Annotated in this window: 42 protein-coding genes, 2 tRNA genes and 2 pseudogenes; 18 read left to right on the forward strand and 28 right to left on the reverse strand. The window is 67.1% G+C overall.

Annotation, left to right across the window (positions count from 1 at the left end; genetic code table 11):
- Nucleotides 1–319 (forward strand): annotated as a pseudogene (locus DPM12_RS23290) (hypothetical protein); the annotation flags it as partial.
- A gap of 59 nt (nucleotides 320–378) precedes the next feature.
- Here the strand turns inward: DPM12_RS23290 and DPM12_RS19470 are convergent.
- The 7 genes from DPM12_RS19470 to DPM12_RS19500 form a co-directional block, all read right to left on the reverse strand.
- Nucleotides 379–1,302: a sugar phosphate isomerase/epimerase family protein gene (locus tag DPM12_RS19470; RefSeq protein WP_112260026.1), complete on the reverse strand. Its 924-nt coding sequence runs from the start codon at nucleotides 1,300–1,302 to the stop codon at nucleotides 379–381.
- A 74-nt stretch (nucleotides 1,303–1,376) separates the two neighbouring features.
- Nucleotides 1,377–2,870, reverse strand: a complete 1,494-nt coding sequence (locus tag DPM12_RS19475) for a CoA-acylating methylmalonate-semialdehyde dehydrogenase (protein WP_112260063.1) — start codon at nucleotides 2,868–2,870, stop codon at nucleotides 1,377–1,379.
- Nucleotides 2,871–2,972: 102 nt separating this feature from the next.
- Nucleotides 2,973–4,874, reverse strand: coding sequence for a 3D-(3,5/4)-trihydroxycyclohexane-1,2-dione acylhydrolase (decyclizing) (gene iolD / locus DPM12_RS19480; RefSeq protein WP_112260027.1), 1,902 nt, complete (start codon nucleotides 4,872–4,874; stop codon nucleotides 2,973–2,975).
- A gap of 73 nt (nucleotides 4,875–4,947) precedes the next feature.
- A complete protein-coding gene (iolB, locus tag DPM12_RS19485) occupies nucleotides 4,948–5,871 on the reverse strand; it encodes a 5-deoxy-glucuronate isomerase (protein WP_112260028.1) in 924 nt (307 codons plus the stop codon).
- A 67-nt stretch (nucleotides 5,872–5,938) separates the two neighbouring features.
- Nucleotides 5,939–6,847 carry a Cgl0159 family (beta/alpha)8-fold protein gene (locus DPM12_RS19490; protein ID WP_112260029.1) on the reverse strand — a complete coding sequence of 303 codons (909 nt, stop codon included), beginning with the start codon at nucleotides 6,845–6,847 and terminating at the stop codon, nucleotides 5,939–5,941.
- A complete protein-coding gene (iolC, locus tag DPM12_RS19495; RefSeq protein ID WP_211659165.1) occupies nucleotides 6,837–7,793 on the reverse strand; it encodes a 5-dehydro-2-deoxygluconokinase in 957 nt (318 codons plus the stop codon). Before iolC ends, DPM12_RS19490 begins: the two co-directional genes overlap by 11 nt.
- Nucleotides 7,790–8,791, reverse strand: coding sequence for a Gfo/Idh/MocA family protein (locus tag DPM12_RS19500; protein ID WP_112260030.1), 1,002 nt, complete (start codon nucleotides 8,789–8,791; stop codon nucleotides 7,790–7,792). Before DPM12_RS19500 ends, iolC begins: the two co-directional genes overlap by 4 nt.
- 267 nt (nucleotides 8,792–9,058) lie before the next feature.
- Here DPM12_RS19500 and DPM12_RS19505 point away from each other — a divergent pair.
- Both DPM12_RS19505 and DPM12_RS19510 read left to right on the forward strand, forming a co-directional pair.
- Nucleotides 9,059–9,131 (forward strand) — tRNA-Asn (locus DPM12_RS19505).
- Between the two features lie 725 nt (nucleotides 9,132–9,856).
- On the forward strand, nucleotides 9,857–10,456 hold the full coding sequence (locus DPM12_RS19510) for a hypothetical protein (RefSeq protein ID WP_112260031.1): 600 nt from the start codon (nucleotides 9,857–9,859) through the stop codon (nucleotides 10,454–10,456).
- Nucleotides 10,457–10,641: 185 nt separating this feature from the next.
- Here the strand turns inward: DPM12_RS19510 and DPM12_RS19515 are convergent, their stop codons facing one another.
- Nucleotides 10,642–12,174, reverse strand: a complete 1,533-nt coding sequence (locus DPM12_RS19515) for an alkaline phosphatase D family protein (RefSeq protein ID WP_112260032.1) — start codon at nucleotides 12,172–12,174, stop codon at nucleotides 10,642–10,644.
- A 174-nt stretch (nucleotides 12,175–12,348) separates the two neighbouring features.
- The gene (locus tag DPM12_RS19520; RefSeq protein ID WP_112260033.1) at nucleotides 12,349–12,765 is read right to left on the reverse strand and encodes a VOC family protein; all 417 of its coding nucleotides are present in this window, start codon (nucleotides 12,763–12,765) and stop codon (nucleotides 12,349–12,351) included.
- A gap of 101 nt (nucleotides 12,766–12,866) precedes the next feature.
- Between DPM12_RS19520 and DPM12_RS19525 the strand changes: the two genes are divergently transcribed.
- A complete protein-coding gene (locus DPM12_RS19525; protein WP_112260034.1) occupies nucleotides 12,867–13,814 on the forward strand; it encodes a helix-turn-helix transcriptional regulator in 948 nt (315 codons plus the stop codon).
- 107 nt (nucleotides 13,815–13,921) lie between these two features.
- Here the strand turns inward: DPM12_RS19525 and DPM12_RS19530 are convergent, their stop codons facing one another.
- The gene (locus tag DPM12_RS19530; protein ID WP_112260035.1) at nucleotides 13,922–14,386 is read right to left on the reverse strand and encodes a Rieske (2Fe-2S) protein; all 465 of its coding nucleotides are present in this window, start codon (nucleotides 14,384–14,386) and stop codon (nucleotides 13,922–13,924) included.
- A 269-nt stretch (nucleotides 14,387–14,655) separates the two neighbouring features.
- Between DPM12_RS19530 and DPM12_RS19535 the strand changes: the two genes are divergently transcribed.
- From DPM12_RS19535 to DPM12_RS19560, 7 genes are all read left to right on the forward strand, one after another.
- The gene (locus tag DPM12_RS19535; RefSeq protein WP_112260036.1) at nucleotides 14,656–15,558 is read left to right on the forward strand and encodes an alpha/beta fold hydrolase; all 903 of its coding nucleotides are present in this window, start codon (nucleotides 14,656–14,658) and stop codon (nucleotides 15,556–15,558) included.
- 69 nt (nucleotides 15,559–15,627) lie between these two features.
- Complete coding sequence (gene proX / locus DPM12_RS19540) at nucleotides 15,628–17,766, forward strand: glycine betaine/L-proline ABC transporter substrate-binding protein ProX (RefSeq protein WP_112260037.1); 2,139 nt, start codon at nucleotides 15,628–15,630, stop codon at nucleotides 17,764–17,766.
- 128 nt (nucleotides 17,767–17,894) lie between these two features.
- Nucleotides 17,895–18,716 (forward strand): helix-turn-helix domain-containing protein, encoded by an 822-nt coding sequence (locus tag DPM12_RS19545; RefSeq protein WP_158542961.1) that lies wholly within the window; start codon nucleotides 17,895–17,897, stop codon nucleotides 18,714–18,716.
- Nucleotides 18,717–18,815: 99 nt separating this feature from the next.
- Nucleotides 18,816–19,721 (forward strand): alpha/beta hydrolase, encoded by a 906-nt coding sequence (locus tag DPM12_RS22955; protein WP_123788526.1) that lies wholly within the window; start codon nucleotides 18,816–18,818, stop codon nucleotides 19,719–19,721.
- 25 nt (nucleotides 19,722–19,746) lie between these two features.
- Complete coding sequence (locus DPM12_RS19550; protein WP_158542962.1) at nucleotides 19,747–20,250, forward strand: nuclear transport factor 2 family protein; 504 nt, start codon at nucleotides 19,747–19,749, stop codon at nucleotides 20,248–20,250.
- 142 nt (nucleotides 20,251–20,392) lie between these two features.
- Nucleotides 20,393–25,840, forward strand: coding sequence for an ATP-binding protein (locus DPM12_RS19555; protein WP_211659166.1), 5,448 nt, complete (start codon nucleotides 20,393–20,395; stop codon nucleotides 25,838–25,840).
- A gap of 125 nt (nucleotides 25,841–25,965) precedes the next feature.
- Nucleotides 25,966–26,574 (forward strand): VOC family protein, encoded by a 609-nt coding sequence (locus DPM12_RS19560; protein ID WP_112260041.1) that lies wholly within the window; start codon nucleotides 25,966–25,968, stop codon nucleotides 26,572–26,574.
- 127 nt (nucleotides 26,575–26,701) lie between these two features.
- Here DPM12_RS19560 and DPM12_RS19565 read toward each other — a convergent pair whose 3' ends face one another.
- The 7 genes from DPM12_RS19565 to DPM12_RS19595 all read right to left on the reverse strand — a co-directional run bounded on the left by DPM12_RS19565 (nucleotide 26,702) and on the right by DPM12_RS19595 (nucleotide 34,780).
- Nucleotides 26,702–27,856: a mandelate racemase/muconate lactonizing enzyme family protein gene (locus tag DPM12_RS19565; RefSeq protein ID WP_112260042.1), complete on the reverse strand. Its 1,155-nt coding sequence runs from the start codon at nucleotides 27,854–27,856 to the stop codon at nucleotides 26,702–26,704.
- On the reverse strand, nucleotides 27,853–29,826 hold the full coding sequence (locus tag DPM12_RS19570; RefSeq protein WP_112260043.1) for an alpha-ketoacid dehydrogenase subunit alpha/beta: 1,974 nt from the start codon (nucleotides 29,824–29,826) through the stop codon (nucleotides 27,853–27,855). Before DPM12_RS19570 ends, DPM12_RS19565 begins: the two co-directional genes overlap by 4 nt.
- A gap of 14 nt (nucleotides 29,827–29,840) precedes the next feature.
- The gene (locus tag DPM12_RS19575; protein WP_112260044.1) at nucleotides 29,841–30,674 is read right to left on the reverse strand and encodes an ABC transporter permease; all 834 of its coding nucleotides are present in this window, start codon (nucleotides 30,672–30,674) and stop codon (nucleotides 29,841–29,843) included.
- A complete protein-coding gene (locus tag DPM12_RS19580) occupies nucleotides 30,671–31,531 on the reverse strand; it encodes an ABC transporter permease (RefSeq protein WP_112260045.1) in 861 nt (286 codons plus the stop codon). The genes DPM12_RS19575 and DPM12_RS19580 overlap by 4 nt, the downstream gene beginning before the upstream one ends.
- A complete protein-coding gene (locus DPM12_RS19585) occupies nucleotides 31,513–32,664 on the reverse strand; it encodes an extracellular solute-binding protein (RefSeq protein WP_112260046.1) in 1,152 nt (383 codons plus the stop codon). Before DPM12_RS19585 ends, DPM12_RS19580 begins: the two co-directional genes overlap by 19 nt.
- 33 nt (nucleotides 32,665–32,697) lie before the next feature.
- On the reverse strand, nucleotides 32,698–33,927 hold the full coding sequence (locus DPM12_RS19590) for an ABC transporter ATP-binding protein (protein WP_112260047.1): 1,230 nt from the start codon (nucleotides 33,925–33,927) through the stop codon (nucleotides 32,698–32,700).
- Nucleotides 33,928–34,012: 85 nt separating this feature from the next.
- The gene (locus DPM12_RS19595) at nucleotides 34,013–34,780 is read right to left on the reverse strand and encodes an IclR family transcriptional regulator (RefSeq protein ID WP_112260048.1); all 768 of its coding nucleotides are present in this window, start codon (nucleotides 34,778–34,780) and stop codon (nucleotides 34,013–34,015) included.
- Between the two features lie 304 nt (nucleotides 34,781–35,084).
- Between DPM12_RS19595 and DPM12_RS19600 the strand changes: the two genes are divergently transcribed.
- Nucleotides 35,085–35,158, forward strand: a tRNA-Ile gene (locus tag DPM12_RS19600).
- Between the two features lie 409 nt (nucleotides 35,159–35,567).
- Here the strand turns inward: DPM12_RS19600 and eno are convergent.
- Genes eno through DPM12_RS19640 form a run of 8 tightly spaced genes read right to left on the reverse strand, consistent with a single transcriptional unit; the run spans nucleotide 35,568 to nucleotide 45,165 of the window.
- Complete coding sequence (eno, locus tag DPM12_RS19605) at nucleotides 35,568–36,857, reverse strand: phosphopyruvate hydratase (RefSeq protein WP_211659167.1); 1,290 nt, start codon at nucleotides 36,855–36,857, stop codon at nucleotides 35,568–35,570.
- A 6-nt stretch (nucleotides 36,858–36,863) separates the two neighbouring features.
- Nucleotides 36,864–37,733 (reverse strand): SMP-30/gluconolactonase/LRE family protein, encoded by an 870-nt coding sequence (locus DPM12_RS19610; RefSeq protein WP_112260049.1) that lies wholly within the window; start codon nucleotides 37,731–37,733, stop codon nucleotides 36,864–36,866.
- Nucleotides 37,730–38,770 (reverse strand): phosphotransferase family protein, encoded by a 1,041-nt coding sequence (locus tag DPM12_RS19615; protein WP_158542963.1) that lies wholly within the window; start codon nucleotides 38,768–38,770, stop codon nucleotides 37,730–37,732. Before DPM12_RS19615 ends, DPM12_RS19610 begins: the two co-directional genes overlap by 4 nt.
- 11 nt (nucleotides 38,771–38,781) lie before the next feature.
- Entirely contained in the window at nucleotides 38,782–40,050 is a 1,269-nt protein-coding gene (locus tag DPM12_RS19620) for a mandelate racemase/muconate lactonizing enzyme family protein (protein ID WP_112260066.1), read from the reverse strand.
- On the reverse strand, nucleotides 40,043–40,795 hold the full coding sequence (locus DPM12_RS19625) for an ATP-binding cassette domain-containing protein (RefSeq protein ID WP_112260051.1): 753 nt from the start codon (nucleotides 40,793–40,795) through the stop codon (nucleotides 40,043–40,045). Before DPM12_RS19625 ends, DPM12_RS19620 begins: the two co-directional genes overlap by 8 nt.
- A gap of 22 nt (nucleotides 40,796–40,817) precedes the next feature.
- Complete coding sequence (locus tag DPM12_RS19630; protein WP_158542964.1) at nucleotides 40,818–41,852, reverse strand: ABC transporter permease; 1,035 nt, start codon at nucleotides 41,850–41,852, stop codon at nucleotides 40,818–40,820.
- Nucleotide 41,853: 1 nt separating this feature from the next.
- Nucleotides 41,854–44,142, reverse strand: a complete 2,289-nt coding sequence (locus DPM12_RS19635) for a TIM-barrel domain-containing protein (protein WP_112260053.1) — start codon at nucleotides 44,140–44,142, stop codon at nucleotides 41,854–41,856.
- Nucleotides 44,143–45,165 carry a substrate-binding domain-containing protein gene (locus tag DPM12_RS19640; protein WP_112260054.1) on the reverse strand — a complete coding sequence of 341 codons (1,023 nt, stop codon included), beginning with the start codon at nucleotides 45,163–45,165 and terminating at the stop codon, nucleotides 44,143–44,145.
- Between the two features lie 165 nt (nucleotides 45,166–45,330).
- On the opposite strand from DPM12_RS19640, the gene DPM12_RS19645 reads away from it, so the two are divergent.
- From DPM12_RS19645 to DPM12_RS19655, 3 genes are all read left to right on the forward strand, one after another.
- The gene (locus DPM12_RS19645) at nucleotides 45,331–46,191 is read left to right on the forward strand and encodes a FadR/GntR family transcriptional regulator (RefSeq protein WP_112260055.1); all 861 of its coding nucleotides are present in this window, start codon (nucleotides 45,331–45,333) and stop codon (nucleotides 46,189–46,191) included.
- Nucleotides 46,192–46,279: 88 nt separating this feature from the next.
- Nucleotides 46,280–47,041, forward strand: coding sequence for an SDR family NAD(P)-dependent oxidoreductase (locus tag DPM12_RS19650; protein ID WP_112260056.1), 762 nt, complete (start codon nucleotides 46,280–46,282; stop codon nucleotides 47,039–47,041).
- A gap of 63 nt (nucleotides 47,042–47,104) precedes the next feature.
- Nucleotides 47,105–47,842, forward strand: a complete 738-nt coding sequence (locus tag DPM12_RS19655; RefSeq protein ID WP_112260057.1) for an SDR family NAD(P)-dependent oxidoreductase — start codon at nucleotides 47,105–47,107, stop codon at nucleotides 47,840–47,842.
- Between the two features lie 64 nt (nucleotides 47,843–47,906).
- On the opposite strand, the gene DPM12_RS19660 is transcribed toward DPM12_RS19655, so the two are convergent.
- The 3 genes from DPM12_RS19660 to DPM12_RS19670 all read right to left on the reverse strand — a co-directional run bounded on the left by DPM12_RS19660 (nucleotide 47,907) and on the right by DPM12_RS19670 (nucleotide 49,008).
- A complete protein-coding gene (locus tag DPM12_RS19660) occupies nucleotides 47,907–48,338 on the reverse strand; it encodes a TA system VapC family ribonuclease toxin (protein WP_112260058.1) in 432 nt (143 codons plus the stop codon).
- Nucleotides 48,339–48,341: 3 nt separating this feature from the next.
- Entirely contained in the window at nucleotides 48,342–48,569 is a 228-nt protein-coding gene (locus DPM12_RS19665) for a ribbon-helix-helix domain-containing protein (protein WP_112260059.1), read from the reverse strand.
- Nucleotides 48,570–48,669: 100 nt separating this feature from the next.
- Nucleotides 48,670–49,008, reverse strand: coding sequence for a GNAT family N-acetyltransferase (locus DPM12_RS19670; RefSeq protein ID WP_342778817.1), 339 nt, complete (start codon nucleotides 49,006–49,008; stop codon nucleotides 48,670–48,672).
- A 125-nt stretch (nucleotides 49,009–49,133) separates the two neighbouring features.
- On the opposite strand from DPM12_RS19670, the gene DPM12_RS19675 reads away from it, so the two are divergent.
- The 3 genes and pseudogenes from DPM12_RS19675 to DPM12_RS24375 form a co-directional block, all read left to right on the forward strand.
- On the forward strand, nucleotides 49,134–49,541 hold the full coding sequence (locus DPM12_RS19675; RefSeq protein WP_112260061.1) for a RidA family protein: 408 nt from the start codon (nucleotides 49,134–49,136) through the stop codon (nucleotides 49,539–49,541).
- A gap of 230 nt (nucleotides 49,542–49,771) precedes the next feature.
- A pseudogene (locus DPM12_RS24545) lies at nucleotides 49,772–49,933 on the forward strand (Rpn family recombination-promoting nuclease/putative transposase); the annotation flags it as partial.
- Nucleotides 49,912–50,196: Rpn family recombination-promoting nuclease/putative transposase (locus DPM12_RS24375; RefSeq protein WP_425467618.1), on the forward strand; the 285-nt coding region annotated here is incomplete at its 3' end. The pseudogene DPM12_RS24545 and the gene DPM12_RS24375, both read left to right, overlap by 22 nt.

Raw genomic sequence — 50,196 nt, forward strand, 5'->3', positions numbered from 1 at the left:
GAAACCACGACGCCGCCTCGACATCCCGTGTGCCGACAGCCACGGCCGCGACACCGGCCTCTACCAGGTCGAACGACGCTACTGGCTCGATGACATCCCCACCGACAAGAACCAGCAAATCTTCGACACCCTACACACCTACTGGACCGACCAAAACTACGAAATCACCGAAGACGTCCGCGACCGCCACCTCGCCCGCGCTCTCACCGCAGAATTCGAGGGCTTCCATGTACGCGTCTTGGAACGTGACGATGGACGCCTCAGCATCCGAGCCACATCACCCTGCATCGAAACCAGCGAATCCCCCAATGACACCTGACCCCCTCTCCCGCTGATCATGAACACTAAGCGACCACATAGGTCGCTTAGTGTTCATGATCAGCGGGAGAGGGGGGTGGTGGGGAGCCAGGGGCGCAGGGCCTCCCGGTTGCCCCGCTGATCGTCGAACGCCCGATTCGGCGGGTCGGACGGCGACGGCGCCACATCCTGCTCGACGACGAGCCACCCGTCGAACCCATCTGCCATGACGGTGTCCATGAACGTCGGCACGTCGAGATCACCGGCACCGAGCGGCACGAAGGCACGCCGCTCCCACACGGCCCGCATACCTGCTCGTTCCCGCAATACGCCGGTGACTACCTCGGTACGGACGTCCTTGACGTGCAGGTGGTTGATCCTGTCCCTCCAGCGTTGCCACGCCGCTACCGGGTCTCCCCCGCCGATGATCAGGTGCCCGGTATCCAGCGTCAGATCGACATCGGAGCGCGCGAGAAACTCGTCGATCTCTTCCGGGGTCTCCACGTACGTGCACGCGTGGTGGTGAAACGTCGGCTCCAGGCCGGCCGCACGCACTCGCTCGGCAGCCCGCCCCACATTCGCGGCGAGCCGCTCCCAGCCGGCGCTGTCGAGCATGACTTCCGGAGCCCCACCGGGGGTGGCACGCCTGGTCTCGGAGCCCTGGTCCGCGAGGGTCGGAAGCGGTGGCCGTTCCGGCGCGACCGCGGCAGCCGCGGTGAAGATCTCCAGCACGTCGTCCAGTCCGCTCAGTGCCGTTTCGAATTCCGCGTCCGGGGCGGTGAAGGGCATATCGACCCAGCCGCCCGCCAGCGCCATCCCGTATTCCCGCAGCCTGTCCTGCAGCTGCTCGCCGCGCCCCAGCCAGCCGGCCGGACCCAGGTCGATCCCGTCGTAGCCGGAATCGCGCAACGGCGCCAGTATCGCCTCCGGCTCGGGAAAATCCTGGTCGGTGGTCAGCTCGAAGATCCCGAAGCTGACCGGAGCGTTCGCGATTCCGTTGATCATCACCGTGATACCTCCGGCATGGTGAAGCGGTTTGGATGGTCCCGTATGGGCGGGCCGGGTCGCGGACCCGGCGGTCAGGACGTCGGGAAGTGGTAGCTCGCCCCGACGGGTTGCTCGACGTGCGGCCAGCGGGACGTCACCACCTTGGCCCGGGTGTAGAACGAGATCCCTTCGGGGCCGTGGACGTGCTTGTCGCCGTAGAGCGACTCTTTCCACCCGCCGAACGAGTAGTAGGCCATGGGCACGGGAATGGGCACGTTGATGCCGACCATGCCCACCTGGACACCACGCTGGAACCGTCGCGCCGCCTCGCCGCTGGACGTGAAGATCGCCGTGCCGTTTCCGTACGGGTTGGCGTTGATCAGCGCGATGGCGTCGTCGACGGAGTCGACCCGCACTACCGACAGGACGGGCCCGAAGATCTCTTCCTGGTAGACATCCATCTGCGGCGTCACCCGATCGATGACCGTCGGGCCGACCCAGAACCCGCCGTCGTAGCCGTCCACCGCATATTCGCGACCGTCAACGGTCAGCCGCGCGCCCTGCTCGGCACCGGACTCGATCAGCCCGACGATCCGGTCGCGTGCCTGCGCGGTGATCACCGGTCCCATCTCGCTCGCCGGGTCACGGCCCGGCCCGACACGGACCTTCTCCGCCTTGGCCGTCACCGCGTCTACCAGGCCGTCGCCGGCGTCACCCACGGTCACCGCCGCCGAGATCGCCATGCACCGCTCGCCTGCCGAGCCGAACGCCGCGGCCACCATGTGGTCCGAGGCGAAATCGACGTCGGCATCGGGCATGACGATCGCGTGGTTCTTCGCCCCGCCGAGCGCCTGCACCCGCTTGCCGTTGGCGCTGGCACGCTGGTGAATGTAGCGGGCAATCGGGGTGGACCCCACGAAGGACACGGCCGAGATCTCCGGGTGATCGAGAACCGCGTCGACGGCCGACTTGTCGCCGTGCACGACGTTGAACACGCCGTCGGGCAAGCCCGCCTCGGCCCAGAGTTCGGCCACCAGCATCGACGCCGACGGGTCGCGCTCGCTCGGTTTCAGGACGAACGTGTTGCCACACGCGATCGCGATGGGATGCATCCACATCGGCACCATCACCGGGAAGTTGAACGGCGTGATGCCGGCGACGACGCCGAGCGGCTCGCGGAAGCTGAACATGTCCACGCCCGTCGAGACCTGGTCGGAGTACTCGCCCTTGAGCAGGTGGGGGATGCCGCAGGCGAACTCGATGACCTCCTGGCCTCGCTGCACCTCCCCGAGCGCGTCGGAGACGACCTTGCCGTGCTCGTCGGCGATGATCTCGGCGAGTTCACGCGAGCGTGCGTCGACCAGCTCGCGGAACTTGAACAGGATCTTCGCCCGCTTGCTCAGCGATACCTGTGACCACGACTCGAACGCTTCGCGAGCCACGCTGACGGCCGTGCCGACGTCGTCGGGTTCGGCCAGCAGCACCTCGGCCTGCTGCTCCCCCGTCGCCGGATTCCAGACCGGGCCAGTACGGCTCGACGACGCGGCCGACCGGCGCCCTCCGATCCAGTGTTCGATGGTACGCACGCTGCTCACATCCCTTGATCTTCGATCTCGCTTCGTCGATCTCGCCTTGTCGCCGAGCCTCGCCGCCGGGCACTGCGACCCGCTCGTCGTCGCGTCCTCGGCTCACAGGTACGGGCGCTGGAACGCCTTGTGTGCTTCGTAGACCTTGCGCGCATCACGTGTGGTTTCGAGCTCGGCGGTTTCCGCTACCGGGACGTCCCACCAGGACTCGCTGCCCGGCGCCGGCACCATGGGATCGGTGTCGACGTGGATCAGGACCGGACCGTTCGCCTGCGTCGCGTCCTTGGCCGCGCGCAACGCCGACCGCAGCTCGTCTACCCCGTCCGCGCGCAGCACGTGCGCGCCGAGGCTGGCGGCGTTCGCCGCGAGATCGACCGGCAGTGTCTCGCCGTCGAGCGCGCCCGTCTCCGGGTCTCGGTAACGGTAGCTGGTGCCGAACCGCTGGGCACCTACCTGCTCGGAGAGCCCACCGATGGACTGGAAGCCGTGATTCTGCACCAGCACCACGATGATCTTCACGCCTTCTTGCACCGCGGTCACTAGCTCCTGGGCCATCATCAGGTACGACCCGTCACCCACCATGACGACGACGTCACGCTCGGGCTCCTGTCCCGACACCGCCAGCTTGACGCCCAGACCACCGGCGATCTCGTAGCCCATGCACGAGTACCCGTACTCCACGTGGTATCCCTTCGGGTCCCGGGACCGCCACAGCTTGTGCAGATCACCAGGCATGGAGCCGGCGGCACAGAGGACGACGTCGTGCGGCTGGCAGGTCTCGTTCACCGCCCCGATGACTTCCGACTGTGCGGGCAACGGGACGTGGCCGCGGTGGTAGGCCGCCTCGACGAGGTCATCCCATTCTGCCGCCAGCGCCCGGGCTTCCTCGCGATACTCGGCACCGGTGTCGTATCCCGCCAACGCCTCGGTGAGGGCAGCGAGCGCCGCACGCGCATCCGCGACGACGGGAATCCCCGCGTGCTTGGCGCCGTCGAACCCGGCGACGTTGATGTTGACGAACCGCACGTCGGGGTGCTGGAACGCCGTCCGCGACGCGGTGGTGAAGTCGCTGTAGCGAGTGCCGATACCGACGACGACGTCGGCGTCGCGGGCGATCCGGTTAGCTGCCGTCGTCCCGGTTGCGCCGACGGCTCCCAGCGCCAGCGGGTGATCGTAGGGCAGCGATCCCTTGCCGGCCTGTGTCTCCCCCACCGGGATGCCCCTCGCCTCGCAGAACTCGCGCAGCGCTGCCGTCGCCTCGCTGTAGATGACACCGCCACCGGCGACGATCATGGGCCGCTCGGCCCCACGAATCGCCTCGACGGCCCGGTCCAGCGCGGCCGGCTCGGGTACCGGCCGCGGTACGTGCCACACCCGCCGGCGGAACAGCTCCACGGGCCAGTCGTAGGCTTCGGCCTGCACGTCCTGCGGCAAGGCGATGGTGGCGGCACCGGTCTGCGCCGGATCGGTGAGCACCCGCATCGCGCCCATCAACGCCGAGGGCAGCTGTTCGGCGCGCCACACCCGGTCGAAGAACGCCGAGACGGGGCGGAGCGCGTCGTTGACCGAGATGTCGTATCCGGCGGAATCCTCCAGCTCCTGCAACACAGGATTGGCGACGCGGGTGGCGAACACGTCTCCGGGAAGCAGCAGGACGGGCAGCCGGTTGATGGTGGCCAGCGCGGCCCCGGTGACCATGTTGGTGGATCCGGGACCGATCGACGCGGTGCAGGCCATGGTGGCCAGCCGGTTGCGCATCCGGGCGAACGCGACCGAGGCGTGCACCATGCCCTGCTCGTTGCGGGCCTGCCAGTACGTGAGCGCGCCGGGATCGTCGACCTCGGCCTCAAGCAGCGCCTGCCCGATCCCGGCGACATTGCCGTGGCCGAAGATGCCGAAACAGCCGTCGAAGAACTTGTGCTCGGTCCCGTCGCGCTCGGCGTACTGCTGGGCGAGGAACCGCACGGTCGCCTGCCCGACGGTCAGCCGTTCCGTTTCACTCACGACTCTCTCCTCTCGCACCCGATCCCCTGATCATGTGCACTAACTCGCCTCATAGGACGGCTAGTGTTCATGATCATGTGAAGGGGAGGCGGGGGTCGGGATCCTGCGCCTCCCACTCCCCGCGCACCCACGCGTGCTCGGGGTCGTCGCAAATCAGCCACTCCCGCTTCGCGCCGGGACCGGCCATCACGTTCAGGTAGTACATGTGGTATCCGGGCGCGGCCACCGACGGCCCGTGCCACCCGTGCGGAATCAACACGACGTCACCGGTGCGCACCTCTTCCAGCACCTCGATCGGGCGTTCCGGCGTCCCGTACACGCGGTGGAAACCGAAGCCGCGCCGCCGCGTCGTCCCCCGGCTCGGCACGCCGCCCTCGCCGGGACCGTCGGAGATCTCGAAGTAGTAGATCTCCTCCAGCACCGCCTCCTCGCCGGGGCGATCCTCGTCGTGCTTGTGCGCCGGATACGACGACCAGTTGCCCGCCGGGGTGAGGACCTCCACGGCGATGAGCCGGTCCGCCTCGAACGCGTGTGCCGCGCCGAAGTTGTTCACCTGCCGGGTCGAGTTGCCGGCCCCGCGCACCTCGACGGGCACGTCGTCGGCCGGGCGATAACGCGCCGGCCACCGATTGCGGCACGCCGCACCGGGCAACGCGAAGCGCCCGCGCCCGCCAGAAACCGTGGAGATGATCTGCACGTCCGCATCGCGCGGGACGTAGACCGAGTCGGAAACCTGGTTGAAGACGTTCTCCCGGCCCCGCACCGTGAACTCCTCGCCATCGCAGACGACACGGCACGAACCGGACAGCGGGAGGACGAACATTTCCTCGTCGCCGGTCGCGAACCGGTGCTCCTCATCCGGTCCGAGTTCAACGACCCGCAATGACGACCAGCTCAGCGGCGCATCCGTCGCCGGGGTCGTCTCCAGCACATACGGTTCGCCGGCTGCCCTGCCCGCCGGGAGATAGTACTCGTCGCGCTTCGCCTCGCCGCTCATCACGTCGCCGTTCCTCGCTCGACTGCCTCTACCGTCTCGACTGCCTCTACCGTTCCTGATCTCACGCTCACAGCAGATTCACCGCCGTATCGACCGCCCCGGCCACGTCCCCGTCCGGCGGATACAGCAGCGTCCGCCCGACCACCAGGCCCATCGCCGTCGGCAGCCGCAGCACCTTCTCCCACTGCCGGAACGCCGCGTCCGGATCCTCCGGAACCTCGCCACCGAGGAGGACCGCGGGCAAGGTGGAAGCCGCGAGCACGCGCTCCATTCCGTCGGGATCGTCGTCGACGACGGGAAGCTTGAGCCACGTATACGCGGAGGTGGTGCCGAGTCCGGCGGCCACCGCCACCGACCGCAGCACCGCCTCGGTCGACAGATCGTTGCGGACCCGGCCATCTGTCCGGTACGAGATGAACGGCTCCACCATCGCGATGCGCCGCCGCGCCGCGAGCTCCGACACGGCCCGGGCACAGGCTTGCAGCGTGGCTGGCGTCGCCGGATCCTCGGGATCGATACGCAGGAGCATCTTGCCCATCTCGAAACCCATGTCCTCGATCGCCGCCGCGTCGTACCCGGTGAAACGGTCGTCGATCTCGAACACGCTACCGGCGAGGCCCGCGCGATTCATAGAGCCGACGACGACCTTCCCGTCGAGCGCCCCGAGCAGGAGCAGGTCTTCCAGGACGTCGGCAGTCCCGAGCACGCCGTTGACGCCCGGGCGCTCCAGCGCGATCATCAACCGTTCGAGCAGATCCGCGCGATCGGCCATGGCCAGCGGGTCGGAACCCGCCCGGAGCGAGCCACGCGCCGGATGATCGGCGGCGATCACCATCATCTTGCCAGTCGAGCCGAGCATGCCGTCCGGCTGCACGCGCCGGGCGGCGGCCTCGGCCACCGCCTCCGGCCGCGTCGTCCTGGCCCGCACGATGCCGTCGATCCGCGTTTCCCCCAGTCGCGCGCGTTCAGCCGACATCGGCGCTCCCCTCCAGCACGGCCTCGACCTCGGCGGTGGTCGGCATGGCGCTCGAGCACGCCAGCCGCGACGCGACAATCGCACCGGCGACGTTCGCGAACCGTACGGTGCGTTCCAAGTTCCACCCGCTCAACAGGCCGTGACACAGGCCACCACCGAACGCGTCACCGGCACCGAGCCCGTTCACGACGTCTACCGGCGTCGGCGGGACCTCGTAGACTCCGGTCTCGTCCGAGGCGAGCACGCCCTTCGGCCCCTGTTTGACGACCGCCGTGCGCAGGCCCGCGTCGTGCAGGGCGCGTGCTGCGGCGCCAGGCTCGTCGGCACCCACGGCGGTGCGGCACTCGTCGAGATTGCCGACGGCTACGGTCGCGTACGGCAAGGCCCGCTGGATCTGCTCCCGCGCCGCTTCCGGCGAATCCCAGAACATCGGCCGGTAGTCGAGATCCACCACGGTGATGCCGCGACCACCCCGCGCCTCCAACGCGGCGAGCGTCGCGCTGCGGCTGGGCTCCTCCGACAGGCCGGTGACGGTCACCCAGAACACGTCGGCGGCGCGAATCGCGTCGAAGTCGAGCTCGTCCCGTTCGATCTGCATGTCCGGCGCGGGCGTGCGGCCGTAGAAGTAAAGGGGGAAATCATCCGGCGGGAAGATCTCGCAGAATGTCACCGGTGTCTGAAGTCCCGGCACGGAAGTGACCATCCGGTCGTCAACGCCGAAACCTTGCAGCTCGGCGTGGAGGAACCGGCCGAACGGATCGTCACCGGTGCGGCTGATCGTCGCGGCCCGCCGGCCATGCCGTGCCGCGGCCACGGCCACGTTCGTCGAGCTTCCCCCGAGGTACTTGCCGAAGCTCTCCACCTGTTCCAACCCGACGCCCACCTGCAACGGGTAGACGTCGACGCTGATCCGACCCATCGTCACGATCTCGAAAGACGGGGTCACGCGGCGCGCACCTCCTCGATCCGTACCGGGCGATGTTCGAGCCGCGACCGCGTGGACGCCTCGGCCACGTAGAAGCTCTCCAGCGCATCGGCGACGGTGCACGGGCTGGCCAGCTCGCCCTTCGCCACGTTGATGAAAGCGTTGATCTCTGCCCGGTACGCCGGAAGGAATCGCGACCAGAATTCCCGAAATGGAGGATCCGTGGGAAAGTCGACGCCCGGTTCCGCGGAGATCAGGGCGGACTGCTCGTTCAACCCGACGGCGTAGGTGGCCGCGGTCCCGGCGACCTCCATCCGCACGTCGTAGCCGCCACCGTTGTACCGGGAGCCCTGGGCGGTGACGATCGTGCCGTCGTCGAGCGTGAGCAACGCGGCCGACTCGTCGACGTCGCCGGCGTCGGAGAAGTACGCGGCACCACGATTGGCGCCCGTCGCGTACACCTCGGTGACCTCACGCCCGGTCACCCAGCGCAAGATGTCGAAGTCGTGCACGTGGCAATCGCGGAAGATACCTCCAGAGTAGGGCACGTAGCCCGCCGGTGGCGGCTCCGCATCTGCTGTGACCATGTGCACCCTGCGCAGCTCTCCGAGCGAGCCCGCCCGGACGGCCTCGCGCGCCGCCGTGTACCCGGCATCAAACCGGCGCATGAAGCCGATCTGGTGAGCCACACCGGAACGCTCCACTTCACCGAGGACCTGGACGGTGCCCGCGACGTCCGGCGCGACCGGCTTCTCGCAGAAGAACGGCAACCCGGCGCGGGCGGCAGCGGTGATGAGATCGGCATGCGCCGAGGTGGCGGCAGCGATCACGACGGCGTCGGCACCGTCGTAGGCGTCCTCGGTACGCTCCACTGACCGCACTCCCAGATCGGTCGCGACCTTGGCCGCACGCTGCGGATCAGCATCGGCGATGACGACGTCGGTGACATCTGGATGCTGCCGGACCACGTCCGCATGAGAAGCTCCGATACGCCCGACCCCGACGAACCCGATCCGCATGTTGCCGCTCCCGTGTGTTGAAACCGTGCCCAGAGGATTCCCGCCCGCGATGCCCGTACCGACGATGGGGTCCCACGATGGCGAGTCTGCTCCGAACCGATGCGAACGTCAAGATTTGTCCTGACATTCTTACGTCATATCGTCGACCTCACGCTACCGGGTTCAGCGCGCGCCGACCGATCGGGGTCGCGGGCCAACCGATTGGGAATGCGCGGGCGGTTCCTGGTAATCTTTAGCTTCGGTTGGCACGTTGTATGTGCTGCCCGGTCCCGCATAGCTCAATTGGCAGAGCATCTGACTGTTAATCAGAGGGTTGCTGGTTCGAGTCCAGCTGCGGGAGCCCCATCTGACCTGCACTTTTAGTAGCAGGTTCCGGGTTTATAGGTCGATTTTCGCCGTCGACAGCAACGTTTACAGCAATGGAGCGTTACGCGCGGCACGCAGCATGACAGGGGCGGGCTAGCTCGCGGCCGCAGAACATGCCGCCAGCGAGCTCATCGCCCTCACTCCGGTTAATCTGAGCCATGCGGCGCACGCCGCGACCTCGGTTCCACTGCCCCCTATGGCGGAGGCACAGGCTGCGGTCCGCGTCGGTGTCACGTCGTAGCCATGCAAGCGCAGAGTCTCCTGGCAATCGTAGAGCGAGAGTGGCTCGACGTGATCCCCAACGTGAGTCGCTCCGCCTGGCGGCGCCGCGTGTGGAAGGACTGACGCTCCCGGTGCGAGGAGTAGTACAGCGCCAAGTGCCAGCGTAAGGACAGACCGAAGTCGGCGCATGATGGATCCCCCTTTTGAGGTGACATGCTCGCCATCAGGATTGGCGGCGAGACAGGAAAAGCCGCGTACGCTCGTTGAGGCGTCTCCACGAGTGGCTCGTGCCACACCCTTCGGACCGTGCCATTCGCGCACTGACATTCACAAGGGGCCAGAATTTTGTCATCACCACTCTGACGGTTATCTGCCTATTCACGAGAAATCTGTTCCGGACATGGCGTTCACATGACTCAACGTTGTAGCGATTCGACAGTGACGACGCCACGAGTGGATTCGAGGTATGGTCGATAAATGAGCGACGAGGGCGGCTCAATCGAGTTCCCTGACGGACGGCGCTTCAGCGAGGCGGACCTGGTCCAGGAGATTCGCAGGTCGCTGCTTGGGCCTGCGCAGGATGCCGAATCGGCCACGACCGACGAGTACGGCAATCCGCTCCCTCAGTTGAACCTGGATGAGCGGCCTCGTGAGACGGATGATGCCTTGTCGAGAATAGGGTACGCGTTGCTGGCTCAGCTGCCGGAGCGCTGGGAGACCGCGATTCTCGAGATGGCGGTCGCAGCGGATGATGTCCGGGCGACTGCAATCGTGAAGGTGCAAGACAGCGATGACGCCTCGTACGCCGTGCGGTTCTTCTTTCCAGACGTTGAGCCAGATCTTGCTGCCGCGTGTGTGGAGCTGCGGCGATCAATGTATGAGCCACACGGACACGGCGCCTGGTACAACATTCAGATCAAGCTAAATCGCGACGGCACGATCGTCCCAAGCTACGACTTCTCCAACCCACCATTTGTCTTATGGGGCCCCAACGAAGTCGACCTGGTACGCCGCGACCACGAGCTCTACCCGCGCGACCCCGAACTGCTACCGGCCTGGCATCCAAGCCGGGCATGACTCTTCAGCGAGAGCCGGCGTCGGCACGATTCAACGATTGACTCGTTGTTCGACACCACGCCACCCGGCCACCGCATCGATCCGCCGTGCTGGTCAGTGATCGAGTGGAGTTTGGGCACGTTGTGTGTGACGAATCGGCCGCTATCACGACCGCTGTCCCGCACGGCCCCGGCCAGAACTCCACGCTAGGCAGGCGTGAGGCCAGGCTGACCATCCTCCATGACGAACGATGCGGCAGTGCGCACACTAGAGGTCGTCTCCTCGACGGTGTCGACCAGGCGGAAGTCACCCTGGCATTCCCGCGCCGAAACCCGGAAGGCGACATAGCCCCGCCCGCTGCCCTTCAGCCGGATATGCGGATTGTCCGGATCCGGATCCATATCCGCGCTCTGGTCGGTGTCCCCGCCGCTGCTGATGGACGTGCCGGTGAACTCGCCGCCCACGGTGGCCGACTCGGGATCCTGGAAATCGGCCTTGATGTTGGCCGCGCGGTTAGCGTGGATATCCCCGGAGAGGACCAGCGGGTTGCGTGCCCGCCCGGTGGCCAGCTCGTCGAGAATGCGCTGGCGCGCCACCCGGTAGCCGTCCCACTTGTCGCTCTCCAGGCCGACGTCGGCGTCCTCGAAGAACGGGACCTGCTGGGCCAGCACGTTCCACCGGGCGCTGGATGTGGCGAGCTCGTCGAGCAGCCATCGCATCTGCTCGTCACCGAGCATCTTCCGCTCCGGGTCCCATGCCTCGGGCGAGTCGGCCTCCGGATCGTCCACCTGGTCGCTGCGGTATTGCCGGGTGTCCAGCAGGTTGATGGTGGCGAGATCGCCCCAGTGCAGCCTCCGGTACATCTGGATGTGCGACCCCGACGGGCGCTGCGCCTCACGCAGGGGCATGTGCTCCCAGTACGCCTTGAACGCGGCGGCCTTGCGCCGGGCAAACTCCTCGGGCGGCACGTCCGGATCGGCATCGTCGGCTGTCCAGTTGTTCTCCATCTCGTGATCGTCGAACGTCATCGCGAACGGTGCGGCGGCGTGCATCGCCCGAAGATCTTCGTCCGACTTGTACTGGGCCAGCCGCACCCGGTACCCGGCGAGGTCCCTGACCTCTTCGGACGGCACGTGCCCCCGTCCCAGGCTGCCCTGCGCCCCGCCCTCGTACATGTAGTCGCCGAGGTGGAAGACGATGTCCAGGTCCTCGTCGAGCATGTTCTGGTAGGAGGTGTAGTAGCCCGCCGGGTAATTCTGGCAGCTGGCGATGGCAAACCTCCACACGTTGGGCATCTGGCCGTGCCCGGGCGCGGTGCGCATCCGGCCAACCGGGCTGATCTCGCGCTGCACCCGGAACCGGTAGAAATACCATCGCGCCGGGTCCAAACCGGGCACGTCGATATGCACCGAGTGCGCGTCGTGCGGCGTGGCTCGCGTGACGCCCCGCCGCACGACCCGGGAGAACCGCTCGTCGTGGGCGACTTCCCACTGCACCGGCACGTCCCGCGAGGGCATGCCGCCCGAGCCGTCCAGCGCCAGCGGCTCGGGCGCCAGGCGCGTCCAGATCACCACGCGCTCGGGCAGCGGGTCCCCGGATGCCACCCCGAGGCTGAACAGGCCATCTGGGAGGCGCCCACCGGCCGGCGCGGCCCATGCCCCGGCCGCCGGGGCGAGCACCGTGGCGGCGGTCGCGCCGCCGAGCTGGAGGAAACGTCGACGTCCGAGTTGCTGGCTCATGGTGGGCTCCTCCCAACGTCTGCGAGTTGTCGCACACGCTAGGGAGCCGAGATGTCGGCCCGGTGACGCCGAAACGGCCGCCCGTGGGCCGGCGTTCAACCCGAAGCTGACGAAGAACGGCCAACCGCTCTGGACCACCCTCGACGCCGGCGACGTCCGTTGACGGTGTTCGCGTCACTCGCTCGTCTGTAACCCGAGGATCTCCAGATAGTGCGGGTTGTAGATCAGACCGAGGACGTTCCCGAACGGGTCGAGCACGGACGCGGTGATCCAGCCCGCCTCGCGGTGGATGATCGGCTGGTATTCCGTCGCACCCATCGACAGCAGCCGTTCGAACGCGGCAGGCACGTCGTCGACGTGCCAGTACATGACGACCCCGCCCGGACCGCTCGCCGCGTCCTCGGGTGCGTAACGCCGGTCGATGATGCCCAGCTCGTCCTGGTAATCGCCGATGCGGAACTCGACATAGGCGGGCGGTCCCTCTTCCGGGCGGACGAAATACGGCTCGGCACCCAGCAGCTCGGCGTACCAGCGTGCGGCCACCGTCACGTCGTCGGCCCAATAGCTGATCGTGGCGAATCCTCGAAGCATCGTTCTTCCTCTCGTCGTGGCGGCGGTTCCGCCCGGGATGACGCCCATCATTCCGCGTGAAGTGCTCACCAACTGAGCACTTTTCTGGAAGACTTCGATGCGTGCGTGCTGACCGGCTCGTCGCGGCCGTCTTGCTCATGCAGGCGCGTGGGCGGGTGACCGCTGCCGAGCTCGCGGACGAGCTCGAAGTGTCCGTCTCCACCGCGCGCCGCGATCTGGAGGCGCTGTCCACGGCCGGCATTCCGGTGTACCCGCAGCGCGGGCGCGGCGGCGGATGGTCCCTGATCGGCGGCGCGCGCACCGACCTCAGCGGCCTGTCAGCCACCGAGGCACAGGCCCTGTTCCTGCTCGTCGGCCCGGCCGCGGCCGTCTCGGACGAGGCCAAGGCGGCCTTGCGCAAACTCGTGCGAGCGCTGCCGCAGACCTTCCGGGCCGACGCCGAGGCCGCCGCCAGCGCCACCATGATCGACCCCACCCGCTGGGGCGAGCGCGGCCGCGAGCGACCGCAACTGGTCGACCTGCTGCAGTCAGCCGTGGTACAGCGGCGAAAGGTCCACCTCACCTACACCAACAGCACCGGAGAACGCAGCGAGCGCCGCATCGATCCGTGGGGTCTGGTCGACAAGGACGACATCTGGTACCTCATCGCCGGAACCGAACACGGGCGACGCACCTTCCGCGTCGACCGGATCGTCGAGGCCCAGCAGATCGATCAACCCGCCGAGCGTCCCGACGGCTTCACCCTTGCCGCCGCCTGGCACGAGACCGTCGACGAGGTGGAGCAACGCAGATCTCGCACCTGGGCAACCGTGCTCATCGAACCCAGGTTCGTGCCGGTACTGCGCGATCACTTCGGGCGACACTGTCACTCCGACGGCGAAATCGACGGGCGCGCCAGGATCCGTCTCGCCGCACCGACCCCATTGGACATTGCCCGTAAACTCGCCGGCTGGGGCGGCATGATCGACGTCGTCGAACCAGCATCCGTGCAAGCCGAACTGGGCCGTATCGGGGCCGAACTCGCCAGCCGCTATCGGCACCGCACGTGACTAACAACGCCGGCAAGCTCAGACGGAGACGGCATCACGAGCACGGCGACGGCTCGCCGGAGGATCCCCGAGGTGAACAGCGAGCGCAGCCCGGGCAACCCGGCCCGTCACGCGCGGCGGATCTGATCGCCCTCCACCACGATGCTGATCTCCTCCAGGGCCTGCTCGGCGGGGCCCTGCTCCACCGAGCCATCGACCGCCGAGAACTGGCTGCCGTGACACGGGCAGGTGATCAGCCCATCGGCCGCCTCGTCCACCGCACATCCTCGATGGGTGCAGACGTTGCTGAAGGCCACGAACTCGCCTTCCTCCGGCTGCGTCACGACGATCTCGGGCCCCTCGAGGATGACACCGCCGCCGACCGGCACATCGTCGACGCTCGCCAGCGCCTCCGCACTGTCCGACGTCTCCGTCTCCCCGGCTCCGTCCTCCGGAGTGGTGTCGCCCTCGTCAGTGGGGCTTGCGTCGCCGGTGGCGTTGTCCGGGCTCGCCGCGCCACCGGGCTCGTCCGCCGGCTCGTCGTCGCCACACGCGGCCACCAGTCCACCGAATCCCACGGTGCCCATGGCCATCAGCGCGGTCCTGCGGCCTACCTCAACTCGATGGCCCGACCCTCGATGGCTCGACGCGCTCGCCATCCTGGCCGTTCCCTCCGTGCCGCCGCTGTCTCTGCTGTCATCCATGATCTCTGTACGATGCCGCAGCCCTCGTGGATTGCACGGATCCCGATACCCGCCGGCGGCGAGCTACTGGGGCTACCGAGCATCTCGGCATCACGGTCCGGAAAACAGGAACGGAACGTGCACGATGAGTTCCGCGTTCCCATCAGGTCTACATCCACATGGCAGAGCAATTGGTGACGGTCACCGGCGTCGAGCTGTGCGTGGAGACGTTCGGCGACGACACGGACCCTGCGGTCCTGTTGATCTCCGGCCTGGCCGCTTCGATGGACTGGTGGGATTCCAGGTTCTGTGAGCGGCTTGCCGAACAAGATCGCTTCGTCATCAGGTACGACCATCGAGACACCGGCCGGTCCGAGGCCTCGCCGGTGGGCGAACCGTCGTACTCATCCGGTGACCTCACGAACGACGCGATCCGTGTCCTTGAGGCGTTGGACATTGCTCACGCCCACATCGTCGGGGTGTCCGCCGGTGGCGGTATCGTTCAAGAGCTGGCGGTGCAGCACCCTGACCGGGTACTCACCCTGACGTTGATAGCGACCTCTCCCGCCGGAACACGCGCAGATCAGAGGCCGTTGCCGCCGGTGGACGCCCGGCTCGCCGCGACGTTCGAGAACCCGCCGCCCGAACCCGCCTGGGACGACCCCGACGCCGTCGTGGACTACATCGTCGCCGGGGAGCGCAACTTCGCTGGCTCGCTCGGATTCGACGAGGAACGGGTGCGCCGCGTGGCGAGTACCCTGGTCGAGCGCACGCGCGACATCAGGGCAAGCATGGCGAATCACTGGTTGCTCATCGAATCCGGCGCGTCCACGACGTTCCGGCTCGCCGACATCGACGTGCCAACTCTGGTCATGCACGGCACGGATGATCCCCTGTTTCCGTTTGGCCACGGTGAGGCGCTGGCCGCCGACATTCCGGGCGCCACGCTCGTAGCGCTGGAAGGGATGGGACACGAGGTGCCGCCGCCAGATCTATGGGACGTCGTGGTGCCTGCCATCGCGCGGCACACGTCGCAAGGGGCGCCTCGGCATGCGCGACATGGCGGCCCACGATCTTCGTGATCGGCAGCCGCGACAGCCAGCCGGCCGGCCCAGATTGACGCATGCTGCGGCCCGGCCGAGACTCTCCGGATGGGACGGTGTCGCCGCCAGGTACGCCTCGCCCCCGCTCGCGTGGCCTCCGCGGTCACGATCGCGCTCGCGGTGGCCATGCCCGCTGCTGCCGGCGGCCAGCCCGCTGACCAGGACGAATCCGCCGGTGAGAACTCCACCGGCGACACCGTGCGTCTCGCCCGCGCCACCTGGGACACCGGCTGGTTCCAGGCCGAGGTGTACCGGCAGCTGATCGAGGAACTCGGCTACACCGTCGAGCCCATCACCACCATGGAGAACGAGGATTTCTACCGGGATGCGGCAGCGGGTGAGGTTGACCTGTGGGTGAACGGCTGGTTCCCGCTGCACGAGTCGATCATCGACGAGCTCGGCGTCGGCGATCGGCTCGACGTCGTGGGAACCCAGGTGGACAGCGGGGCACTCCAGGGATACCTGGTCGATCTGGACAGCGTCGACGAGCACGGCGTGACGTCACTCGCGGATCTCGCCGACCCCGAACTGGCGGCCCGGTTCGACACCAGTGGCGACGGCAAGGCCGACCTCGTCGGCTGCTCGGTCGGGTGGGGCTGCGAGGCCGGCATCGAGGAGCATCTCAACGAGCTGGACCTGCGGGATACGGTCAACCATGTCCAGGGCGACTACGCACCGCTGATCGAGGACGTCGTCGAGCGTCACGAGAACGGTGAGCCCGTCCTGTTCTATACCTGGACCCCGAACTGGACGGTGGGACAGCTCGTGCCCGGCGAGGACGTCGCCTGGATTGACGTGAGGTCCTCCGGTTCCACTGGTGCGCAGGACACCACCATCGACGACGTGCCCGGCTGCGTGAGCGACCCGTGCCGGCTCGGATGGTCACCTAACGACATCCGCGCCGTCGCGAACAGCGATTTCCTCGACGCGAACCCGCCCATCCGGCGCCTCCTGGAGGCCGTCGAGATACCCCTGGAAGAGATTTCCGATCAGAACGCGCGAATGCGTGACGGCGAGGGCACGCCCGACGACATTCGCCGCCACGCGCGCGAGTGGATCAGCGCCAATCACGGTGCGGTGACGGAATGGCTCGACACCGCCGATCCGGAGCGGGAACGCGACGACGACGGGGACACCTCCGGCGCGACCCCCTGGAGCCCGGGAGGCACCCCCGACGCGAACACCCTGACCGTCGTCACGCGCAGCCTCTCACCGTTCGTCGTCTACGACGGCGGGGAGTACACGGGTTTCAGTGTCGAACTGTGGGAGCATGTGGCGCGGCGCCTCGGCGTGGACTACGAGATCGAGCAGGTCAACAGCCTCGCCAAACAGATCGACGACGTGCAGCGCGGCGCCGCCGATGTGGCGCTGGGCGGCCTGGACATCAACTCCGCCGTGGCCAACGATCTGGCACTGTCGCAACCCACCTTGCGTTCCGGATTGCAGATCATGGTCAGGAACGACGAGGACACCGGCATCGTTTCCACCCTGGCCCGGATCGCCACCAGCGACTTGACGATCTGGATCGGCTGGTTCGTCGTGATCTTCGGGATCATTCTCCTGGCCGTCGGCCACGTCATCTGGCTGCTCGAACGGAATCGGAATCCGGACATCCCGGCCAGCTATCCACGCGGCATCGCCGAGGCCATCTGGTGGGGCGTGGTGGCGGTCACCCCGTTCGGGGCGGGGAACAACACGCCGAGCCGCAACGCCGGGCGCGTGTTCGCCGTCGGGTGGATCCTCGCCGGCTATTTCCTGCTGGCCTACTTCACCGCCAGCATCACCAGCACGATGGCTGTCGACGAGATCCACGGAGACATCACCGGCCCGGAAGATCTGGCAGGCCATCGGATCGCGACGGTTGCCGAGACGCCGGGCGCGGAGTATCTGGCCACCCTCGGCGTCGGCCCGGTGCTGTTCGACGATCTCGACGAAGCCGCCCAGGCGCTCCGGGACGACGAGGTCGACGCGGTGGTCTTCGACGCACCCGCCGTGCGCCATTACGCCGCGCGCGCCGGCGCGGGTGATGTTCGGGCCGTCGGGCCGGTGTTCCAGGAGTTCAGCTACGGCCTGGGAACCGCCCTCGACGGGGACCTCAACGCATACATCGACGTCGCCCTGCTCGAACTCGTGGAAAACGGCGTGTACGAGACGCTCTACGAACGCTGGTTCGGCACCTCCCCCTGACCCCGTCCTCCTTGTCCCGCTGATCATGAACACTAAGCGACCTATGAGGTCGCTTAGTGTTCATGATCAGCGGGACAAGGAGGACGGGGAATGTGCGGATTCGTGCCCTGCGTTGTCCAGGTATGCGGGTGGACCAGCCACATACCTCCATACGGCGCTGGCCGGGGATGCGATCCGAGTACAACTGGCTGCCACCCGATGACAGCGTGACCGTCACGAAGCCGTTCCAGATCGGTGTCTCGTTCAGTAGCCATGATCAGCTTGAGTTCGAGCTGGACGGCCGAGCGCGATACCTCTCCGTGCCCTCCGGAGCCGTCTTCGCCACGGGGACGCAGCAAGCGCTCTGGGCCGACGTCAGCGAGCACACCGAGGCCCTCGAGATCTACCCCGATCTCGACCTCGTGCGCGATGCCGTCGATCCCGGCGCGACGGCCCTGGTCGATCTCGATCCCGCCATCGCCGTGCGCGATGCCACCGTGCTCGGTCTGGCATCCCTCGTCAGGCGCAGCCACCTGCACGACGACGGCGACCTGGAACCCATGCACGCCAGCACGCTGACCCAGCGTCTCGTCCATCACCTGGCCGAGCACTACTGCCTGCCCCGCGCACGCCGCACGACCCGCAGCGGCCGGCTCGATCGCACGCTGGTGGACCGGCTCGCCGCGTTCGTGGACGACCGCCTGGCCGAGCCGCTCACCCTCGACGAGCTCGCGGCGCAGGCAGCTCTGAGCGTGTACCACTTCGCGCGCGCCTTCAAGAACTCCACGGGGCTGGCTCCCCACGAGTTCGTCACCATGCGACGCATGGAACGCGCGAAAATCCTGCTACTGGCGACCCGTCACAGCGTGCTGGACATCGCGCACATGGTGGGCTTTTCCAACATCAACCATTTCCGGCGGCTCTTTCGCCGCTACACCGGATTCGCCCCGTCCGACCTGCGCCCGCGCTGACGAAAACAGCAAGATTCGACCCTCCGCCGGGCAAACTTCCGTGCCAGCCTCGATCTCGTTCGGGCGAACACCAGAGGCGCCAGCGAAAGGGCGAGACACATGACAACGGAGATCACCACGTTTCCCGTCGTGTTCACCAGCGGCGGGCACCCGATCGCGGGGCGAGTACATCGGCAAGCCGGGAACGTCACCGAGCGCCAACCAGCTGTCCTGGTCACCGGTTCGTGGCTGACCGTGAAGGAGCAGATGGCCGACGGGTACGCCGCCGCCCTGGCCCGTCGTGGCTACACGTCCATCACGTTCGACTTCACCGGATGGGGCTCCAGCAGTGGCAAGCCGCGGCATGCGGAACTTCCGGACCGAAAGATCGCGGACATCGAGGCCGCAGCCCGATTCGCCTCCACCCTGTCGTTCGTACAGCCGGGACGGCTCGGCCACGTCGGCGTGTGCGCCAGCGCGCAGTACGCGCTGGCCGCTATCGCACAGGGAGCACCGATCGCCGCCTACGCCAGCGTCGCCGGATGGTTCCACGACACCGGATCGGTGGCACCGTTCTATGGCGGTATGGATGGCGTGATCCTGCGCATGCAACGCGGCCAGGAGGCGACCGATCGGTTTCTCCAGGGCGGGGAGATCGTGACCGTTCCCGCGTATGACCCGGGAAACGACCGGGCCGGCATGCCCCTGGAGCTGGACTACTACGCCGACCCGAACCGCGGGCGCGTTCCGGAATGGCCGAACGAGATGGCCGAGATGAGCTGGATCCCGTGGCTCACCTTCGACGGACTGGCAGCGGCCAGCTCGGTGTCGGTGCCGTCGCTGTTCGTCCATTCCGACGGCTGCGTCTTCCCGGAGAACGTGGAGCGGATTCGCCACAGCCTGCGCGGGCCGGTCGATGTGGCGTGGGGTGACGGCGGCCAGATCGACTTCTACGACCAGCCGGCTCAGATGGACTTCACGGTCGATGCTCTCGACCGGCACTTCTCGAAGGCATTGCAGGACTGACGGCAGGATTGAGGGGACGACCGGGATGACGACATCCAGTGCCGACGTGACCACGACGATCACCGCCATGCTGCACGCGGTCGACGATCGCGATTGGGACACCGCCCGCGCCTTGCTCGCGCGGGAGGTGACCGTCGACTACAGCTCCCTGTGGGGCGGAGACGCCGCGACGATGCCCTCCGGCACGCTCGTCGAGAGCTGGCAGGGGTTGCTACCGGGATTCGACGTGACCCAGCATCTCCTCGGTCCGGTCGTGCTGGCCGAGGCCGACGAGCAGCATGCGAGGTGCACGGCGAACGTCCGCGCCTACCATCACCTCAGCGACGGCGATACGCCTCGCACGTGGACCGTCGCCGGCCGATACCAGATGAACCTCGTCCGCGACGCGCACGGGTGGAAGGTCAGCGGCATCACCCTGCGGCTCGCATACGAGGAGGGAGACCGCAGCGTGGTGGAGATCGCTCGCAAGCGCCTGGCCGACGGTGCCGCATTTGGGGGATTCCCACGAAAATCGCGCCCCGGGACTTGAGGACGCCAACGACCCCATTACCGGCGAGTAAGCGAGATGCTATACAGGCGGGCAAAGGCCGCGTTTCGTGTAGTCGTCGACCTTGTGAGGGCTCGTCTTGGTGTTCCGTCGTGTCGCGATCGTCAACCGAGGAGAGGCCGCGATGCGGCTCATCCACGCCGTCGGTGAGCTCAACGCGGAGGGCGGGCCGTACATCGAGACGGTAGCCCTCTATACCGACGCCGACGCCACGGCCACCTTCGTGCGGGAAGCGGACCTGACGTATTACCTCGGCCCGGCCTCGGCGCACCCCTATATCGACCTCGCTGTACTGGAAAACGCGCTGATCGGGAGCGGGGCCGATGCCGCGTGGGTCGGCTGGGGCTTCGTCGCCGAGGATCCGGCGTTCGCCGAGCTGTGCGAGAAGCTGGGCGTGACGTTCATCGGCCCGGACCCCGAGGCGATGCGCAAACTCGGAGACAAGATCGGCGCCAAGCTGATCGCCGAGGAGGTCGGCGTGCCGGTCGCGCCGTGGAGCCGCGGCCCGCTCGAGGACGTCGACACCGCGTTGCACGTCGCCGAGCAGATCGGATATCCGCTGATGCTCAAGGCCACCGCAGGTGGCGGTGGCCGGGGCATCCGCGTCGTCCACGGCCCTGAGGAGCTCACCGAGGCCTACGAGCGCACCAGCCAAGAGGCCGAGCGCGCGTTCGGCAGCGGCCTGGTCTTCCTGGAGCGCCTGGTCACGGGTGCCCGGCATGTGGAGGTCCAGGTGATTGCCGACGGCCAGGGCACGGCCTGGGCACTGGGCGTGCGGGACTGCTCGATCCAGCGCCGCAACCAGAAAATCATCGAGGAGTCGTCCTCGCCGGTGCTCGCTCCAGAGCAGGCCGACGAGCTCAAGGCGGCCGCCGAGCGGCTCGCGCTCGCCGTCGGCTACCGGGGCGCGGGCACCGTGGAGTTCCTCTACCACCCGAAGGATGAGTTGTTCGCCTTCCTGGAGGTGAACACCCGGCTGCAGGTGGAGCACCCCATCACCGAGGCCACCACCGGCATGGACCTGGTCAAGGCCCAGCTGCACGTGGCGGCGGGAGGGACGCTGACCGGCCCGCAGCCCGCTGAGCTGGGCCATGCCATCGAAGCACGGCTCAACGCCGAGGACGCCGACCGCGACTTCGCGCCCGCCCCGGGGCACATCGCGCTGCTGGAGCTGCCCGCCGGTCCGGGCGTCCGCGTCGACACCGGGGTCAGCGAGGGCGACGAGATCCCGGCCGAGTTCGACTCGATGATCGCCAAGATCATCGCCTATGGACGCACCCGCGACGAGGCGCTGTCCCGGCTGCGCCGCGCGATGCGGGAGACGGCCGTCGTCATCGAGGGCGGCACCACCAACAAGAGCTTCGTGCTCGACCTGCTCGGCGAGCCCGAAGTGCTCGACGGGAGCGCCGACACCGCGTGGATCGATCGCGCGCGAGCCGCGGGCCGGCTGGTGTCCCAGCAGCACTCCGGCGTCGCCCTGGCCACGGCGGCGATCGAGGTCTACCGCGACGAGAAGCAGGCCGAGCTGCAGCGGCTGCTATCCACCGCACATGGCGGACGCCCTCAGGTGCAGCACGAGAGCGGGAGCCCGATTGACCTCAAGCTGCGTGGTGCGGGCTACCGGCTCACCGTCGCCGAAACCGGGCCCGGACGCTATCGGGTCGGGTTCATCACCGGCGACGACGTGCGGACGGTAGACGCCGTTCTGGAACGGTTCGATGAGCACACGGGGCAGATTCAACTCGACGGGCACCGGTTCCGGCTGGTCATCGGCACCCACGGCCCGATCCACCTGGTCGAGGTCAACGGCGTCACGCATCGGATCAGCCGGGACGAAGGCGGTGTCGTGCGTTCCCCGGCGCCTGCACTGGTGGTGGCCACGCCCATCGAGCTCGGGGACGAGGTGGAGGCCGGCGCTCCGGTGCTGGTGCTGGAGAGCATGAAGATGGAGACGGTGCTGCGGGCGCCGTTTCGCGCGGTCCTGCGCGAGCGCCTGGTTTCTGTCGGCAGCCAGGTCGGGACCGGCGCGCCGCTGGTGCGTCTCGAACCCCTGGGTGATGCCGACGCCGCGGCGTCGTCCGAGGCCGGCTCGGCCGACCTGGATCTGCCGGCCGAGCCGTACGGACTCTCCGCCGACCTTCAGGTGCAGCGAGGGCTAGCGGACCTGCGCAGCATGCTGCTCGGCTTCGACGTCGACCCGCGGGACGACGACCGGACGTTGGCGGGCTACCTCGCCGCACGAGCAGAACTGCCGGAGCGGCCGTTGGAGGCCGAGGTCGGGCTGCTGGAGGTCTTCGCCGACCTGTCCGAGCTGACCCGCAACAAGCCGGAAGGTGAGGGAACGAAGGCCGAGACGCGAGTGCGCAGCCCGCGCGAGCACTTCCACACGTACCTGCAGAGCCTCGACCCCGAACGGGCCGGGCTGTCCGAGACCTTTCAGGCGCGGCTCACCCGGGCACTGAGCCATTACGGGGTCGAGAGCCTGGATCGCACGCCCGCCCTGGAAGAGGCCGTGTTCCGCATCTTTCTCGCTCAACAGCGTGCCAGCACCGACGCCGCGGTCATCACCTCGCTGTTGCAGCAGTGGCTGACCGAGGCGCCGCCGACGGGCAATCTGCGGCAGGTCGTCGGTCAGGCGCTGGAGCGGCTGATCGTCGCGACGCAGGTGCGCTTCCCGGTGATCGGCGATCTCGCGCGCAGCCTGGTGTTCCGCTGGTTCGCCCAGCCGCTGTTGCGCCGCAACCGCGCCGAGGTCTACGCCCGGGTCCGCAGTCACCTGCGCTACCTCGACCAGCACCCGGACGCGGCCGACCGGGACGAACGCATCGCCGACATGGTCGCCAGCCCGGAGCCGCTGGTGCGGCTGCTGGGCCAGCGCATCACGCGTCCGGGCGCCGACTCGGGCCCGCTGCTCGAAGTCCTGAGCCGCCGCTATTACCGCGACCACGGGTTGTCCGGCGTGCACTGCGAACCGCTCCAGGATCGGCCGCTCGTCACCGGCAGCTACGAGCTCGACGGTGAGCAGCAACGGCTGCTCGCGACCGTCGCCGACTTCTCCGAGGTGGACCACGCGCTGGCGAGCATTGCGCAAGCGGCCGCCGGGGAACCGGAGTCGGCCGCCCTCGTCGCCGATGTCTACCTGACCTGGGCCGACCAGCCTGCCGACGCCGACGCCATGGCTGCCGAGCTGCATGCAGCGCTCACCGCTGCCGCGTTGCCGGCCAACCTGCACCGGATCACCACGACGGTAGCCGGCACCAGCGGCGCCGTGCTGCATCACCACTTCACGTTCGTGCCGTCACCGGCGGGACTGACCGAGGATCGGCTGATCCGCGGCCTGCACCCGATGATCGCGCGGCAGTTGCAGCTGCACCGGCTGCGGCATTTCGACCTGACCCGGCTGCCCTCCGCCGACGAGGACGTCTACCTGGTGCGCTGCGTCGCGCCAGCCAACCCGTCCGACGAGCGGCTGATCGCGATGGCTCAGGTTCGCGACCTGACACCGCTGCGTGACGCCGATGGCCATATCCACGCGCTGCCCGCGGTGGAGGGTGCGCTCGGTGCGTGTTTCGACGCTATCCGCAAGGTACAGGCACAGCGCCCGGCGAAGAAGCGGTTGGACATCAACCGGATCGTCCTCTATGTGTGGCCTCCCAGCGAGCTCACGCCCGACGACCTGCGAGCCGTCGCCGAGCGCGTCGTGCCGACCACGGCCGGCGCCGGTGTCGAGGAGGTGCTCTTTCTCGGCCGCCAGCGCGACACGTCGACCGGCCAGCTGCACTCGATCGCCGTGCGCATCTCCTACGACGTCGCGACCGGCGTCCGGCTGGAGGTCATCGAACCGCCGTCCGAGCCGATCCAACCCCTCGACGACTACGGCCAGAAAGTGCTGCGGGCGCGGCGCCGTGGCACCGTCTACCCGTACGAACTGACCGACGTGCTCGCGGGACCGGGCGGCTCGTTCACCGAGTACGACCTCGACGATTCCGGTGCGCTGGTCCCCGTCGAACGGGAGAAGGGGCTCAACACGGCCGGGATCGTGGTCGGGATCGCGACCACGCCGACCGAACGGTACCCCGAGGGAGTGACCCGGCTCGCGCTGCTCGGTGACCCGACGAAGGCGCTGGGCGCGCTGTCCGAACCGGAATGTGCCCGGGTGATCGCCGCGCTCGACCTCGCGGAGCGGATGCAGGTACCGGTGGAGTGGTACACGTTGTCGGCGGGCGCGCGCATCGCGATGGACTCGGGCACCGAGAACATGGACTGGATCGCCGCCGTGCTGCGCCGCATCGTGCACTTCACCCAGCACGGTGGCGAGATCAACGTCGTGGTGGCCGGGATCAACGTCGGTGCCCAGCCGTACTGGAACGCCGAGGCCACGATGCTCATGCACACCAAGGGCATCCTCGTGATGACGCCGGACTCGGCGATGGTGCTGACCGGCAAGCAGTCGCTGGACTTCTCCGGCGGCGTGTCGGCCGAGGACAACTTCGGCATCGGCGGCTACGACCGGGTGATGGGGCCCAACGGCCAGGCCCAGTACTGGGCGCCGGACCTGCGCGCCGCGCACGGCGTACTGATGTCGCACTACGATCACAGCTACGTACTGCCGGGCGAGAACGAGCCGCGTCAGGCCGGCACCACCGACCCGGTCGACCGGGACGTCTCCAGCTACCCGCACGCCGTCGTGGACAGCGAGTTCACCACGGTCGGGGAGATCTTCTCCGAGGAGCTCAATCCGGACCGCAAGAAGCCTTTCGATATCCGCACGGTGATGCGCGCGCTGACCGATCAGGACCACCCGATCCTGGAACGCTGGGCGGGCATGGCCGACGCCGAGACCGCCGTGGTCCAGGACGTGCATCTGGGCGGGCGCCCGGTGTGCTTGCTGGGCATCGAGTCGCGGTCGGTGCCCCGGCGCGGGTTCCCGCCCACGGACGGCCCGGACACCTACACCGCTGGAACGCTGTTCCCGCGCTCGTCGAAGAAGGCCGCCCGTGCCATCAACGCGGCGAGCGGCAACCGGCCACTGGTGGTGCTGGCCAACCTGTCCGGGTTCGACGGCTCGCCGGAGTCGATGCGCAAGCTGCAACTGGAGTACGGCGCCGAGATCGGCCGGGCCGTCGTCAACTTCGACGGTCCCATCGTGTTCTGCGTCATCTCCCGCTACCACGGTGGCGCCTTCGTGGTGTTCTCCAAGACACTCAACCCGAACATGACAGTGCTCGCGGTCGACGGCTCGTACGCCTCGGTCCTGGGTGGTGCGCCGGCCGCAGCCGTGGTGTTCGCCGGAGACGTCAACGCGCGCACCGCGAGCGACCCGCGAGTCGTGGAGCTCGAGAACCGCATCGCCGAGGCTTCCGGAGCCGAGCGCGCCTCCCTGGTCACCCGGCTGGCGGACGTTCGGGCGTCGGTGCGGGCGGAGAAGCTGGGTGAGGTCGCCACCGAGTTCGACCAGGTGCACTCCATCGAACGGGCACAGCGAGTCGGTTCGGTGGATGCGATCGTCCGGCCCGAGGAACTGCGTCCGCAGATCATCGCGGCCGTGGAACGCGGACTGACCCGGACGTGAGGGCATCGTTCCTTCCCAGCACTATGTAAACCGCCGGCCAGCCGATCGTCGCCGATGCCGCGCCGGGTGGCCAACCCGTCAGGAATCGAGAAGCGGAGATTCTGGGCCCCTACTAGCATGGCTTCATGGCAACCATCGAGTTCGTCACGATCGAGGTGGCCGACACCGCCGCTGCCGACCGCTTCTACTCTGCCGCCTTCGATGTCGGCGCTCGGGTACGGCTGCGCACCTCGGAGGCGCCGACCACGGCCTTTCGCGGGTTCACCCTGTCGCTCGTCGTCTCCCAACCGGCCACCGTCAGGAGTTTCATCGACAGCGCCCTCGACGCCGGCGCCACGTCGTTGAAACCGGCCAAGAAGTCGCTCTGGGGCTTCGGCGGCGTCGTCCAGGCCCCGGACGGTACGATCTGGACGGTCGCGTCGTCGACGAAGAAAGACGCCGGTCCGGCCACCCGGCAGATCGACGAGATCGTGCTCCAGCTAGGCGTCGCGGACATGGCCGCGAGCAAGCGGTTCTACGTCGACAACGGCTTCACCGTGGCGAAGAGCTACGGCCGCAGGTATGCCGAGCTCGACACGGGTCCCGTCAAGATGGCGCTCTATCCGAGACGCACCCTCGCGAAGGTCGCCGGCGTCTCGGCCGACGGCACCGGATCGCACCGGCTAGCGATCGGCAGCGACGCCGGGCCCTTCACCGACCCGGACGGATTCGTGTGGGAGGCCGCATCGGCCTGAGCCGGTGCGGCACGCTCGCGTGCCGCCAGCCCAGCTCCGTGATCCGTCCGGTAATCCATTGCGATTCGAACCGAGCGTCCGATCGCTCCCCCGCCGGCATCCACCAGGTCATGGGGCGACACATCCGTCAGTCACCATGCCTGCTCCCCTCGACTGTGTGGAACGATGTACTCGCCCGCGCGATCGCGTCCCAGTCCAGTCCCAGGCCCAACCCGGGCTCGGCCGGTGGGGCGATCGTGCCGGCGGATATGTCGACGGTCGTTGTCCGGAACCGGTCGGCGGCGTCGAACCTGCCATCGGCCGGGAAGATCTCGACGTATTCGGCGCCGGCCGCGGAGTGCGCGAGGTGTTGATGGATCTCCGGGTAGATGTGACACCCGACCGGGTAACTGCGGTCGTGAGCCTGCCGGATCACGGCCGCGGCACCGGTCAGGCCCCCGATGGTGGTGGCATCGACCCGCACAATGTCCGTGCGGCCGAGGGTGGCCAGGTCGCGCAGCACACAAGGATCGGTGGCCTCGTCGCCGAAAGCGATCGTCGTGTCGAAGGCCTCGTGGGCGAGGTCGCCGTCCCGTAGCATCTGACCCGGGTACGGATCCTCGATCCACTCGACATTCAAACCGTCGAGTGAACGGGACACCGCGCGCCCCGCGTCCACCGACCTGAGAGTCCAGATCATGTCCACGACGACGGACAGATCTGCGTCACGTGCCTCGGGCGCGACATCGTCGATCATCCGACGCATCGCGTCAGGGTCATCCAGGTAGGCGAACTTCACCGTGCGTATCCCCGCCTCAAGCGTCGACTCGACGCTGCGTCGGATATGAGCTGTCTCCCCAGTCGCAGGGAGGTAGCCGTCCACGCTCATCAACGTTGGCGATGAGCCGTCGCCTGGCCCGATGAGCTCGCTGACCGGCCTTCCCACGTGCGATCCGCAGGCGTCCCACATGGCAATGTCCAGCAAGCTCAAGCCACGCCGCACACAACTGTCATCGCTCAGGATTCCGAGCTTGCCGCTCACCCGGTGGTACGTGTCCGCCGGAGCACCAATGTCTTCGTCGAGGTACTGGGGCGCGACGATGCGCTCGATTGCCGACGCGACCGGCAGCAGCCTGGTGATCCCGTAAGAGCAGCCATGGGTCCCGGAATCGGTGATGATCCGAACGAACGTGTAGTCCCGGTCAGTGACCGTGCGGCCGCCCATGGTGACTGGCTCGATCAGCGCGAATCGAGCTTCGGCCACGTCGATCCGCTCGATCGCAGGGAAATCCGAGCTCGTCATTTCTTTGTCACCACCCGCGCCTGCTCGACGATGCGCTCGACGCTCGGCATCAGTGCGTGCTGCAGGTTCGGGGCCGCCGGTATACGCACATCGGGCGCGCCGAGGCGGGTCACCGACGCTCGTCCCATCTCGGGATGCCGCTCGCGTATCCGCGCCGCGACTTCGGCGCCGAAGCCAGCCGTCACGTTCGCTTCGTGAACGATCAATACCGTGCCCCCCGACGACGTGACGGCCTCGTCGATCGCGTCGTCGTCGAGCGGCGAGAGCCACCGCAGATCGAGGACCGACGCCTCGACCCCATCGCCGGAAAGCACCTCGGCCGCTTCCAGGCACTGTCCGAGCGTGGCCCCCCAGGTAAGGATCGCCAGGTCCGTGCCGGTGCGATGCCACCGCGCTCCGCCGATGGCCTCGTCTGGCTGGTCCGGCCAGACAGGTCCCTCGTCCTGGTACAGAACGCGCGACTCGATGAGGATGCAGGGGTCGGTATCCTGCGCCGCTGCCCGCAGCATGACGTACGCGTCGTGCTGGGTAGCCGGAAGGCCGACGTTGATTCCGGGAACGTGCGTGAGCAGTGCCTCGACACTCTGCGAATGCTGAGCGCACGATCCTGGCGTGGCGCCTTGCTGCGTGCGTACCACCATCGGGGCATGTAGCTCACCCCTGCTCATGTAGCGGACGTTCGCCGCCTGGTTGACGAGCTGGTCGAGCGCGACGAGGAGGAAATCGGCCCACATGATCTCCACGATCGGGCGCAGGCCCGCCAGGGAGGCGCCAACAGCGGATCCCAGGATGGCGCTCTCCGAGATCGGTGTGTCGAAGACGCGTTCCGGCCCGAATTCCTTCTGGAGCTTGCGGCTCACGCCGAAGATCCCGCCAGCCTGGCCGACGTCCTCGCCGTAGACCACGGTCTCCGGGCGATCCTGCAATTCGGAGCTCAACGCGAGGTTGACCGCACGCTGGTAGGTCAATTGCGTCGCTTCGCCACCCGGGCTTCGGTGACGCGTCACACCCCTCGGGCCCGCGACCACGTGCTCACGGGCGGTGTCGGGATCCGGAGCCGGCATCGCTTCCACCGCCGCCACCACATTGTCGATCTCTCGCTGTGCGTCAGCTTCCAGGCGATCCAGCGCCTCGTCTGAGGTTTCGCCGGTCTCTACGAGAGAACGCCGCAAACGTGCCAGCGGCTCGTCGTGTTCGGCCCGTTCCAGGTCGGCTTTCGGCCGGTAGTGTTGGATGTCGCGGTTGTAGTGCCCCGAGAGCCGGACCGTGCGGCATTCGAGGAACACGGGACCGGAACCGTTCACTGCGGCGGCGCGCGCCTCGCGTACGGCATCCTGCACTGCTGCCGCATCACATCCGTCGACCACCCGGGCGTCGATCCCGTAACCTGCGACGCGCTCCGTCAGCGGTGCACGGATCATGGAGTCGATCGGGGTCATCTCGGACCAACCGTTATTCTCGCAGATGACGACCAACGGGAGTGAGCGCGCTGCGGCGAACACCAGGCCCTCGTGCGTGGCGCCCTGGTTCATGGCGCCATCACCGATCGACACCACGACCGCGCTGTCGCCTTCCCGCCCCGCTTGCATCGCCAACCCACACGCAACGGGGACACCGGCGCCGACGATCGAGTTCTCGCCGTAGAAACCGTATCGGGGTGCGGTCAGGTACGCCGATCCGCCGCGGCCACCGTTCACGCCATCCGCGCGATGACAGATCTCACCGAGCAGTCCATCGAGCGGCACGCCGGATGCTATCGCCCACCCGTGACCACGGTAGGTCGCCACGACCGGATCCGCCGGAGCGAGGGCTGCGCGGGCACCGACCGGGATGGCTTCCTGCCCAAGACACAGATGCACCGAGCCTGCGATCTTTTGCTGTACGGACAGATCCAGGCATGTTCGCTCGAATGCCCGGATCACCGACATGCGACGGTACGCTTCGACTCCAGTGAGCCGTTCAGAACTCATGGACTTCACTCCACTCATCGATCTGCCGTCGCCCGCGGAGCGGAACGACGGGCGGACAAAACTCTCGCCATGCCGCGTCCGAGCAGCAGACTCAGCAGCGCCAGCAAGAGCAACGTCGAGACAGCCGCTATCACCGGGCTGATCTCGGTCTGCAGGAAAGAGAAGATACGCACTGGCAGCGTCTCTCCGTGTACACCGGAGACGAAGACGGCGATCACGATCTCATCGAACGACATGATGAACGCGAACAGCGCCGACGCCGCGAGCGCAGGACGTAGCGAGGGAATGGTGATCTGCCAGAACGTTCGGAGCTTGGAGGCCCCGAGCGTCCACGCCGCGCGTTCGAGTGTCTCGTCGAAATTCTGCACGGCGCCGGACATCACCAGCACCACGAACGGCAAGCCCAGCGTGGCGTGTGCCAGGGCCAGAGCCCACACGGAGCCGATCATTCGCAGGTCGGAGTAGACCGCATACAGGCCGATCGACAGCACGATCAAGGGAACGGTCAACGGCAACATCAGGGCGCTGCGTATCAGCTGCTTGCCCCGGAAGCGCCCGCGCACCAGGCCGAGCGCGGCCAGCGTGCCGACCGGCGTCGCGATGGCGGCGGCGAGGAAGCCGACGATGAGACTGCGCCACAACGAAGCCGTCCAGCCACCGCTGTCCAGGAACTCTCGATACCAGCGCAGTGACCATTCCGGCGGTGGGAACTCGAGAAACCGGGTCGAATTGAACGAGACAGGGACGACGATCGTCACCGGCGCGATCAAGAACAGCACCACGCCGATCGCCACGATCCACAGCAGGATCGAACTCCGCCTGCTCGACACACGCTTCGTTGCTCTCATCGCCGCACCGCCCCGAACAGCTTGTCCAGTCCGACCAGCCGGTCCATGCTGACGAACAGCACGATGGAAACAGCGGAAAGCAGCACCGCCGACGACGTCGCCGATCCCCAGTTCAGGAAGAACGTCTGCCGCTCCATGTACACCGAGAGCGTCATCTCTCCTGGGCCGCCGAGCAACGACGGAACCACGAAGAATCCCGTCGCGAGGATGAAGACCAGCATCGAACCGGCGAACACGGCTGGCAGGCTCTGCGGCAGGTAAACGCGACGGAACGCCTGCAACGGCGACGCTCCCAGCGTCTGCGCTGCCACCGTCAGGCCACGGTCTATGCCCACCATGCCGCCGTACAGCGCGAGGATCATATACGGGAGCAGGTAGTGGACCATTCCGATGATCACTGAGACCCGATTGAACAAGAGATCGAGCGGCTCGTCGACAAGTCCGAGACCCACGAGCGCGTCGTTGACGAGACCGTTGCGGCCCAGGATGACCATCCATGCGTACACGCGCACGATCAGGCTGATCCAGAACGTCGTGACCACGATCAACAGGAAGCGTCGGGCCACGTTCTCCCGGAAGCTGGTGATCAGGTAGACGAACGGGTATCCGAGCAGCAAGCACACCACCGTGGACGCGACCGAGATCTCCACGGTGATGCGCAGCGTGGACCAGAAGACACCACTCTGGAACAGTTCCTGGTAGTTCGCCAACCCGTCGCCGAAGCTGATCATCACGATTCGCACGACCGGCACGACGGTGATCGCCCCGACGAGGATGAGAGCGGGGAGCAGGAACCCGAGCCCGCGAGGTAGCCGGAACCGCCGCGCCGGCGGCGTCATCACTGCGCGAGTCGCCATTCGCTGAACCGTTCCTCGGCGGACTCGCCATGCTCGTACCACCACTGCTCGTCCTGGACCGTCAGGACCTCCAAGTTCGGTCCGTAGGTGGCGACGAAGGGGCGGGCGTCCTCGTCGATCAGCTCGTCCGTAGCCGTGTTCGTGTTGCCGTATCCCACCTGATTCGCCGTCGAAGCGCCGACCTCCGGCAGCTGGTAGGTGGCGAGCAACGCGTACGCGGATTCCGGGTTGGGCGCGCCGCGCGGGATGACCCAGTAGCTGCTGGCCATGATGCCCGCTTCCCACGCCACGCCGAGATAGTCGATGTCGTCTTCGTTCTGGGCGCCGAACGGGCGACCATTCCACACCGTGCTCATGACGCATTCGCCGTCGGCCACCAGCTGGATCGATTCTGCGCCCGCGCTCCAAAACGTCGCGATGTGCGGTACGAGCTCGTCGAGCTTTCCGATGGCCCGCTCGACATCGAGGGGGTACATGTCGTCGGCGTCAACGCCGTCCGCGGCCAGCGCGATCTCCAGGTTGTACAACGCCTGCTCGTGTATGCACCGTGGTCCCGGGAACTCCTCCACGTTCCACAAGTCGGTCACCGAAGACGGCTGCGGTTCACCCTCCGGGAACTCTCGCTCGTCGAACATGAGGATGGTCGCGAATGGCGCGTGCCCGATCCCGTGCGTCGCCACCGCCTCCGGCATCAGGTCGTCCCCGTCGCCGCCCAGCTGCTCGAAGTACTCTCGGAAGCGCTCCTGATCGAGTTCGGTGAGCAAGTCCTGCTCGACCGCCTCGAGGTACTGTCCGCCCGTCGATATCTCGGTGACGTCCCACTCGACGTTGCCGGATTCGACCTGGGCACGCAGCCGGGAAAGGTCAGCCGGAGAGCTCGTCCGAATCTCGACGCCGGTCTCGTCCATGAATCGTGCCCACCACGACTCCTCCCAGATTTCATCCACCACGCCACCCGACGTGTTCAAGTTCACCGAACCACTGAGGCTTTCGATGTCCGCGGGGCTGTCGGGTTGTTCGTTGGCTCGATCATTGCCAGACGAGCCAGCCGACGTGGGTTCACCGCATGCGGCGATCAGGCTCGCGACCGCCATGAACACGACCGGCGTTGTTGTCGCTGCTTTTTTGTTCATCAGGACTCTCCCATCCAGGTAGGTGGGTCCGCGCTACTCCGGCTTCCCAGCCCCACGCTGGTCAGCAGGCTCACGCTCGAAGACGAAGGTGTTCTCGACCGGGAAGTGGAACGCTGCTGGTTCCCCGGTCGTGATGTCGCTGTTCTCCGGCCCCTTGCACGCGACAACTCCCGTCTCCCGGGTGCGGCCCACGCCGTCGACGTAAGTGAAGGCACCGGCATATCTGATGTATTCGACGGTGAGGGCCAGCGAGTTGACGGCCGTGCCACGGGGCGGGGACGCGGTCACCGACACCTTTTCCGGGCGCACCGCGACCGTGACCGGAGCGCCGGCCGTGAGCGATCCCTGCGACAGCCGTGCCGACTCGCGTGATGCTCGAACCACTCCGAGCTCGGTATCCACGTGTACGCAATCGCTGTCCGATCCCGTCACTTCACCGGGAATGAAGTTCATCTTGCCGAAGAACCCGGCGACGAACTGGCTGCGCGGATTGCGGTACAGGTCTCTCGGCGATCCCATTTGCTCGATCCGGCCGTCGCGCATCACCGCGATCCGGTCAGAGAGAGCCATCGCCTCGTCCTGGTCGTGCGTCACGTACACACACGTCACGCCCAGACGCTGCTGTAGCTGGCGTAACTCGAGCTGCATATGCTCGCGCAGGTTCTTGTCCAGAGCACCCAACGGCTCATCCATGAGCAATACCTGAGGCTCGTACACGAGTGTGCGTGCGATCGCGACGCGCTGCTTCTGTCCACCGCTGAGCTGAGCCGGATACCGATCCCCGTGGTCGCCCAGCTGCACGGTATTCAGCACCGCGTCGACGGTTTGCCGGATCGTGGCTGCCGGCACGCGCCGCACCTGCAACGGAAACGCGCAGTTCTGGTACACGGTCATGTGGGGGAACAAGGCGTAATCCTGGAACACCACGCCCATCTCCCGCCGCTGGGGAGGCACGCTGGTGACATCCCGGCCATTCAGTAGCACCTGTCCCCGGTCCGGAAACTCCAACCCAGCCAACAGGCGCAGCACGCTGGTCTTGCCAGCGCCGGAAGGGCCCAGGAAGGTCACGAACTCCCCGGGGGCCAACCGTGCTGACACGTCGTCCAGGGCGCGAACGTCGCCGCTCTCGTACGTCTTGGTCAGGGAAATAAGATCGATCTCGGCGCCGCCACTGTCTCTCGTCTCGCCGCCACTGCCCGACGAGCGGCGCCTATCCGATTCCGGCGGCGAGGTGGACGTAATTGTCCCAGGGCGTCGTTGCATATTCTCCGTCACCTTTCGGACTCGGAGGTGCGGCCGGGCTCAAGAAGACTTCTGTCATTTGCTTGCTTTCCTGGCCGTTGGGAATTCAACCTGTCGAGATCACTGCCTCGACCGACTGCGCGACCGACCTGGTAGCCGCAATCAGAGATTCGCGTTTCTCGGTGAACCGCGAACTCGGAGCGGAGATGGAGAAGGCCGCGATCGCGAACTCGCCAGTCAGCACCGGTACTGACACGCAGCTCACGCCGGCATGGAATTCCTCTTCGTCTATCGCGTAGCCACGCTCTCGCGTACGTCCCAGTTCGTCGTCGAAAGCGTCTGGATCTGTGATCGTTGACGAGGTCAGGGGCCGCATTGGGTTGAGTTTCAAGTAGGAATCCCGCGTTTCCGGGCGGGCAAAAGCCAAGAGGGCCTTTCCTGTGGCCCGAGCGTGGGCGTCGACGTATGGACCCGAGGGCACGTCCACACGAAGTGGCTGCTGGCCCTCGATCGACGCCAGCATCCGGATCTCGGTGCCGCGCCAGGCCGCCACGTACGAGGTTTCACGCGTCAGATCGGCCAGCTGCCGCAGGGCGCCGATCATGTACTCGGGCGCGCTGCCGTCGCGGTAGAAGGCATCCGCCAGGACGAGCACCTGCGGACCGAGGACGTAGCGCGCCTGATCGACGCGCGCCAAGAGTCCCTCGTCCACCAGGGTGCTCAACAAGTGGTGGGTCGTGGGCACAGGTAACCCGAGGGCCTTGGCGAGTCCCTTTCCGGTGCCATCGGTATTCCCGTTGGCCACCGCCATGAGGAGTCGAGAGGCCCGTTCGACCGCTTGAACTCGCGTCTTGCCGGAGCCGGGATCGATCATCTCTACCTCGATTTCATATTATGAAATCTAATTTCATCTTGTTTGAGCGTAAGCATCACCAACATTGGGTGTCAAGAATTCGATCTCCGATCGCCACGGCACACGAGCAGCCTCAGCTACGACACCCGGATCGTTGGCTCCTCGACGACCGTCAATGACCACGAACGGCGGTCATCCATTGGTAACTTGGGCGTCCCAGACTGGTGCCCGATGCAGCTACCATCCGAGCCGGCATGCCTCATCCCATGCAGGATCGAGTACCTTCGTAGCTCGACCGAGACGGCAAAGTAGTATTGCCGTCGACGGGGCGGTAGCTCAGCAGGTTAGAGCAGGGGACTCATAATCCCTTGGCCGCGGGTTCGAGTCCCGCCCGCCCCACTACCTCACGGTCGCGCTGATCGTTGACGACAGTGCACACGCCCATGGAGGCGATCGCCGACCTCGACCCCGATGACGATGTCTGACGGGATCAACGTTGCCCGCCGACGGTCGCCAGCCCGCCCGCTCAACCATTTCGCAGGTCGGCGAGGCGATTCCTCACCCGTTCATGCCGATCAACACGCACCGCACCGAGGGTCGTGACGCCGCAAGCGTGCGGCACGCCGACTTCGATACCGAAACGTGCAACTATTCGCCGATCTGGCGCTGTTTCCGCGTGTGTGGGTATCGAAGTCGGCCGCGTTCCCTCGGCCGCGTTCCCTCGGCCGCGTTCCCTCGGCCGCGGTCCCTCGGCCGCGGTCCCTCGGCCGCGGTCCCTGAAGCCGGAGGCGTTCCAGGAATCAATTGGCTAGCCACCGTAGGGGGCGAGGGCCGCCGGTCCCGCGTAGCGGCCGGCATTCGAACCGGCGAGCTGGTGTTCGAGCTGCAACAGCCGGTTCCACTTCGCCGTACGCTCGGAACGCGTCGTGGATCCGACCTTGATCTGGCCAGCGCGAGACCCGACCGCCAGATCGGCGATCCAGGTGTCTTCGGTCTCTCCTGAGCGGGCCGAGATGACGGGCGCGTACGCAGCCGCACGGGCCCGCGTCACGACATCCAATCCCCCGGTCAGAGTTCCGTTCTGGTTCACCTTGACCAGCACGGCGTTGGCAATACCGTCCTCAACACCACGATCGAGCCGGTCAAGCTGGGTGACAAAGAGGTCATCGCCGAGAACCTGGATCGTTCGCAACTGTTGCGATGCGTAGCGCCAGCCCTCCCAGTCGTCTTCACCGAGGAGATCTTCCACGCTCACGAGAGGGAAGGCCGCGCACCAGGCGGCGATCTCGTCGACGAGCTCGACGGCGTCGAGCGTGCGATCTTCGGTCTCCAGCCGGTACCGCCCGTCGGCTGTCAGCAGCTGCGTGGCGGCGATGTCGAGGGCGAGGCCGATCTCCTCACCGAGTACGAGCCCACTCGCTTCGACACCCCGCGCCACGAGTTCCAGAGCGGCCCTGTTGTTCGGAAGGCGACCGGCGATGCCGCCTTCGTCGGCGACCAACGAGGCGACGATCCCCAGCTCCTCCGCAGCACGTGCGGTGCCGAGCCGGACACGACCCGCCCATTCGATGGCCTCGGCAAAGCTGGTAGCGCCGACCGGCACCGCGAGGATGTCCTGGATGTCGATAAGACCGTCGGCGTGGGCGCCGCCCGAGACGATGTTCACCATGGGCAACGGCAGCAGCGGGTCGGAGCCGATCACCTGCCACAGCGGCTGGTCGTGGCTCGCAGCCGATGCCCGGGCGGTCGCCACGGAGACGGCCAGCACCGCGTTCGCGCCGAGGCGCTCCAGGTGACGAGTGCCGTCCGCGCGCCGCAGCGCATCGTCCACGGCACGCTGGTCTCCCGCCAGGCGGCCGACGACGGCCGCGGCCAGCTCACCCCTGACGTGACCGGCAGCCGCGCGCACACCGAATCCCCCGTATCGTTCGTCGCCGTCGCGTAGCTCCCGTGCCTCGTGCCGCCCGGTCGACGCTCCCGAGGGGACGGCCGCCACACCTTGCGTGCCCTCGCTCAACGTGACGCAGCACGCCACGGTGGGCCGGCCGCGACTATCCAGGGCCTCCCAGGCATCCACGTTCGCGATCTCTGGCATCATCGCGCGTCACCCGGTGAACGGGTACGGGTGACGCCCGACCGCGTGCACCTGGCACGCGAAGATCCCTCCTGCGAGCGGCTCTGCCGACGCATCCTGACCGGGCTGCGGCATGGTGGTGATGTAGAGCGTCGACAGGTCCGGCCCTCCGAAGGCACACGAGGTCGGCGCCTGGACGGGAACGGTGACGGACGCGACCGCGCGACCGGAGGGGGTCAGGCAGGCCACCTGGCCGGCCGACCACAGGGCAACCCAGATGTTTCCCTCGGCGTCCACCGTGTGCCCGTCCGGCAAACCCGCAGGCACCGGGATCGAGTCGCTGAGTTCTCCCACTGCGCCGGTCTCCGGATCGTACGGGTATGAGTCCAGCTTCCTGGTGAGGGAGTCGGTGAAGTAGAGCGTGCGACCGTCGGGTGACCAGTCGATGCCGTTGGGAAGCCCGATCCCATCCGCCAGCAGGCTCGTACGCTCGGTGGACAGGGAGTACAGTCGGCCATGTCCCTCGCCGTCGGGCGCCGTGCTCATCGTGCCGGCCAGCAGGCGGCCGGCGGGATCGCAGGCGGCATCGTTGATCCGCCGGCCGTCCGACTCGCCCTCGAGAGTCAACAGCCGCTGCGCCCGTTCCCCGGGGTGCCAGGCCAGGACGGCTCCGGGAACCGCCACGACGTAACTCCCGGATGCGCGCAGGGCAGCGGCCCCGACGGGTACGCCGAACGACTCGCTCTCGTCCAGGCCGGTCGCGGGGTCGAACAGGTGAACCGCGCCACCCAGGACGTCGACCCAGACCAGACGTCCCGCCCGGACGTCCCACCGGGGTGACTCCGCCACCTGGGCTCGGGCGTCGAGCACGAGTTCGGCCGTGTAGCTGCGCATCGTCATCGGGCCTCCTGCTCTGCTGATCCGGATGCGTGCCCGAATACCACGAGTGGGCTTCCTGGCGGCTGCCGAAGGAGATCAATGCCCAGCTGACGGGCAGTGGCACGCTGGGGACTCGTCAAGTACTCGATCGGTGACTTGCCATCGATTCTGGCAATCAACAGGGCACCCATCTGCCGAACGGTGGAGGCGAGCACGCGTTCCTCGTCGTCTGCGGGCAGTCCGTCGCGGTAGCTCGCCAGGAAGTCGCGTGCCAGCGCCAGGTAGCGCTGTGACCATCCGGGGCGTCGCACGGACTTGAGAACGAGGTGCGTGAGGCAGAAGGCCAGGTCGAACGCCGGATCACCGACGGCAGCGCACTCCGCGTCGAGCAGCACCACCCGATGCGCTCCCACCAGGATGTTCTTGGGGCTGACGTCGCCGTGGATCACGGCACGCGGTTCGAGAACGTCGACGATCACCTGCTGCAGCTCGGCTTCGACCTCCGGGTGCATGCGCAACACTGCCCGGTAGAAGGGATCCACGCGCAGCGCGTCGAACGCCCGTTGATCGGCGAATTGCCGCATCACCTCCGCAGACGCCGCACTCGCACGATGCAGCCCGGCGAGCTGCCGGCCGAGGGCCGCCGCGACGGCCGGATCCGCTTGCCCTTCGAGCAGCTGGGACTTCCACGTGGGGAACTCGTGCTGATCGAGGAGCTCCATGGCGAAGGCATTGTGCTCCGGATCATGGCCGAGCACCCGGGGCACGACGTCCTGATGGACCCCGGCCGCGAATCGCAGCCACTCTTCTTCTCGCCGGCCGCGCTCGATGGGTGCGTGCCACGAGGCGGACACGCGCAGCGTTTCAAGCGGCCGCTTCACGCACATCCGCCGGGCGCCGACCGCGACCTCGTAGACATCGCTGCTGACGCCCCCGGTCAGCGGCTTCGCCCACACCCGCTCTCCGGGCGCCGCCGCCAGTCCCATCCGCTGGACGGACTCGACCAGCCACTCGGGAACGCCGTCCTCCCCGACCGGCTCCACGAGGCCCGAGGCCATCTCCGACCCCCTCATATCCCCGAGATACGGCGGTCGACGTGCGGCGCGTGCTCGAGCCCGTCGATGAGGTCCACACCGAGACCGGCTCCCTGCCACGGGCGAAGGGAACCATCCTTGATCAACGGCTCCTGGGTGACCAGCTCGCGGTACCACCCGTGGTAGAACGCCCGGCACGTCTCCTGGATCAAGCCGTTAGGGCTGGACATCAACAGGTGCACCGCCGCCGCGAGGCTGATCGGCCCCGTGCAGTCGTGTGGGGCGATCGGAACGCCGTAGCTGTCCGCCATGGTGGCGATCTTGCGCGCTTCGGTCAGGCCGCCCGTCCAAGCTACGTCGATAATGGCGATATCGATCGCGCGAGCTTCCAGCAAGCTCCGGAAGTTCCGCTGGCCGCAGACCGTCTCGCCGACGGCGACGGGGATGGACGTCGAGCGCGTGAGTTCCGCCAGCGCTCCGACGTTGTCCGGGCGGAGCGGATCCTCCAGCCAGTAGATGTCGTACGGCTCCAGGGCCCGGGCCAGGCGCATCGCCGCGGGCAGGTGCCACAACCCGTGGCATTCGACGAGCAGTCTCATCTCCGGGCCAACGGCCCGCCGGACGGCAGCCACGATCTCGATTCCGGCCTCCAGGGCGGCGGCATCGATCTCGGCACCACCCGTGGCTTCCGCGGCACGATCGAAGGGCCAGATCTTCATGCCCCGGAATCCGCTGTTCCACAGGTCGAGCGCCAGCTCTCCGGGGCGGGCGAGGAAGGCCGCCAGATCTTCATACCGCCCGTCGGCACGATCGGAGAGATCCAGGCCCCAGTTCTCCGACGACTGGCGCGGCTGGTCTTTGATGTATCCGCTCCCCGCACACGTGTTGTACACGGGGATGCTCTCCCGCACCGGACCACCCAACAACTCGTAGACGGGCTTGCCGGTCACCTGGCCCATCAGATCCCACAGCGCCATGTCGACGGCCGAGTTGCCGCGCATCTCCGCGCCGCTCCCCTGGTATCCGACGTACGGCCGCAGCATCGACGACACGAACTCGGGCGACGGGTTGCTCTTCCCGAGAAGCAACGGCGCCACCGACTCGTGCAGGTAGGCCTCGACCGCACGCGCGCCGTAGAACGTCTCGCCCAATCCGGTGCGGCCGTCCTCCGTATGGAGCTGTACGATGCAGACGTTCGGCTGCACGCTACTGCGCAGGGTCTCCAGCCCGACGATCTGCGCTCCCCGCTCTCCCCGGCTCGTGGGCTCAGCGTCCACCGACACCTCTGCGGGCTGACTAGGCATGGGCATCTCCACGTGCGGTCGACTGCATCAACTCGATCAATTCCGTGGCCGACATCGTCGCTTGATCGGCTTCCATGCCGACCCGTCCCCGGTCGAGAATCACGATCCGGTCGGCTACCTCGTGCGCGTGGAACATGTTGTGCGAGATGAACAGCACCGACGTGCCGTCGTCGCGGACTCGCCGGACGAAGTCGAGCACCTCCTGTGCCTGCCGCAACGACAGTGCCGTCGTCGGCTCGTCCAGGACGATGAGATCGGCGTTGAAGTGAACCGCACGAGCGATCGCCACTCCCTCGCGCTCTCCACCGGAAAGGTGCTGCACGGGGGAATCCGGACTCAGCACCTTCGATGTGAATCGCATGCCGCGCATCAACCGGTCGGCTTCCTGGCGCTGGGCACGATGCTTGACGAAGCCGAACCGATTCGTGATCTCGCGGCCCAGAAAGACGTTGCTGGTCACGGGTTGTTGAGCCGCCAGTGCCTTGTCCTGGAAGACGGTCTCGATGCGCTGTTCGCGTGCCTTGGCCGGATTCCAGTGACTCACTCGCTCTCCCCGGACGTACACCTCTCCCTCGTCGGGTTGGTGGACGCCCGCGACGACCTTGACCAGCGTCGATTTGCCGGCTCCGTTGTCCCCGAGCAACGACAGCACCTCACCGGGCCGGATGCTCATGTTGACGCCTTCCAGCGCGTACGCATGGCCGAAGTGCTTGGACACGTTCCGGAGTTCGAGTAGCGGTGTCATGGTGGACTTCCTCCCGACTCGGTTACCGAGTCAATGCGCTCTTGTTGGAGATCCGGTGTCCGACGAGGGAGAGCAGGATGACCAGCCCGTAGAAGAGCTGCGTGTAGTTGCCCGTCAACCCTGCGGAGATGATGCCCGTTTCGATGAAGCCCACGGTGGCTGCGCCCACGATGGCTCCCGCCACGGTCCCGGTCCCGCCCCAGACCGGCGTTCCGCCCACGAAGACGGCGGCGAGAACCAGCAAGAGCAGTCCATCGCCCGTCGTCGGGTAGAAGGTGCTGTTGATCGTGACGGCCAGGACACCCGCCACACCGCCGGCAGCGCCGACGTAGACGAACGCCAGCACCCTCGTACGCCGGACCTTGATGCCCATCTGGTTGGCGGCCGCCGAGTTGTCGCCGATCGCGCGGACGTGGGCACCGAACTTGTGCGCGCTGAACAGCGCGAGTCCGAGCACGGCGAGGAGCGTCGCCCAGGCCATCGGCGCCGGCAACCACGCCCATTTGGCCATGAAGATCTGCTCGAACAGCGTGTCGTGGAGCCCGATGAGCGACGTGGCCTCTCCGTCGGACAAGACCTGCACCAACCCGCGAAGCAGGAACAGCATGCCCAGCGTCACGACGAGCGACGGCAGCCCGACGTAGGTGACGATGCAACCGTTGATGAACCCCACGAACGCCCCGACCACGATGGCGAACAGGGTCGCCGCGAAGGGGTCGAGACCCTGTGCGTACGACGCCGCGAATGCGTACGCGGCGATTCCGACCACGGAGGGGAACGAGACGTCGATCTCGCCGCTGACGAATACGAACACCAAGGGCACGGCGACGATCAGGACCAGCGGAAGCGACGAGGCGAAGACCGACAGGTAGATACCAGTGCTGAGGAAGACCGCCGGCGACGTGATCATGAACGCGAGCAGCATGACCACGAAGAAGACAAGCGAGGACAGGAACGCCCGATGCCGATCCACCTGGACGCGCCATCTCGGCGGCGACGATGCTCCCTCTTCTGGGACTTCTTGCCGCTCGGTCGGTTGAGAAGCCTGAAGCGCCATGTCAGTCCTCCTTCTCGATGTGGACGGCGCCGTCCGCAGGCTCATACCGCACCGTCACCTGGCCGTTCTCCGGCTGGACGTGCCATCCGGCCCGCGATTCCAGGTCCTCGATGCGCTCGACCTGAGCAAGCGGGTTACCTCCGACCGAAATCTCTTGTGGCCGTCCGTGGTACGGCAGCGTCAGCAGGAGCGGCCGCCGGGCGTCGCCGTCGACGACGATCCGCCGGTTCTCCGGTGGACCATGCCCTGACACCGTCCACGTGTGGCCGTCGTGGTGTACCTCGAGCTCGTGGCGCTCACCGGGAAAGAACGTCAGCCGGAGTGTTCCTGCCAAGGGTTCGGTATCCGGCATCCGGCTGGCGACGACCGATCCGTCACGGACGAAGAGCGGCAACACGTCCAGGGGTGCCGCGTAGTCGACTACCTGTCCACCGGCGTGTTCCGAACCGGTCCAGTAGTCGTACCAGTGATGGCCCCGGGGCAGGTAAACCTCGCGCCCGTTCTCGTCGCTGTAGACGGGCGCGACCAGGAACTCCTCACCGAAGACGTACTGATCCTCCCACCGAGCGGCATCCGCGTCGTCGGGAAACGCGAAGCCCAGCGCCTGCATCATGGGCACGCCACTCGTCGCCGCGCGGTGCGCGTACGAGTAGATGTGCGGCATCAACTCCATACGCAACCGGGCGTACTTCCGATAGATGTCCAGGACCTCGGCATCGTCGAAGGACCACGGCTCCGTATGGCTGCCCTGGTTCCAGATCGAGAACAGCGGGCCGAACACTCCGAACTGCACCCAGCGCAGGAACGGGCCCTTGGCATGGTCGCCCCAGTACCCGCCGAGGCAGTGCGACACGTAGGGAAAGCCGGACAGGCCGGCCGACTGGAGGGCGGCGAGGACGACGGGGATGAACTCGTAGCTCGTGCCCTGATCACCCGTGATCAGTCCGGCGTACTGCTGGAGGCCCGTCCATGCCGATCGTGCCGTCAGGTAGTAATCGTCGCCACGCACCTCTTCGCACACCTGCGCCACGGCCTGGTGATAGGCCAGCGTGTACGCGCGCCCCGCCGACTCACCGTCGCTGCCGTCGGCGAACGTGGCAGTCCGGATGTCTTGCGTCTCGCCGAAGTCCGCGAAGAACCCGTCCGCGCCAGCTTCCAGCAGCGCCCGCAACCGTCTCTGGTGCCATGCGACCGCGTCCGGGTTGGTGAAGTCGATATACGCTCCCCACCAGCCCGTATACGTGCCACCGCCGACTCGGGGCACGTCGGGCTCGGCACCGACACCCGGCATGCGCTGCAGGAAGTAGCTCTGCTCCGCCCCTTGCGGGGCTACCTCGGCTGCCGTCGAAACGTACGGAGCGGTCCAGAAGACGACGCGGAAACCCCGGGAATGAAGCTCGTCGAGAAGACCCTTCAGATCCGCGTGCTTGCGAGACACGAGGTCGCCGACGTAGGTCTCCCAGTAGCCATCGAAGTAGAACGTGCGGTGGGGCAATTCGAGCGTCTCGATGCGCTCCATGTACTCGTCGAGCAGCTCACGGTCCAGCTGCCGGGGATAGGCCGGCCCCAATAGCGGCTCGTATGCCCACTCCGGCATCAGCCGCGGGTGCCCGGTCGCGCGAATATACGCCTGTAGGACGTCCCGCAAGGCCGGACCGAAGAACAGCGTGAACTCGACGTCCGGGGAGTCGAACGGGGCGAACTGCCGCACCTCGTAGCGAGCGCGCCGCTCGGCTCGGAAGTCGAACAAGGAGGCGCGGTTGCTGTTGTGCAGGAAACCGTACCCATCCGTTGACATGAACCACGGCACGGGCGCGTAGGTGAAGTCGTACTTGCTCGTCAGCAGGTCCAAGGACTCGTTGAAGACGACCTTGCCCGCCTGGTCGACCTGGTCGAAGCGTTCACCGCACCCGTAGATACGCGCACCGGGGTCGTTCGGCGTCAGGTGGATCTCGTGCGCGTCGGCGGTCCGCTCACCGAAGTGGCTGCTGGGTGAGGTGTCGACGACGGTGACGTCCACGCACGGCGGGGAACCGGGCGCGCCCACGCGGATCCGCAACGGTTCCGGGCACAGCTCGACCTGCATCGCCGCCGTGCTGTACGTGGTGAGATTGCCATCGGCCACGTCCGTGACCTCGACCGTCGACGAGGCCGGGCGCGCGCCGGCAGGAGATCGGCCGACCCGGACACGAACCGACCGCTCGTCGAGAAACGTGAGGGTGCAGTACGAATCCGTGTGCTGCCCGAGCGCCGTCCCGACGGACACCGCTACATCCGCGAATCGTGTCATCTAGCGAATCCCCTGTTCGACCGGCTCGGCCACCTCGTCGACGTTTCCCTCCGTCACGAATCCGGAGCCGGTGTCGACCTCGATGGGACCCATCCCGTACGCCTGCCGCTGACAGAGGTTCAGCACCGGCAGGTATCCCTGCATATAGGGCTGCTGATCGGCCGTGAGCTGCACATGGCCGGACTCGATCGCCTCGAGCGTGGCCGGGGTGAGATCGAACCCGACGTTCAGGATCTCACCGGCTTCCATGCCCGCCGCGTCCATGTACTGCGGGGCGCTACCGAGGACGGTACCCGGATAGACAATGAGCTCGGTATCGGGATTCTCCTGCAGGTACCCGGTCACCGTCGGCGTGAGCAGGTTCGGGTCGGTGAACGCCTCCATCGGTGGCGTGACCCGGTCGACTTCCAGGCCGGCGTCCTCGAGGGTCGTGGCAGCTGCCTCTTCGCGAACGGCTCGCGCCTGGTCGCCGAACGGCCCCATCACGAGGGCCCGTGCCGCCGAGTCCAGTTCGAGGGTGCTCAACGCTTCCTCGGCCAGCGCGATCCCCTGCTCTTCGAGGTCCGCTCCGACGAAGCCGCCACCCAACTGCTCGCGCACCTCGGGCACGTCGACGTTCTGGTACGTCATCAAGATGCCCTCCTCCTCGGCATCTTCGGCGAGCGGCATGATCGCGTCGTCCCCGGGATGACCGGTCAACGCGATGCCGTCCACGTCCCCTGCGATTGCATCGCGCAGGTCGCCCAGCATCTGTTCCGGCTCCCACTCGGAGTAGACGACTTCCACCTGCGCACCGATGTCCTCGCCCGCTTGTTCGGCTCCGTTGGCAAGGATGGGCGCGAAACCGTCGCCGGGCGAGCCACCAGCGAAGTACCGGATGGTCATGCCGTCGCACCACGCATCCGAGCTTTCCTCGGCAGTCCGCTGCTCGTCTCCCGTACACGCGGATAGCACGAGCAACCCCAGCGCCGTTCCCGCCATGGCCATCCGAGCCCGCCTCGCGGGTCCATGCTGTCGAGTCATGAGCTTCCTCGCCTTCTCGCCGGCCGCGTTCGGCGGTTGGTCTGACCGGTTAACCAGTTATACCGATGCCGGATCCGAACCGTCAAGGGTTCAGCGCTGGCGCTAGCATGGGCGAGATACGACTGGTCGGATAGATCCCGATACGGAACGGGAGGGAGACCCGCGGTGACAGCTTCCTCGGATGAGGACCGGAGCGTCGACGACGGCACCTCCGCAGCTACGAGGGGGCCGCGCCACGCCGCCGCAGATCCCCCGATCACCCGGGCCGGCTTGGCGGCCATGCTCACCCGCGAGCTACTAGACGGCACGTTGCTGCCGGGCACGATGCTGCCCTCGGAGCGTCAGCTCGCAGAGCGCTTCCAGGTTTCCCGTCCCCTGGTACGCGAGGTCCTTCGCGAGATGCAGGAGCGCGGCCTGGTCGAGGTCGTACCCGGCCGCGGTGCCTTCGTCACGGCGCCGGGGGTCATGGCGGGCATGCGCCCCATGGATGCGATCTATCGACGCCGATCGGCCACGCCCCGGCACCTGGTCTATGCGCGGACGATGCTCGAAGAGCAGGCTGCGGGCCTGGCCGCCACATCGGCGACCGCCGAGGATCTCGCGGCCCTGGAGCGAGCGCTGACCTCCTTCGACGACGCGTCGTCACTGCTCGAACGCGCGCGCAGCGACATCGCCTTCCACTTCCTCATCACCCGCGCCTCGCACAATCCGGTCATCGAGACCATGTTCGCCTCGATTGCCGGCATGGTGTTCGAGCTGATGCTGCGAAGCCTGGACGACCCGGAAACGGTGCGGCTCGGCGCCCCGCATCACCATGCCCTGTTCACCGCGATCCGCGAGCGCGACCCGGAGGCAGCCGCGCAAGCCGCCCACGACCACCTGCAGGTCGCGGAGCGTACGTACGGGCAAGACATGGACGAGCTGCTCGACACGATCGCGCGAGATCGTCTCGAACGCTTCTTCGGCCAGACCATCAACCTCGACGAAGTCATCGGCGCGGCGGTCGACGAGTTCATCCGGGCCTGACTCCCCGAATCTCCCTGGGTTGACACCTGTTGCGGCGCACCCGTACGTTGCCGGTAAGACCGGTAAGTCCGGGTGAAATGAGGTGGTCATGACGACGCGCGACATGGAAGGACTCGGTGTCCTGGTCACCGGGGCCGCAGGCGATATCGGCGCGGCAATGGGCCGGGAGTTCGCCCAGCGAGGCGCCCACGTGACGGCCGTCGACATCAAGGACCCCGACTCCGCTGCGCCGTGGCTGGACTCGATCCGCGCCGTCGGGGAGGCAACGTACGTCGAGGCTGACGTGCGCGACCGGCACGCCGTCGCCGCGGCGCTCGCCGGGGTGGAGAACCTCTACGCGGTCATCGGCAATGCGGGAATCGGCGGGTCGGCGCCGTTCCTGGAAGTCTCCGAACAGTTCTGGTCAGATACTCTCGCAATCAATCTCACCGGGTGCTTCAACGTCGGCCAGCTCGCGGCGCAAGAGCTGGTATCGCGCGGGCGCGGCGGCCGCATCGTGTTCACCGGCTCGTGGGTGCAAGACATCCCGTGGCCCGAGATCACGGCGTACTCGGTGGCCAAGGCCGGCGTGCAAATGCTCGCCCGCCAGATGGCACTCGAGCTCGCCGATCACGGAATTCTGGTCAATGTCGTGGCACCCGGCATTGTCGACGCCGGGCTCGCCAAACAGCTCAAAGACACGGACCCCGGGTACGCGCAACGGATCAAGCGTGTCATTCCCCTGGGAGACCTCCAAACGCCCGAACACGTCGCCCGGGCGACCGCGTTCCTGTGTGCGCCGGACAACGACTACATGACGGGGTCCGTCCTGCTCGCCGACGGCGGCTGCTCGCTCCACAAGGTCGACTAGGTACGGGCGATCGGGAGATCACCCGCGCTGAATCGACAGCCGAGATTTGCTGGGAGGGCCGTTGTGACCGACGAACTCACGGGGCGGACCGTGGTGGTGACCGGTGCCGCGTCAGGTATCGGGTTCGAGGTAGCCCGGAAGATGCGCGACGCGGGGGCGCTGGTCTATGCCGTCGACCTCGCGGCGCCGCAGGAAGAACTCGACGACGTCCACCACCTGACCGCCGACGTCTCGTCGCCCGCCGACGTCCAGGGCTTCATCGAGATGGCCGTCCGGGAGACAGGTGCCCTGGATGTGGTCTGCAACAACGCGGGTGTTGGCTCGTCCACCGACGTCGTCACGTGCCCTCCGGACGAGTGGGACCACGTCTTTGCGGTCAACGTACGCGGCGTGTTCCTCGGCACGAAGTACGCCATCCCGCACATGCTCCACCGGGGCGGGACGATCGTGAACACCGCCTCGGCCGCAGCGCTCGTCGGGCTGCCGCAACGCGCGGCCTATTGTGCCAGCAAGGGCGCCGTCGTCGCGCTCACGCGACAAGTGGCCGTGGAGTACGCCGCCCACGGCATCCGCTGCAACTGCGTCTGCCCCGGTACCGTCGACTCTCCCTGGGTCGAGCGGCTGATGGCCGAGACGGACGATCCCAGCGCCACCCGCGACGCGCTAATCGCGCGCCAGCCCATGGGTCGACTCGGCTCACCGGCGGAGATCGCCGAGGCGATCGTCTTCCTCGCGTCCCCGGCATCATCGTTCATGACCGGCTCGTCGATGGTCGTCGACGGCGGCGTCGTGGCCGGATAGGGCCGTGATGGCCGCGGAAACGTGACGTGATTTACACGGCCCTTCGCCGGCGGGGTGCCGACGTCTACGAGGCTCTTGCTGGATTGTGCCAGGCGAGTTCGGGGAATCGGGCGAAATCGGAGTCGGTGGAACACACACCAACCCCGTGCTCGAGCGCGAGAGCGGCGAGGTGGGCGTCGGTGACGAGATTGCCGCGGAGGTCGCCGTCGATGACCAGCCTGCTCAAGATCACTGCGTGGCGGTCGCCCGGGTGCGGTATCCACGACTGATCGGCGTCGAGCCAGTCAGAAACGTGTGACCATGCCTGCTGAGGGCTCAGTGGGTTAGCGGATACGCGGGGGTGGGTGGCGATCCGTTGGAAGGCGGTGAGCGATACCCACGGGAATCCGACCCGGCTAGGGCCGTTGAGCGCGCCTTCGAGCCAGTCCCTGGCTGGCTGGTGGAAGGCACTGCTGGCATCCACCGCATACAGGAGAACATTGGCGTCGACGATCACTCGTCAGCGCTCCATGTCGTCGAGGAGTTCTAGGGCCTCGGCGACGTTGGAGACGTCCACGCGCAGGCCAATGTTGTGCGTGCGCTGCGTGAACGGCCGCCGCTGCGGAGTGCGCTCAAGCCCGCTGCGTACCAGCTTGTTGATAGCTTCGCTCAGGCTGATGTGCTGTTCGCGCTGAAGCCGTTCCACTGCGGCCTGGACGTCGTCGTCGAGTCTCACCGTCGTCCGCATAAACATCAGGCTAGCATCACCGATGCATACATACGAGCATCAGTGATGCTGGAGATACCTACACATCCCTCCCGTCGGCGTTGTGGTGCATCTTGACCATTCAGCGCGACCCTCGGGCTTGCCTTTCTTCTCCCGACGCGAGGATGCGACAGTAATGAGCCAGCGACACGTCGTCACCCGCGGGAGTGCGCCCGATCGCCTCTTCAACGAAGCTGAATCCGGCGCGCTCCAGGCTGCGCTTGGACGGTAGATTCTCGGTCAGCGTGCGCGCCGTGAGTTCCGTCAACCCGCTGCGGGCAGCGAGCCTGGCTGCCAGGTCGAGCGCGCCCGCGGCGTGGCTCGCTCCTCGTGCCTCTGGGTGGAGCCAGAATCCCACCTCGGGGGTAGTAGCGGTCACGTCGAACATGACGAGGCTGCCGAGAAAGGAATCGACCTCTATTCATCCCTGCACGGTGATGTCGCCGCAGACCCTGAAGACGTCCTCGTCCGGGCGCTGCGATCATTGCTTGGAGAAGACTGAACTCGTGGTTCTTGTCCAGCCACCAGCCGAGGAAGGGACCTTTCATGTCCGTCGAGCTGATGAACCCGCCGGGATTGCACCAACCCGAGGCGTACCGTCAGATGTCCGTAGCCCAGGGCTCGAAACTGGTGTTCCTGGCCGGCCAGGTGGCGCGCGACGCCAACGGCCAGCCGGTCGGCACGGGAGACCTGGCCGCCCAGGTGGAGCAGGTCTATCTCAACGTCGGCACAGCCCTCGCGGAGGTCGGCGCCTCATTTGCCAACATCGCGAAGCTGACCATCTACGTCGTCGACTGGAGCGCCGACAAGAGGCCCCTTCTCAATGAAGGTGTCGCCCGGGCAGCAGCACAGCTCGGCGTCGACCCCATCAAGCCGTCCACCCTGCTGGGGATCTCCGCGCTGGCCGAACCCGACCTCATGGTCGAGGTCGATGCCGTGGCGGTCCTGGACTAGCGGCCGAGCATCATACGGAGTTGCTGAGTGGCTCGCCCGTGCCACCACGTGCCCTCTCCGCCACGTCGGAGCAGCTCCTCGAGCTCATCGCCGAGGCGGACCTCGTCATTGTGGAAAGAACCCCACGCGTCGATCACGCCGCACTCAGCCAACCCTCTCTCGGTCCACCTTCCCCAGTACGCCGCACGGGTGCCCCGGGCCCGTCGGTGCTGGCTTGTACGGTTCCGGGCATGTCGAGTCAGTCGGGTGGGGCCCATGATGCGGTGTTTCGTCGGATTCTTGGTGAGCCCGCGAATGCGGCCTCGCAGATCCGCGCGGCCGTGCCGGCCGCACTGGTCGACCGACTCGATCTGGACCGGCTCAGCCGGGCCTGCGGCAGCTTCGTCGATGCCACGCTGCGCTCAGCGAACATCCCCGGGCCACCCGCTTGCCTGCGATCATCCCGCTGGTCGTGCACCACAACCGCCGCCCATGGGCCGGGCCCACAAACGTGCTCGACCTGCTCGACCTCGACCGCGACACCACCCACGCGGCCCAGCCCTACCTGCCCCAATTCCAATTCCTGCTCGACGACCTCGCCCACCTCGACGAACACGCACTGCGCACCCGGCCGCTGACCCCGCCGGTTCGCCTCACCCTGCTGCTACTCACCATC

The organism is Phytoactinopolyspora halophila (assembly GCF_003287285.1).
GTDB lineage: Bacteria > Actinomycetota > Actinomycetes > Jiangellales > Jiangellaceae > Phytoactinopolyspora_A > Phytoactinopolyspora_A halophila.

Excerpts from the sequence above, each read along its gene's own strand:
- DPM12_RS19470 (WP_112260026.1), bottom strand. The coding sequence starts at position 1,302 with ATGATCAACGGAATCGCGAACGCTCCGGTCAGCTTCGGGATCTTCGAG.
- iolB (WP_112260028.1), bottom strand. The coding sequence starts at position 5,871 with ATGAGCGGCGAGGCGAAGCGCGACGAGTACTATCTCCCGGCGGGCAGG.
- DPM12_RS19490 (WP_112260029.1), bottom strand. The coding sequence starts at position 6,847 with ATGTCGGCTGAACGCGCGCGACTGGGGGAAACGCGGATCGACGGCATC.
- DPM12_RS19500 (WP_112260030.1), bottom strand. The coding sequence starts at position 8,791 with ATGCGGATCGGGTTCGTCGGGGTCGGGCGTATCGGAGCTTCTCATGCG.
- DPM12_RS19510 (WP_112260031.1), top strand. The coding sequence starts at position 9,857 with ATGAGCGACGAGGGCGGCTCAATCGAGTTCCCTGACGGACGGCGCTTC.
- DPM12_RS19515 (WP_112260032.1), bottom strand. The coding sequence starts at position 12,174 with ATGAGCCAGCAACTCGGACGTCGACGTTTCCTCCAGCTCGGCGGCGCG.
- DPM12_RS19520 (WP_112260033.1), bottom strand. The coding sequence starts at position 12,765 with ATGCTTCGAGGATTCGCCACGATCAGCTATTGGGCCGACGACGTGACG.
- DPM12_RS19530 (WP_112260035.1), bottom strand. The coding sequence starts at position 14,386 with ATGGCCATGGGCACCGTGGGATTCGGTGGACTGGTGGCCGCGTGTGGC.
- DPM12_RS19535 (WP_112260036.1), top strand. The coding sequence starts at position 14,656 with ATGGCAGAGCAATTGGTGACGGTCACCGGCGTCGAGCTGTGCGTGGAG.
- proX (WP_112260037.1), top strand. The coding sequence starts at position 15,628 with ATGGGACGGTGTCGCCGCCAGGTACGCCTCGCCCCCGCTCGCGTGGCC.
- DPM12_RS22955 (WP_123788526.1), top strand. The coding sequence starts at position 18,816 with ATGACAACGGAGATCACCACGTTTCCCGTCGTGTTCACCAGCGGCGGG.
- DPM12_RS19550 (WP_158542962.1), top strand. The coding sequence starts at position 19,747 with ATGACGACATCCAGTGCCGACGTGACCACGACGATCACCGCCATGCTG.
- DPM12_RS19555 (WP_211659166.1), top strand. The coding sequence starts at position 20,393 with ATGCGGCTCATCCACGCCGTCGGTGAGCTCAACGCGGAGGGCGGGCCG.
- DPM12_RS19560 (WP_112260041.1), top strand. The coding sequence starts at position 25,966 with ATGGCAACCATCGAGTTCGTCACGATCGAGGTGGCCGACACCGCCGCT.
- DPM12_RS19565 (WP_112260042.1), bottom strand. The coding sequence starts at position 27,856 with ATGACGAGCTCGGATTTCCCTGCGATCGAGCGGATCGACGTGGCCGAA.
- DPM12_RS19570 (WP_112260043.1), bottom strand. The coding sequence starts at position 29,826 with ATGAGTTCTGAACGGCTCACTGGAGTCGAAGCGTACCGTCGCATGTCG.
- DPM12_RS19575 (WP_112260044.1), bottom strand. The coding sequence starts at position 30,674 with ATGAGAGCAACGAAGCGTGTGTCGAGCAGGCGGAGTTCGATCCTGCTG.
- DPM12_RS19580 (WP_112260045.1), bottom strand. The coding sequence starts at position 31,531 with ATGGCGACTCGCGCAGTGATGACGCCGCCGGCGCGGCGGTTCCGGCTA.
- DPM12_RS19585 (WP_112260046.1), bottom strand. The coding sequence starts at position 32,664 with ATGAACAAAAAAGCAGCGACAACAACGCCGGTCGTGTTCATGGCGGTC.
- DPM12_RS19590 (WP_112260047.1), bottom strand. The coding sequence starts at position 33,927 with ATGCAACGACGCCCTGGGACAATTACGTCCACCTCGCCGCCGGAATCG.
- DPM12_RS19595 (WP_112260048.1), bottom strand. The coding sequence starts at position 34,780 with ATGATCGATCCCGGCTCCGGCAAGACGCGAGTTCAAGCGGTCGAACGG.
- eno (WP_211659167.1), bottom strand. The coding sequence starts at position 36,857 with ATGATGCCAGAGATCGCGAACGTGGATGCCTGGGAGGCCCTGGATAGT.
- DPM12_RS19610 (WP_112260049.1), bottom strand. The coding sequence starts at position 37,733 with ATGACGATGCGCAGCTACACGGCCGAACTCGTGCTCGACGCCCGAGCC.
- DPM12_RS19615 (WP_158542963.1), bottom strand. The coding sequence starts at position 38,770 with ATGGCCTCGGGCCTCGTGGAGCCGGTCGGGGAGGACGGCGTTCCCGAG.
- DPM12_RS19620 (WP_112260066.1), bottom strand. The coding sequence starts at position 40,050 with ATGCCTAGTCAGCCCGCAGAGGTGTCGGTGGACGCTGAGCCCACGAGC.
- DPM12_RS19625 (WP_112260051.1), bottom strand. The coding sequence starts at position 40,795 with ATGACACCGCTACTCGAACTCCGGAACGTGTCCAAGCACTTCGGCCAT.
- DPM12_RS19630 (WP_158542964.1), bottom strand. The coding sequence starts at position 41,852 with ATGGCGCTTCAGGCTTCTCAACCGACCGAGCGGCAAGAAGTCCCAGAA.
- DPM12_RS19635 (WP_112260053.1), bottom strand. The coding sequence starts at position 44,142 with ATGACACGATTCGCGGATGTAGCGGTGTCCGTCGGGACGGCGCTCGGG.
- DPM12_RS19640 (WP_112260054.1), bottom strand. The coding sequence starts at position 45,165 with ATGACTCGACAGCATGGACCCGCGAGGCGGGCTCGGATGGCCATGGCG.
- DPM12_RS19650 (WP_112260056.1), top strand. The coding sequence starts at position 46,280 with ATGACGACGCGCGACATGGAAGGACTCGGTGTCCTGGTCACCGGGGCC.
- DPM12_RS19665 (WP_112260059.1), bottom strand. The coding sequence starts at position 48,569 with ATGCGGACGACGGTGAGACTCGACGACGACGTCCAGGCCGCAGTGGAA.
- DPM12_RS19675 (WP_112260061.1), top strand. The coding sequence starts at position 49,134 with ATGTCCGTCGAGCTGATGAACCCGCCGGGATTGCACCAACCCGAGGCG.